Source organism: Cellulomonas aerilata (genome assembly GCF_007991755.1).
Taxonomy (GTDB): domain Bacteria; phylum Actinomycetota; class Actinomycetes; order Actinomycetales; family Cellulomonadaceae; genus Pengzhenrongella; species Pengzhenrongella aerilata.
Genome location: NZ_BJYY01000013.1, coordinates 456,346 through 514,016, shown reverse-complemented (window position 1 = coordinate 514,016; position 57,671 = coordinate 456,346). Strand labels below are relative to the sequence as shown.

The 57,671-nt window shown below is 68.9% G+C and carries 40 protein-coding genes and 2 pseudogenes (2 of these 42 only partly in view); 27 read left to right on the top strand and 15 right to left on the bottom strand.

The window, feature by feature from the left end:
* The 4 genes and pseudogenes from CAE01nite_RS10375 to CAE01nite_RS10360 all read left to right on the top strand — a co-directional run.
* A protein-coding gene (locus CAE01nite_RS10375) for a hypothetical protein (protein ID WP_146903689.1) crosses the window boundary here: on the top strand, positions 1-1,113 show its 3' portion. Its footprint begins 66 nt before the window's first position; only the last 1,113 of its 1,179 coding nucleotides appear in the window; the start codon falls outside the window, past its left edge; its stop codon occupies positions 1,111-1,113.
* 644 nt (positions 1,114-1,757) lie between these two features.
* Positions 1,758-1,901 (top strand): annotated as a pseudogene (locus tag CAE01nite_RS18955) (DUF2188 domain-containing protein); the annotation flags it as partial.
* A 47-nt stretch (positions 1,902-1,948) separates the two neighbouring features.
* Positions 1,949-2,257, top strand: a complete 309-nt coding sequence (locus CAE01nite_RS10365) for a hypothetical protein (protein WP_146903687.1) — start codon at positions 1,949-1,951, stop codon at positions 2,255-2,257.
* Entirely contained in the window at positions 2,254-3,552 is a 1,299-nt protein-coding gene (locus CAE01nite_RS10360; protein ID WP_246131132.1) for a DNA-methyltransferase, read from the top strand. Before CAE01nite_RS10365 ends, CAE01nite_RS10360 begins: the two co-directional genes overlap by 4 nt.
* Before the next feature lie 16 nt (positions 3,553-3,568).
* Here CAE01nite_RS10360 and CAE01nite_RS10355 read toward each other — a convergent pair whose 3' ends face one another.
* The 5 genes from CAE01nite_RS10355 to CAE01nite_RS10335 all read right to left on the bottom strand — a co-directional run bounded on the left by CAE01nite_RS10355 (position 3,569) and on the right by CAE01nite_RS10335 (position 10,471).
* Positions 3,569-4,822, bottom strand: coding sequence for a hypothetical protein (locus CAE01nite_RS10355; RefSeq protein ID WP_146903685.1), 1,254 nt, complete (start codon positions 4,820-4,822; stop codon positions 3,569-3,571).
* The gene (locus tag CAE01nite_RS10350) at positions 4,806-6,662 is read right to left on the bottom strand and encodes an AAA family ATPase (RefSeq protein WP_146903682.1); all 1,857 of its coding nucleotides are present in this window, start codon (positions 6,660-6,662) and stop codon (positions 4,806-4,808) included. Before CAE01nite_RS10350 ends, CAE01nite_RS10355 begins: the two co-directional genes overlap by 17 nt.
* Positions 6,663-6,852: 190 nt before the next feature.
* Complete coding sequence (locus tag CAE01nite_RS10345; RefSeq protein WP_146903678.1) at positions 6,853-7,314, bottom strand: hypothetical protein; 462 nt, start codon at positions 7,312-7,314, stop codon at positions 6,853-6,855.
* On the bottom strand, positions 7,311-8,354 hold the full coding sequence (locus tag CAE01nite_RS10340; RefSeq protein ID WP_222595878.1) for a ParA family protein: 1,044 nt from the start codon (positions 8,352-8,354) through the stop codon (positions 7,311-7,313). Before CAE01nite_RS10340 ends, CAE01nite_RS10345 begins: the two co-directional genes overlap by 4 nt.
* A gap of 245 nt (positions 8,355-8,599) precedes the next feature.
* Positions 8,600-10,471, bottom strand: coding sequence for a competence protein CoiA family protein (locus CAE01nite_RS10335; protein WP_186816521.1), 1,872 nt, complete (start codon positions 10,469-10,471; stop codon positions 8,600-8,602).
* A 407-nt stretch (positions 10,472-10,878) separates the two neighbouring features.
* Between CAE01nite_RS10335 and CAE01nite_RS10330 the strand changes: the two genes are divergently transcribed.
* The 6 genes from CAE01nite_RS10330 (at position 10,879) to CAE01nite_RS10310 (ending at position 22,523) form a co-directional block, all read left to right on the top strand.
* The gene (locus CAE01nite_RS10330) at positions 10,879-13,980 is read left to right on the top strand and encodes a DEAD/DEAH box helicase (RefSeq protein WP_146903673.1); all 3,102 of its coding nucleotides are present in this window, start codon (positions 10,879-10,881) and stop codon (positions 13,978-13,980) included.
* Between the two features lie 162 nt (positions 13,981-14,142).
* Positions 14,143-16,740, top strand: a complete 2,598-nt coding sequence (locus CAE01nite_RS10325; protein WP_222595877.1) for a TM0106 family RecB-like putative nuclease — start codon at positions 14,143-14,145, stop codon at positions 16,738-16,740.
* A gap of 2 nt (positions 16,741-16,742) precedes the next feature.
* Complete coding sequence (locus CAE01nite_RS18860) at positions 16,743-17,468, top strand: DEAD/DEAH box helicase (RefSeq protein WP_222595876.1); 726 nt, start codon at positions 16,743-16,745, stop codon at positions 17,466-17,468.
* Positions 17,469-17,937: 469 nt separating this feature from the next.
* Entirely contained in the window at positions 17,938-18,759 is an 822-nt protein-coding gene (locus tag CAE01nite_RS10320) for a hypothetical protein (RefSeq protein ID WP_146903670.1), read from the top strand.
* A gap of 265 nt (positions 18,760-19,024) precedes the next feature.
* Positions 19,025-21,097, top strand: a complete 2,073-nt coding sequence (locus CAE01nite_RS10315) for a DUF723 domain-containing protein (RefSeq protein ID WP_146903668.1) — start codon at positions 19,025-19,027, stop codon at positions 21,095-21,097.
* Between the two features lie 1,096 nt (positions 21,098-22,193).
* A complete protein-coding gene (locus tag CAE01nite_RS10310; protein ID WP_146903665.1) occupies positions 22,194-22,523 on the top strand; it encodes a hypothetical protein in 330 nt (109 codons plus the stop codon).
* A 724-nt stretch (positions 22,524-23,247) separates the two neighbouring features.
* On the opposite strand, the gene CAE01nite_RS10305 is transcribed toward CAE01nite_RS10310, so the two are convergent.
* From CAE01nite_RS10305 to CAE01nite_RS10290, 4 genes are all read right to left on the bottom strand, one after another.
* Positions 23,248-24,360 carry a DUF7224 domain-containing protein gene (locus CAE01nite_RS10305; RefSeq protein ID WP_146903663.1) on the bottom strand — a complete coding sequence of 371 codons (1,113 nt, stop codon included), beginning with the start codon at positions 24,358-24,360 and terminating at the stop codon, positions 23,248-23,250.
* A 71-nt stretch (positions 24,361-24,431) separates the two neighbouring features.
* The gene (locus CAE01nite_RS10300; RefSeq protein ID WP_281285594.1) at positions 24,432-25,112 is read right to left on the bottom strand and encodes an ABC transporter ATP-binding protein; all 681 of its coding nucleotides are present in this window, start codon (positions 25,110-25,112) and stop codon (positions 24,432-24,434) included.
* Positions 25,113-25,236: 124 nt separating this feature from the next.
* The gene (locus CAE01nite_RS10295) at positions 25,237-25,668 is read right to left on the bottom strand and encodes a hypothetical protein (protein ID WP_146903657.1); all 432 of its coding nucleotides are present in this window, start codon (positions 25,666-25,668) and stop codon (positions 25,237-25,239) included.
* 182 nt (positions 25,669-25,850) lie between these two features.
* Positions 25,851-26,579: a transposase gene (locus CAE01nite_RS10290; protein ID WP_186816520.1), complete on the bottom strand. Its 729-nt coding sequence runs from the start codon at positions 26,577-26,579 to the stop codon at positions 25,851-25,853.
* A gap of 1,344 nt (positions 26,580-27,923) precedes the next feature.
* On the opposite strand from CAE01nite_RS10290, the gene CAE01nite_RS10285 reads away from it, so the two are divergent.
* From CAE01nite_RS10285 to CAE01nite_RS10275, 3 genes are all read left to right on the top strand, one after another.
* On the top strand, positions 27,924-30,950 hold the full coding sequence (locus CAE01nite_RS10285; RefSeq protein ID WP_186816519.1) for an AfsR/SARP family transcriptional regulator: 3,027 nt from the start codon (positions 27,924-27,926) through the stop codon (positions 30,948-30,950).
* Between the two features lie 367 nt (positions 30,951-31,317).
* Positions 31,318-31,467 carry an Lsr2 dimerization domain-containing protein gene (locus CAE01nite_RS10280; protein WP_146903649.1) on the top strand — a complete coding sequence of 50 codons (150 nt, stop codon included), beginning with the start codon at positions 31,318-31,320 and terminating at the stop codon, positions 31,465-31,467.
* A 293-nt stretch (positions 31,468-31,760) separates the two neighbouring features.
* Positions 31,761-31,967: a hypothetical protein gene (locus CAE01nite_RS10275; protein ID WP_146903646.1), complete on the top strand. Its 207-nt coding sequence runs from the start codon at positions 31,761-31,763 to the stop codon at positions 31,965-31,967.
* Between the two features lie 39 nt (positions 31,968-32,006).
* Here the strand turns inward: CAE01nite_RS10275 and CAE01nite_RS10270 are convergent, their stop codons facing one another.
* A complete protein-coding gene (locus tag CAE01nite_RS10270) occupies positions 32,007-32,252 on the bottom strand; it encodes a DUF4913 domain-containing protein (protein ID WP_186816518.1) in 246 nt (81 codons plus the stop codon).
* Positions 32,253-32,893: 641 nt separating this feature from the next.
* Between CAE01nite_RS10270 and CAE01nite_RS18950 the strand changes: the two are divergent.
* From CAE01nite_RS18950 to CAE01nite_RS10255, 4 genes and pseudogenes are all read left to right on the top strand, one after another.
* Positions 32,894-33,178: pseudogene (locus CAE01nite_RS18950) on the top strand (helix-turn-helix domain-containing protein); the annotation flags it as partial.
* Positions 33,179-33,247: 69 nt separating this feature from the next.
* On the top strand, positions 33,248-34,822 hold the full coding sequence (locus tag CAE01nite_RS10265; RefSeq protein ID WP_246131131.1) for an ROK family protein: 1,575 nt from the start codon (positions 33,248-33,250) through the stop codon (positions 34,820-34,822).
* A gap of 62 nt (positions 34,823-34,884) precedes the next feature.
* Positions 34,885-35,733 carry a pentapeptide repeat-containing protein gene (locus CAE01nite_RS18945; RefSeq protein ID WP_146903637.1) on the top strand — a complete coding sequence of 283 codons (849 nt, stop codon included), beginning with the start codon at positions 34,885-34,887 and terminating at the stop codon, positions 35,731-35,733.
* A gap of 873 nt (positions 35,734-36,606) precedes the next feature.
* Positions 36,607-36,759, top strand: a complete 153-nt coding sequence (locus CAE01nite_RS10255; RefSeq protein WP_186816515.1) for a hypothetical protein — start codon at positions 36,607-36,609, stop codon at positions 36,757-36,759.
* 647 nt (positions 36,760-37,406) lie between these two features.
* Here CAE01nite_RS10255 and CAE01nite_RS10250 read toward each other — a convergent pair.
* Together CAE01nite_RS10250 and CAE01nite_RS10245 are read right to left on the bottom strand one after the other, a co-directional pair.
* The gene (locus tag CAE01nite_RS10250; RefSeq protein ID WP_146903632.1) at positions 37,407-38,993 is read right to left on the bottom strand and encodes a helicase HerA-like domain-containing protein; all 1,587 of its coding nucleotides are present in this window, start codon (positions 38,991-38,993) and stop codon (positions 37,407-37,409) included.
* A gap of 232 nt (positions 38,994-39,225) precedes the next feature.
* Entirely contained in the window at positions 39,226-41,172 is a 1,947-nt protein-coding gene (locus tag CAE01nite_RS10245; RefSeq protein WP_186816514.1) for a PPC domain-containing protein, read from the bottom strand.
* Positions 41,173-41,668: 496 nt separating this feature from the next.
* Here CAE01nite_RS10245 and CAE01nite_RS10240 point away from each other — a divergent pair, with 496 nt between their 5' ends.
* From CAE01nite_RS10240 to CAE01nite_RS18125, 5 genes are all read left to right on the top strand, one after another.
* Positions 41,669-42,772, top strand: a complete 1,104-nt coding sequence (locus CAE01nite_RS10240) for a CDP-glycerol glycerophosphotransferase family protein (RefSeq protein ID WP_146903627.1) — start codon at positions 41,669-41,671, stop codon at positions 42,770-42,772.
* Positions 42,769-43,515, top strand: a complete 747-nt coding sequence (locus tag CAE01nite_RS10235; protein ID WP_146903624.1) for a phosphocholine cytidylyltransferase family protein — start codon at positions 42,769-42,771, stop codon at positions 43,513-43,515. Before CAE01nite_RS10240 ends, CAE01nite_RS10235 begins: the two co-directional genes overlap by 4 nt.
* Positions 43,516-43,880: 365 nt before the next feature.
* On the top strand, positions 43,881-44,717 hold the full coding sequence (locus CAE01nite_RS10230; RefSeq protein ID WP_307724989.1) for a pseudouridine synthase: 837 nt from the start codon (positions 43,881-43,883) through the stop codon (positions 44,715-44,717).
* Between the two features lie 185 nt (positions 44,718-44,902).
* Complete coding sequence (locus CAE01nite_RS10225) at positions 44,903-45,712, top strand: MBL fold metallo-hydrolase (protein ID WP_146903619.1); 810 nt, start codon at positions 44,903-44,905, stop codon at positions 45,710-45,712.
* A gap of 321 nt (positions 45,713-46,033) precedes the next feature.
* Positions 46,034-48,442 (top strand): hypothetical protein, encoded by a 2,409-nt coding sequence (locus CAE01nite_RS18125; protein ID WP_186816513.1) that lies wholly within the window; start codon positions 46,034-46,036, stop codon positions 48,440-48,442.
* 101 nt (positions 48,443-48,543) lie between these two features.
* On the opposite strand, the gene CAE01nite_RS10215 is transcribed toward CAE01nite_RS18125, so the two are convergent.
* Positions 48,544-48,885 carry a hypothetical protein gene (locus tag CAE01nite_RS10215; RefSeq protein ID WP_186816512.1) on the bottom strand — a complete coding sequence of 114 codons (342 nt, stop codon included), beginning with the start codon at positions 48,883-48,885 and terminating at the stop codon, positions 48,544-48,546.
* 306 nt (positions 48,886-49,191) lie between these two features.
* On the opposite strand from CAE01nite_RS10215, the gene CAE01nite_RS10210 reads away from it, so the two are divergent.
* Complete coding sequence (locus tag CAE01nite_RS10210) at positions 49,192-50,481, top strand: alpha-hydroxy acid oxidase (RefSeq protein WP_146903610.1); 1,290 nt, start codon at positions 49,192-49,194, stop codon at positions 50,479-50,481.
* A 294-nt stretch (positions 50,482-50,775) separates the two neighbouring features.
* Positions 50,776-51,705: a restriction endonuclease gene (locus tag CAE01nite_RS10205; protein ID WP_146903607.1), complete on the top strand. Its 930-nt coding sequence runs from the start codon at positions 50,776-50,778 to the stop codon at positions 51,703-51,705.
* Positions 51,706-51,775: 70 nt separating this feature from the next.
* Here CAE01nite_RS10205 and CAE01nite_RS10200 read toward each other — a convergent pair whose 3' ends face one another.
* Both CAE01nite_RS10200 and CAE01nite_RS10195 read right to left on the bottom strand, forming a co-directional pair.
* Positions 51,776-53,368 carry an SIR2 family protein gene (locus CAE01nite_RS10200; protein ID WP_146903604.1) on the bottom strand — a complete coding sequence of 531 codons (1,593 nt, stop codon included), beginning with the start codon at positions 53,366-53,368 and terminating at the stop codon, positions 51,776-51,778.
* Between the two features lie 306 nt (positions 53,369-53,674).
* Complete coding sequence (locus CAE01nite_RS10195; RefSeq protein ID WP_246131130.1) at positions 53,675-55,165, bottom strand: cryptochrome/photolyase family protein; 1,491 nt, start codon at positions 55,163-55,165, stop codon at positions 53,675-53,677.
* A 193-nt stretch (positions 55,166-55,358) separates the two neighbouring features.
* On the opposite strand from CAE01nite_RS10195, the gene CAE01nite_RS10190 reads away from it, so the two are divergent.
* From CAE01nite_RS10190 to CAE01nite_RS10180, 3 genes are all read left to right on the top strand, one after another.
* Positions 55,359-55,682 (top strand): hypothetical protein, encoded by a 324-nt coding sequence (locus CAE01nite_RS10190; RefSeq protein WP_146903601.1) that lies wholly within the window; start codon positions 55,359-55,361, stop codon positions 55,680-55,682.
* 68 nt (positions 55,683-55,750) lie between these two features.
* A complete protein-coding gene (locus tag CAE01nite_RS10185) occupies positions 55,751-56,776 on the top strand; it encodes a glycosyltransferase family 2 protein (protein WP_146903598.1) in 1,026 nt (341 codons plus the stop codon).
* Positions 56,777-56,802: 26 nt separating this feature from the next.
* On the top strand, positions 56,803-57,671 hold the 5' portion of the coding sequence (locus CAE01nite_RS10180; protein ID WP_146903596.1) for an APC family permease. Its footprint extends 601 nt past the window's final position; the window shows 869 of its 1,470 coding nt (coding positions 1-869); it begins with the start codon at positions 56,803-56,805; its stop codon lies beyond the right edge, outside the window.

Genomic DNA, 57,671 nt, shown 5'->3' with positions numbered 1-57,671 from the left:
ATCACCTACTACCTCGGCGCCTCCAGCAACGGAGCAGCCCCAGCCTGGGGGAGTCCCGAGCAAGCCCGGACCTCCGCCGACCTCGTCCAGCGCTACCGCGCGGTCGTGTGGAAGTACGCACACCGCGTCGTCCAGACCGCCAACCCACCCGGCGCGAGCGCGCCCGTATGGAATCTGCCCCTGCGCCTGGCCGCCCTCATGGACGAGAACGCGCCGAGAGCCGAGCTCCTACCTGGAGAGCGGGGAGCCAACCTCGACGAGCTCGCCACACGCCAGCCGGTCGAACTCGTCGAGATCTGGCGGCGCGCCGCCGCAGCGGCGGTGATCGGCCTCGACCGGGAGCTGGTCACGCTCGGCAGCCAGCTGGAACGCCCACACCGCTTGGTGCTCATCGAGGATGCCGCCGAACTCAGCCTGGCGCTCATCCGGCTCGACGGTCGCTACCGGTGGGCCCCCGGTTGGCGGCTCCTCGGCGACCGCAGCCGGCCAGCGGACACCCAATACGCGGGACGCGGCGGACACAGGCACCAGGCCACCGGTCTCGTCTCCACCGCTTTCATGACGGTGGAGTGGGCGAGCGAGCACATCACTCACGACGCGTATGTCGTTGACCAGGTTGGCTGGCGGCCTCGGCCGAAGCTCATCGAGTCGACGTCGACGGACCCAGTCGACAGCGCGATCGACGCCCTGCACAACACGGCTGTACATCTCCAGCGCGAGTTTCCTCGAGCACTCGCGATCCGCGGACTATCAAGGCTCAGCCGGCTGACATCCCTTCACGCGGCACGCCTCGCCGAGGTCGTCGGCTCCTCAGCCGCAAAGCAGGTATTTGACACGCGCGCTAAGTCCTACGGAGCGCTCAATTCCATCCTGCGTACCTCGATCGGCGGGAACCTCGGCGGCGGCGACCACGCCCTCGCCGAAGCGACAATCGCGCTCAGCCGCCTCGCGCGCACGCAGACAGCGACCTCGGAACAGATCGAACGACTCCTCGACGAGTGCGCCGAGATCGATGAAGCCCTCAGTACGCGACTGCGGCATGGAATTAAGGACCACCGCTACTTCGTCGCCAACGAGCGCCACCTGGCGGCAACGCCGGACGGTGCGGTTTAACGGTCCGTCCCACACTACGAACAGGTAGCCGGGCGCACCTACTCGGAGCTGTTTGGCCACGCCCGAACACTCCAGCGGGTGCCGGGCCAACCGCCCACGAACCTGGACTTGGTCGACGCACGAGGGCAGCTGGCGGCACTACTGGACTCCGTCGCTCGCTCCGGCACCTTGGCGGAAAAGCAATGCATCAGCACACCGAGCCTGTCCGAACCGGTCCAAGTGCCAAGAGAGACCGATCCGGCCGTCGCCATGTAGCCCAGGTGTAGCTGTCCCTGCAGCAGACTCGGATGTCCGCAGTCTCTGGCCACGGTGCTCTCGCCCGCCCTCCTAAAGGGGCATCGACACGACAAGGCCGTCGTCCCGGGTGGCCGCACGTTGGGTGAAGGCTGCGTTGATGAGGTTGCGCGCCGGCGTCCGCGGCGACTTCGGATGTAGCTCGGCGGTGGGGTCGTTGCGCCACGGCTACCTGCGAGTATGTCGGCTCGAACGAGCGAGCACGTGCCCCGGCCGGGTGAGCGCCAGAGCGCACCACTTGCAGGTGAGATGTGGGAGGCGCCTGTCACCCTCATGGTGCGGGGGGCCGGGCTTCGCGCGGGGCGAGAGGCACGAGCAGTGGCTACTGATAGGAACGTGTCCCGGACCCGGCCGGCGGCTGGAAGGTCACCGGCGGCGGTTCGCGGGCGTCCGCGCACACCGACACGCAGGCCGAGGCGATCGAACGTGCGAAGGCGATCGTCGGCAACGCGGGCGGCCACGAGGAAGCTGTTGGTCACTTAGCAGACACGTAGCGGCATGTCGTGGACACCTAGAGATCTCCGCGAGATAGGGTTCTGACGTGCCTAGCCACCGCGTCCTGACGTTGTCGTTCGAGCTTCATGTGCCCGAGGGCCTCCGGGCGAACATCCGGGGCGCTCGGATCGACGCCGCGATAGTGGCCCTCAAGTCTGCGGTCCAGAGCCTCGCGCCAAGCCACTTCCCCTGGGCGGATCGGATCGTGGTGAGGTCGGAGTGGTCGTACCGCTGGCTGGACAGCACCGATGTGATCACGATGCCGCCCACTCCCGATAACACCGTCACAGAGGGAGCGAGCGGCGTCCCAGACGATCTTGAGCTCGAGCGTCTGGGCCCGGGGGAGGCTCGGTGACCCGCCTCACGCCGCCTAGGTCTCTGCCCGACGTGAAGCCGGTCACGCCGGTGGCCCGGCTGGACCGGACTCGCTACGCCGACTCCTCGACACGCGTAGCGATCGAGGATGTCGCGAGCGTGGTGGGGATGTCGAAGACGTTCATCCGCCGAGTGCTCGGTGCTCCGGTGAACACCCTCACTGCTGGCCAAGTCATAGAACTCCTCGACCAAGACGCGTATGCCGAGACGTTCGTCCGGCGGAGCCAGGTGCTCGACTACCTGTTCGCAACTGCTGCGGGGCGAGTCGAAGCCTCGCCTGACCCGATCAGTCTGGAGGACGGCGAGGCTTTCGAGCTCCTCGAGGGTGACGCACTCGACCTCATCCCTCGGATTCCCGCAGGGAGCGTGGACTGTGTCGTCACCTCGACTCCGTACTGGGCCATGCGCGTCTACAAGGCGTCGCACTTTGTCACCTGGGCGGACGGCGAAGTTTGTCCGTACGGACACGAGCAGACGCCCGAAGGGTTCGTCCGCCACACCACTGAGTTGCTATACCGGCTCATCCCTGCACTTGCCGACCACGGCAGCATCTGGTGGAACGTTATGGACACGTTCAACACTCGCACGCAGATCCGGGGCAACGCCGCCGAGGCGCTGCGAGCGATGCAGGGGCACGACAAGCGAGCGTGGGCAGAGCACGAGAGCCGGCGCTACAGCGCCGGCCACGCCTACCTCAAGGATGGCGAGCAGTGCCAAATTCCTGCTCAAATTGCAGCGCGCGCCAGCCGCCTCGGGTACTACGTAAAGAGCACCATCACCTGGGCAAAGCCGTACACTACCCCTGAGCCGCAGAACTCCCGGGTGAGCCGAAGCTTGGAGTACGTCCTCCACCTTTCCAAGCACCGCACGCCCCGGTTTAGCCGAGACGCCTACCGGCAGCTGCCGCCCACGCTCGGCGGCCGCAACACTCTCCTGGAGACCGACAAGCTTTCGGACGTCTGGCATTTGGCCACCTCACAGGGCGGCGGACACGGCGCGCAGTTCCCGCTGGCGCTGCCCGCGCGGTGCATCGGCCTGACGACCAACGCGGGCGACGTCGTCCTCGATCCTTTTGTGGGCAGCGGTACGAGCGGCGTAGCCGCCCGGTCGCTCGGACGCCGATTCTTGGGGATTGACGTCGCGCCGGAGTACCTTGCTCAGGCGGAAGAGTTGATCGGCATGGTCGAGTCGACCGCTTTCGGCGCCTACGGAGACCACGCTTCCCGCGCGCCCTCCCACGACGACGTCTCGGTCACCCGGGCGGCGAAGGCGTAGTTACGGTCGCGTACGACTACGTGCGCGGGTCTGTGCCGGAACCGAGGAACGCCCGCACCACGTCGGGCAGTGCCGTAGGAGAGGTGACGCCGACCCGCCGCGCGGTGTGCGGGCCGTGAAGGCTCGTATCGCTCGAGCCGGTGACGACGCCGTCCGGCCCGACGACGTACGTCCAGATTTCGTCAGCGACGTCGACGCGGAGCTCGCTCGCGTAGGCCAATGCCTGGAGGTAGCCGTTGCGGCCGACGTAGCGAGCGTCGCCGAACTTGCACTCGAGCACCAACGCCCGACGTCCCACGACGTCGAGTAGGAGGATGTCGGGTCCGATCGCACCTGGCTGCATCCCAAGCGCTCGAAGGGCATCTCGATAAGGCGACCTGCTTGCGTGACGGCTCCATACCCCGGCCGCTTCGAACCAGACCTCGAGAGGCGGTGACCCGTCGGGCCAGTGAGCGAGGTACTGGGGGCGTCCGCCGGTGGCGGACAGGGGAGCGCGCCACCGGAGCTCGGCACCTTCGTCCCGCAATGCCCCGAGTACCTCCCCGAGCACGCCGATGTGGAAGAGCCTCCACCGCAGACTTTCCAGGGGGTAGATCACCTCGAGGGCGAGATCCTCCAAGTGGTGCTGATAGCGCAGGTACGTCGAGCTCACCGGGGCCAGCAAGTTCCATGGATTTCCCGCACGAGCAACGGCAGCAAGGTCTGCCGGCGCCGGCTCGGGTGCTTCGTCGTCTCCGACGTAGACCTCGAGTAGGCGCGCGGCCGCTGCCATCTGAAGTTTAATCGTTGTGTCGGCTCCCGGAAGAATCGCGGTGGCGTGACGAACGGTGGTGAGCACCTGGGGGAGGGTCCAAAGGAGTGTGCTCACCAATAGCTCGTCGGCCTGAGACGTTCGCCTCCGGCCGATGAACGTGGACGGTGGCCACCCGTGACGGCGGGCGGTCTGCGCCCAGTCCGTAGGACGTAGCGGCCGCGCGGAGACCACACGTTGTGAGTTCGTCACCGCGGGCAGCGCCTCGCTCCAGTCGCGCAAGCGTGTCGGCCATCGCTCGAGCTGTGGCTGCAGCCGCTCGAGCAGCACCCGGTGCGCTCGGCGGGTGACATCGCGCTCGCTCCACTGGCGCTCAGCAAGGGGCGTGTCGTCCTCGCCCTCGACCGCCGCCAGGTCAGCCCAGAGCGTGGAACTGAGCGAACCCTGGCCGCTCCAGCCACCGAGCAGCTCGCGAAGGCGACCGGTCGGAACCGGGTACGGGTCAGCCGAGATAGACACGGTGCTCGACGACCCATGCCCACTGTCGCGGGCTCAGCGCCGCCGGGGAGCCCTCCGTGACCTTCTGGCCGAGGAGCTCGATCGTCTCGGTGTCGTAGGTCGAGAGGTACTTGCCGACCCGCACGAGGTACGCCTCAGCCAGCAGCTCGTCGAGCAGCTGGCCATCACTCGCGCTCGATGTTTGCGCCGATGCGGCGGCCTGCTCGTCCGCACGCGGCTCCAGGTCAAGCGCCTCGTCACCGATCGGCGGCACCTCTACCTCAGCAGCCGGTTCACGCTCCCCGACGGCCGCTGAGGGCCAGTGTGAGGACAGCACGTACTCGATCATCCGCAGGAACACCGCCGGCCCCAACTGCGTCGCGGGGTCCTCGAAGTGGGCGCGGTACAGAGCCGCGACACGCTGCAAGAGGCCGGTCGGCACCGGCGCCGCGGCGCCGTCCTCCTGGCGCTCGAGCAGCGTGACGAACTGGTCCGGATTCAGGGGCGGGACCGGCACGATCGCAAACCGCCGGCTCAGCGCGACGCCGAAACGGAAAACCCTCTGAGCGTCCTGCGGGTTGTAGGTGCCCAGCAGGCGCCAGTCGGTCCCAGCGTTGAAGGACACCTCCGCGGCCTGGCCCGCTTCGACCGCCAAGCCTTCCGCCGGCTCGACAGTGCTCGCCTGTGATTCGATGTTCCATCCCAGAGTCACTCGCGTCGGGTTTCCCGGACCCAGAGTCCCGAGTTCGACCGGGTCCATCGAGAGCCACGTGAGCAACGCACCGAAGATCTTGTCCATGTCGGCGCGGTTGGTCTCATCGAGCAGCAGCCATCGGTCAGCTTCGATCGCATCGAGGACCGCTCCAGAGCCATAGCGAAGCCCGTCGGCCGTGGGCGCGTGGCCGCCGATCAGCTCGAAGCTGGTCCAGCTCTCGTCCGGGGTCCTCGTCAGGGGCAGCCGTGGGGGTGCGCTCAGCCCCAGAAGTCCGGGATTGTCCTGCGCTCGGGCGATCAGCCGCTTGAGCAAGGTGTTCTTGCCGCTTCCTGGAGGGCCCACCAAGAGCACTGCTCGGTAGGTGCGCACAGCCGTCTCGAGCATGCGCTCCACGCGCGAGTCAACGACGACGTCGCCAACGACGTCGTACGACGTCCCGGCCACTGCCTCGGTGACCTGCATCGGCTGTACCGCGCCAACGCCTGGGAGCAGCGACGCCGGCAACTTGTCCGGGGCGAACTCCTCGGCGGGGGCGCCTGCAAGCAGCGGCACGCCGAGCGGTTCCCGCGTTGTAAACGCGTCGAGCTCCGCCTCGGACAAGGGAACCACCGCGCCCCCGTCCAAGCGACCGAGGTAGTCGCGCAGCGCGTCCCTGGCGGCCGCCTCGTCCTCCACGGACGTGTTGCGCAGGAGAACTGCGGCGAGCGCACTCCACGAGGGGCGACGGTCGGGCCTGTTTGCCTCTCGCAGGAAGCTCCCCATGATGACGGCGGCGTCTGCGCGGGGCCCGCCACGGAAATCGTTCGCCCGCACGCCGTGCGGCCGGTCAAACTCGTTGAAGAGCTTGGTCGCCATCCGCTCCTGGCGGGTGGCGATGTTCCACGCGCTGCTCCTGCCGGCGCCCTCGAGCGGCCCCCACATGTCCCTGAACAGGTAGCAACGCCCCTGCTCAGGCCGATCCGGGAGAAGGCCGAACATTTCGACAACGACGTCCGTAGCGGTGCTGATCTCGGCGGGGAGCCCGCGGCGCCGGAGCCTGTACGCCGCGAGCAGCGCGTCGAACGCCGCCCCCTGTTCGGTGCGCAACTGGAGAGCACGGCAGTGGCGGATGGCGGTCTCTACGGCGACAGTGCTAGCGCGGGGCACGACGTCACCCTAGAGGCTCCGCAGCAACTCCCCGCCTTCTGGCTAACCCGGACCAGACCAGCCGTCGGGTCACTGGATCGGGCGCGGCGCCCCGAACACGCGCGAGGGAGTCTTCGAATCCGCGGCGTCTGACATCCGAGTCGGTCCAGCTCGAGTCTCGGCCCGACTCGTCGGTTGGCCGGCGCTGCGGTCAGGCGTCGCGGAACGCCGACCCCTTCGCAGAGCGGGTGGTGACCTTCTCCACGATCCGGTCGATGACCCGTCCGGCGTCCTTCCACTTCATCGCGAGTCGGTCGTGGTCCATTCCGTACTGGGCCACGATGTCGCGCAGTTGTTCCAAGTCGAGCCCGTCAAGCTGGTCGCGAAGGCCCGCTTCGCCGCCTTGCGCGTACACCGCGAAGGGGTCGATGGCTCCTGTTGCGCGCCGTCTGGGGCGCCGGGATGTCGAGGAAGGGACTGAGGGAGGAGGGCTCGCGAGAGCTGTCTGGATGGCGTTTGCGAAGCGCGGCGTGCGTGCAGCTTCTGCGACCACGGATGTCGTGATGTCTGCGAGGCCGACTGCTAGCTCCGGGCGGTTCTCACCGAGAGCGAGTAGTGCATCGGCAAGTCGCTGTGCCGCAGCTCCGACGTCCGAGACGGTGGGCGCGCTCACGCGAGATCCTCCACGGCGTCGATGAACTCCTCGGTCAGGTCGCGGAACGCTTCGAAGCCGCCCTGATAGGCGTACTTCTGCCTGAGGGTCGAGATGGCGGTGTGCTCCACCGAAGCGGCGATCGCGTTCCCCTCGGGGATACGGGTTTCGAAGACGGCCGGGAGGTTCGGGTCGTCTTCGAGGCGGTCGATCGTGGTCTCGTGGACGTTGGTGCCCTTGCGGTACTTGGTGATGACGATGCCGACCTCGGCGATCGACTCAGCGAGGCTGTCGGCGAACGCCTTCACCCGGGACTGGATCTGGGGGATCCCGTACGTCGAGAGGACGTCTGGGATGGTGGGGATGATGTAACCGTCGGAGATCCGCAACCCGTTCAGAGTGACAATCCCGAGGTTGGGTGGGCAGTCGATCAGGACGTAGTCGTACTGGTCGAGTATCGGCCTGATCGCTCGACGTAGCAGGTCGGTTGGATTGTTGGAGAAGAACCGGCCGGGAGGCAGCGTTCCCAGCCGGTCCTGCACGTCGATCAGATCCAGGGACGACGGCAGCAAGTCCACCGTGCGCACGGCTTGGACCGGCGAGGCCGATCGCTGCAGCGACTTCTCCAGGTCGAACTTCGGCGCCTCGCTGTCTCCGGCCAGCGCATCCGTAAATAGTGTTGCGAGAGTGTGTCCGGCGTCGTTCAGATCACGCCATCTCTGCTCACCGATCAGAACCGTGGTCGCGTTGGTCTGCGGGTCCAGGTCGACCACCAGCACCCGCTTCCCGAACTCCCCTGACAGCATCTCGGCCAGGGCGACGGTTGTGGTGGTCTTGCCGACCCCACCCTTGAGGTTGATGGTCGAGATGACATGGGCCATCGGACGGCCTCTCCTTCGCAAGTACTTGACGATGGCATCGCGGTCGAACACCGGCCCGCTGCGTAGCTCGCTAACGGGCGCAGGGAAGTGTCGGTCACGCTTTCGCCAGTTCGAGACGACGGTCGTCTTCGTGTTGGCGAGTGCTGCGACCTCGGCAAGCCCAACCAGCTCGATGTCCACGATCTCCAAGTAGTTTGAACGGCATCCACACCGGACGACTGAGCACAGTGTGAACGTCGTTCACAGCATCCGTCAAGGGGTGCGGGCGGTAAGGGGCGCCGCCCCGCCGCGGTCTTCAGGCCCGACTGCGACAGACCCAGACGGACTGCAAGAGCCGGAGCGCTGTGACCTCTTGAGCGGTCATGTGCCGAGATCCGCCCCGCTTAGAGCGAAGAGACAACCGAAGGATGCCAACTGCCTGCTGCTCAGTGGGCGCGCCACCTGCGGTGGCCGGCGGCGTACTCCTCGACGTCGAGGTAGCCCGCGCGCTGCAGCGCGCCGAGGAGTGTGTGGAAGTCGTCGTCGCTGACGTCGGTCAGGTGGAGCGTGTGCACGGGCCCGGACTGTGACAGGTGGCATGCGAGGTACACCAGGAGCCGGGCGTCGTTGAGCAGGTGATGTTCGACGGCCGCCTGGAGCCAGGCCCAATCCTGGGTTGCGGCCCACTGTGCGTACTCGGGGTGTTGGTCGATGACGTCGGCTCGCCGCCGGAGCCGAGCGGGCGGGGTTCGTCCTGGCAGCAGGGACGGCTGCCAGGACGTGCGGGGTGGCGCCTGCATGGAGGCCGCGGCTTGCCGGCGCACCGCCAGCGCCGGGGTGCCCCTGCCAGTCCCGGATGCCGCTTTCGCGCTGGCGCGGGCGGGAGTGGGGGAGTGACGTTGCGGTGGTGGGCCCTTGACTCGACCGGAGCGTCCACGCGGCTGGAGCGCCTTGGCGGTGGGTTCGGCCGCGGGTCGCTGGCCAACGCGGGTCAGGGGATGCACCGGTTCTTTGTCTGGGGTGTGCACACCCCAGAACCACACCCACCCGGCGCGACGCAGCGTCCGAAGGTACGTGGTGAGCAGCTCGTGTGTGCCTTGTGTGGTGCCGCTGGTGGGCTCCATGAGGTGCACGAGAGTGCTGGCGTCGGTGTGCGCGGTGCCCTCCTGGCACAGCGCGTGTAGGACTCGCCATCGCCACTGGGACGGCGCGGTCCTCAGCGTCAGTTCGGCTTCTGTGCCGGTGGCGTCGACCACGCTTGGCAGTCGGCCGTACGCCGCCTCGGCGGCGGCCCGCTCGTCAGCCCACTGCAGCTCGCGTTCCGCCATGTGGGCGGCGAGGTTGCGAGCACCGGCGAGCACGAGCTCGCGGCGAGCTTGAGCTTCGGCGAAGGCCCGCTCGGCAGCGGCCTGCTCGGCACGGCGGGCCGCAGCCCGCGTGGCCCAGTCAGCATGGTCTGCGGCGGCCCGCTCCAGCTGGCGGCGGGTGCCGGGGACGTCGATGACCCCGCCGGGCGCGCGTAGCTGGTCCAGGACCCAGCGCTGGTGGACGTGCGCGTGGTGCCACCCGGTGGGCGGGGCGACGCCTCGAGCGGCCAGGTGCTCCTCGACTCCGGGGCCGGCGCCCAGAGCGACGGTCTGCTCTGCAGGGTTGATCAAGAGCATCGGGTGTCCGGTCGCGAGCACGGACGCGAAGATCGAGTGCAGATGAACTTCGCCGTCCAGGCGGTGCTTAGCCCGTGTGGGGTGGTCGTATCGGTGACCACCGAACAGCCACACGTCGCGGATGCCGGCGGCGGCGTACCCGTCGTGGCGGTGCTGCCAGTCGTCGGGCGTGAGGTGGGCGAACTGGACCTCGTAGGCGAAACGGCGTCCGCCGGGAAGGGTCAGCAGGACGTCGGGACGTTGTCCGTTCTCGATGTCCTGGTCGTCGACGTGCACGACGGCGCCGGGGAGCTCGGTGCGCAGCCATGCCCCGATCAGGTTCTTGGCGGTGTGGTGGGCGATGGTCTCTGGGGCGTGCCTGACGGCGCCGGGCCGGTGGGCGAAGTGGTCGCGCCGGGTCTTACCGCGCACGACGAACGACGGGTCGGGGCAGCCAGCGATCGGGCACACCAGGTGCCCGGCGCGCACCGCGCCGCGAACGGCGTCGGCTTGCCCGCGCTCGAGGTGGACCAGCGGGGAGCCGAGTGGCAGGCGCGTGTCGCGGGCGAACACTTGCGCGCTGGTTGTATCCGGGTGCACGCGGCGCCGGTTCGACTGGCCGTCGCTAGGCCCGTCGAGGACCGGCGCGTCCGTCGTTGTCGCGGTGGACACCATGGCCGGATCCCAGCACATTGACGTCCGCGCCGTTCAGGCCCAACTGGGTGAACTCGCCGTGCAGGACTGCGCCCAACGCAACCAGCGGCGTGATGAACTTCTCGCGCTCCGGTATCACGGCGCGCGACGTCGCCGCGATATCGGTGACATAAAGGGGGCGGCGGCAACTGCGTCAGCGGATCCCCGGTCAAGACCTGAAGAACCCCACCAACAGCGTCCCCGATCGCATGGCGTGGAACTTACCCAAACGTGTGGTGCACGAAGCGCATCGTGGACGGCGCGCCCGCGACGACGCGGCGACATGTCTGCAGGTGGCAGCCGCTCGCGTTCGGGTGAAGTGAGTGTGGCCGGCAGATTGTGTCGGCGGGGCGTGCCAAGCTGACGCCGTCGACGGGTGGGAGATGGGCATGCAGGACGGGTTGTACGAGAGCGTCGTGACCGCGCGCCTGCGGGCCGCCCTCGACGAGCTGGCTGACCGAGAGGTGACGACCGAACGGCTCGACGACACCGTCGCGGTCCAGGTCCTCGCCCGGCACGTCGGGGCCGCTCTTACCCGGGCGCTGGTGCAGACCCGCGACCCGCAGCGCCGGCTCGACCTGGCCAACAACGTCCTGACTCTGGTCGATGAGACTGACGAGCTCGTCGACTCGCCCGTCGAGCAACTCCTGCGGGTCTCGCTCGCGGCGGCACCCGGCGTTCACTCCTACCCGGTGGAGCGCCCGTCGACCCCGCTGGGCGACGTCGCGCTGATGACGAACGCGCCGCAGGAGCCGTCACTCGGCGCTGAGATCAAGGCTGAGCTCGGGTCGGCGGATGACGTCTCTCTCCTGTGCGCCTTCGTGAAGTGGTACGGCCTGCGCCTGCTCGAGAAGGAGCTCGAGGCTCGGCGAGCGCGCGGCGTCCCGCTCCGCGTCATCACCAGCACCTACATGGGTGCCACGGAACGTGAGGCGCTCGACCGCCTTGTCCGCGAGTTCGGTGCCGAGGTCAAGGTGCAGTACGACATCCGCCGCACTCGGCTGCACGCCAAGGCGTGGCTGTTCCGGCGCGGCTCCGGTTTCGACACTGCATACGTCGGGTCCTCGAACCTGTCGCGGTCGGCCATGCTCGACGGCCTCGAGTGGAACGTGCGCCTCTCGCGCGTCGCGACGCCGGCGCTCACTCAGAAGTTCGAAGCAGTCTTCGACACCTACTGGAACGACCCGACTTACGAGTTGTACGACCCGGACACCGACGCGCAGCGCCTCGACGACGCGCTCGCTGAGGCGTCGGGTCGCACCACGTCCGACCGGGTTAACGTCTCCCTCTCAGGACTCGAGGTGCGCCCGTACCAGCACCAGGCCGAGATGCTCGAGGCCCTGCAGGTCGAGCGTGGGGTCCACGGTCGCCACCGCAACCTGCTCGTAGCCGCGACGGGAACAGGCAAGACCGTCGTCGCGGCACTCGACTACAAGCAGCTCCTTGCCGGGCGTCCGCCGAGTGCTCTGCGGCTGCTCTTCCTCGCCCACCGCAGGGAAATCCTCGACCAGGCGCTGCGCACCTACCGAGAGGTGCTTGCCGACGCGAACTTCGGTGAGCTGTGGGTCGGCGGCCTCGTGCCCAGCGCTTGGACACACGTCTTCGCCTCAGTACAGGCGCTGAGCGCGCGCGACGTCCGGTCCATCGCTGCAGATGCCTACGACGTCGTCGTTTTCGACGAGTTCCACCACGCCGACGCGCCGACGTACCGCCGCATCCTCGACCATCTCCAACCGCAGGAGCTGCTCGGCCTCACCGCGACGCCCGAGCGCAGCGACGGCTTTGACGTGCGCCAGCTCTTCGAGGGTCGGACGGCGGCCGAGCTCCGGCTTTGGGACGCGCTGGAGGCTGACCTCCTCGTGCCGTTCCACTACTTCGGCGTCTCCGATGGCACCGATCTCTCCGCGATCGAGTGGAAGCGCGGTCGCTACGACGAGGCGGGCCTCGCCAACCTCTACACAGGCAACGACGCGCGCGCCCGCATCGTCCTGCGCGAGGTGCGGGACAAGTTCTCAGACCCCCACGCCATGCGCGCGCTCGGCTTCTGCGTCGGCGTGGCGCACGCCGAGTACATGGCGCGCGTGTTCACCGAGGCCGGGCTGCCCGCGCGGGCGGTGAGCGGTCAGACACCCGCCGCGGAGCGGGCACAGGCGCTGCGCGACCTGACGAGCCGGATGATTAACGTCATCTTCACGGCCGACCTCTACAACGAGGGCGTCGACCTGCCCGACGTCGACACGGTGCTGTTCCTGCGCCCCACCGAGAGCGCGACCGTCTTCCTCCAGCAGCTCGGTCGTGGTCTGCGCCATGCCGACGACAAGGCTGTGCTCACCGCGCTGGATTTCGTCGGGCATCAGCGCAAGGAGTTCCGGCTCGACGCGCGGTTCCGGGCTCTCACCGGTGCGACGCGTGGGCGGCTCGAACGCGACGTTCAGGACGGTTTCCCCTTCCTCCCGTCCGGCTCGCACATCGTGCTGGACCGGTTCACGCAGCAGGCGGTCCTGGCCGCGCTGCGCCAGCAGATCGGCAGCCGACGCGCGCGAGTCATCGAGGAGCTGCGCGCGGCCGGTGACGTCCCGCTCTCGCGATTCCTTGACGAGTCGGGCCTCGAACTGGCTGACGTCGTGGCAACGACCAGCCGCGGCGACCGCGGCTGGGCCCGGCTGCGGCGGGAGGCCGGGCTCCCTGTACGCGACGCGGGGCCGCGCGACGACGCCCTGCGCCGACGGGTGCGGGCATTGGCCCATGTTGACGATCCGGAGCGGGCTCGTCGCTACCGAGCGCTCCTGGCGGACGACGCGCCGGCATACGGCGACCTCACCGCCGACCAGCAGACATGGGCGCGGATGCTCTTCTTCTCGCTGTGGCCCGACGGCGGCGCCTTCTCCTCCTACGACGACGGCTTCGATGCACTACGGGCGGAGCGCGCCGCCCGCGATGAGCTCGACGAGGTGATCAGGTGCGCGCTCGACAACGCCGAGCACCTCACCCGGCCGGCCATCGGCACCTCTGCGACCAACCCGCTGCGGGTCCACGCCCGGTACCAGCGCGAGGAAATTCTCGCGGCCCTCGACTACGCCAGTCTCGAACGGAAGCCCAACTCATTTCGCGAGGGAGTGCTGTTCTCGGAGCCCTGGCAGGCCGACGCCTTCTTCGTAACGCTGCAGAAGACGGAGACCGCCTACTCGCCGACGACGCTTTACCGCGATTACGCCATCAGCCCGCAGCTCTTCCACTGGGAGAGCCAGTCGGTCACCAAGGAGGCGTCGCCGACCGGCCAGCGCTATATCCACCACCGCGAGCGTGGGACGCACGTGCTGCTGTTCTCGCGGGCGACGAGGCACAGCGACGTCGGGACCGCGCCATACGTGTTCCTCGGCCCTGCGACGTACGTCTCCCATCGTGGTGAGCAACCCATCGCGTTCACGTGGCGCCTGCAGCACGAGATGCCGGCGAGCCTGTTCGCGGAGGCGTCGGCGGTCGCTGGATAGGTGCGCGACGCGAAGGTGCTCGCCGCCGCGTGCGCGGCGGCTAGCGCATACAACGCGCTGTTGACGGATTCGGGCCCGGGACACGGTCCGTGTGCCAACCTGACCCCCGGCGCGTGCACAGCCCGTCCCAGTCCCAGAACCAGCACCTGTGGGGCACCCAGCATGGCCGAGCGCCATCTCACCCCGTCCAAGATCACTGCTTGGCTCGACTGCGCTGCCTACCTAGACCTGAAGCACCAGGTCGAAGCCGGGATACAGGCTGCACCGTCTCTGGGCCAAGGCTCGTTCGCCCAGCTTCTGACGGACAAGGGTCTGTTGCACGAAGCCGCAGTGCTCGCGACGTACCGAGCACGGGGACTGCGCGTTGTTGAGGCCCCGGCGCGCGGGGACCGTGAGTCGTTCAGCACCTGGGCGAAGCGAGTCGGGCCGCTGCTGCACGCCACCGACTGGGACGTCCGGTACCAGTTCCCCATGGTCCACAACGGCATCCGCGGTGTCGCTGACTTCCTGCTACGGCAGGAAGCAGGGCACGGGGCCGTCACGGTCGAGCCGGTCGACGCCAAGCTCGCCCGCAAGGAAGCGAAACCTGGGCACGTGCTGCAACTTTCCTTCTACGCCGAGGCGATCGCCGCGGCCACCGGCACGCTGCCCGAGCGCATGCACCTGTGGCTCGGGTCAGGTGATCTGGAGACGCTGTTGGTAGCCGATTTCGACGCCTACTGGCAGCGACTGTGCAGCGGGCTCGCTCGCACGCTGGAACTTGAGGTCTCGACGAGCGCGGCGGTGCCCGAGCCCTGTGCACACTGCGCGTTCTGCGACTTCGCCGGTGTCTGCGACGCGCGCTGGCGTAGCGGGGACTCGCTGGTCTACGTCGCGGGGTTGAGCTGCGCGGACCGCATGGTGCTACACGACGCCGGTGTGGCGACCCTGGACGCCCTCGCCTCCTGCACTGCCCAGGTGCCCGGCGTGCCGGAGCAGCGCCAGAGCCGGCTCGTTGCCCAGGCGAGGCTGCAGCGCCAGGCGCGCGCGCAGGACGAGGCACTGCCGCCGCCCTTTTCTCTGGTGCAGGCGGGCGAGGACCCCGTGTTCGGGCACGGGTTCGCGCAACTTCCCGAACCCGACCCCGGCGACGTGTTCCTCGACTTCGAGGGTCACCCCTTCTGGCGCGCCGACCGCGGCCTGTTCTTCTTGTTCGGGCTCATCCAGCAGTGCGCGGACGGCACTTGGGAGTACCTGCGCTGGTGGGCGCACCACGAGGCGGAGGAGGGTGAGTGGACGGCTGAACTGGTCGAGCACCTGGCTGAGCGGCGCCAGCGGCACCCAGGGATGCACGTCTACCATTACAACCACACCGAGCGGTCGTCGCTCGAAGCGCTGGTGGAGGACCACGGAGTCGCGCAGGTGGCGCTCACGGCCCTGGTCGAGACTGGCGCCTTCGTCGACCTGCTCCCGGTCGTGCGCAACGCGGTGCAGATCGGCGCCGAGTCCTACGGGCTCAAGGCGGTCGAACGACTGACGGGCTACGAGCGCGGCCACGACGTGGACGCCGGCGCCGGCGCGGTCCTGGAGTACGAGCGCTGGATGTGCGACGGGGCGCAGGACGCGCTCGACGCGATCGCGGCCTACAACGAGGACGACGTCCGAGCGACTCGTGCTGTGCGCGACTGGCTGGTGCAGCACCGGCCAGCCGACCTACCGTGGCGTCCGGCCGTACTCGACCCGGCTGACGACCTCCCCGAGCTCGACGCCAGGGTGGAGGCACTGCATGCCTACGGCTCCGGGACGCCGGAGCACCTGCTCGGCGACCTGCTCGGGTACTGGCGCCGAGAGTGGAAGGCGTACCTCGCACCCCGGCTCGTGGCGTGCGAGGGAGACACGGAGGACCTGCTTGCTGAGCCGACGGTGCTGGCGGACCTGAAACTCGTAGGCCAGGTCGAGCGGCTGGGCAAGAATGGCAAGCCGATCAGGCCGCTGATGCGCTTCCGCTTCCCACCACAGGAGTGCGCCCTCGAGGACAAGGTTCTGTTCCCGGTGGTGGACGGGCCGCCTGCATTCGCGGACATCGCGCGACTCGATGTTGCGGCCGGGGAGCTGGACCTGGTGTGGTCCACGGGTCTGCAGAAGCAAGGCGTATTTCCAGCGGTCGTCGCTCACGACAGCTGGTTCACACCGCGGCCCAAGCCGGCCGCCCTGTCCGCACTCGCCGATGCTGTGCTGAACCCAGCCGTCGCAGCCAACCCCGTCGCGCTGGCGCTGCTGCGCGGCGAGCTGCCGCGCTTTCTGCCCGGCCGCGGACCGGCTGGCGGGATATTCACGGACGACCTCGACGCGATGCTCGGCTGGACCGCCGCGCTGGATGGCACCTGCGTCGCGGTCCAGGGACCACCGGGCACAGGCAAGACCTACCGCGCAGCCCGACAGATCCGCGCGCTGCTGCAGGCAGGCAAGCGGGTCGGCATCACCGCCTTCAGCCACCACGCCATCGACAACCTGCTCGAAGCAGTGGTCGAGGTCTACCGCGACCTCGACGAGCTCGAAGACCTGCACGCGGTCAAGAAGGGCGGCCCGGCGACCTGGACATCCGGCGAGGTCGCGCACGTGAGTGCCAACAGGGCCGCGGCGGCCCCCACGTTCGCGCTGGTCGCCGGCACAACCTCCTTCTGCTCGGCGACCCACTACAGCTACCGCAGGTCGCCCAAGCGGCGCACCCAGGAACGAGCGGCCGCAGCGCGCTTGAGCACCTCCTCGGCGACGAGGTGACTATGCCGGAGGACCGCGGCGTCTTCCTCAGTGAGACCCGGCGCATGCACCCCGACATCTGCCGATTCATCTCCGAGCGCATCTACGAAGGCAGGCTCAGCAGCCATACCACCTGCGGTCAGCAGGACACCGATTTCGGGACGGGCCTGCGCTGGCTGCGGGCGGACCACGTCGGCCGCTCAACGCACGCGGCCGAGGAGGCCGACCTGGTGCACGCCGAGATCACCCGGCTGCTCGGCGCGCCCTGGGTCGACCAGCACGGCGTCACGGAGCCGCTACGCGTAGCGGACGTCCTGGTAGTTGCGCCGAACAACGACCAGAAGGACCTGCTCCGCCAGCGCCTCGACGCGGACCCACGCACGCGAGGCGTGGCAGTCGGATCGGTGGACAAGTTCCAGGGACGTGAGGCGGCAGTCGTCTTCTTCAGCATGGCGACCTCCAGCGCCGCCGACATGCCCCGCAACACTGAGTTCCTCTTCTGGCGGCAGCGGCTCAACGTCGCGATCAGCAGGGCCCGATGCCTGGCCTACCTCGCCTGCACCGAGCAACTACTCGACAGCCGCGGCCGCGACGTCGAGGAGATGCGGCTCATCTCCACGCTCTGCGCGTTCGTGGGAGCCGCGCAGCCCCACCGGCTCGTCCATCACGCCGACGTCATCGCTCTCAAAGGCGACTCCTACCGACTCAAGAACCGAGACCTCGGCCGCACCCCCGCGACCGGCGACTGAGGGCAGGGTGGTCAGTTTTCATCCGTCGCCACCTGGTCGAGATTCAGCCGACGTTGGCAGTACAGCGGGGTTCGCACCACGAGGCCGCGGCCGCGTGCGCGGACGCCGACGCCATGAGGAGGAGGACTGCGCGCTGGCGCCCGCACGTCTCGGTCGGCGGGCAACCGGGGAGCGACATCGACGGGAATATTGCCCTGTGCTGGCGCGCCGCGCACGAACCATCAGGGGCCGCGGGCGAGCGTTCGCTTGCGGATTGGTCCGTGCGGTGACCAAGCATGTTTAGCGGCCATGAGGGTCGACTGATGTGAGGGGCTCGAGCAGCAGCATCGCTGCGAGGACTGCGCCTCGAGGACGCGTCGCGCACGAGGGTGTCCGAGAACCCGGCCAACGAGCAACCCGATCGAGTGAACGCGCTTCGTGCAGCGCGAAACTTGGTCGCCGGCTGAGCCCAGGTGTGTAGCGTGTACCCATGACACACCATCGGGCCCTCGCAGCGGTTCTTGCACTCCGCCACGCCGTCGCTGCTGACGATTCGTCTGCCGCTGCTGGGCTGCCTGTCACGGAGACGGACGATGACCATCAAGTCATCGCGCGGTATATATCCGACCGCGGCACAGTTATGGCCTGGACACTACCCACCGGCGAGCAGGTACTTTACAGCGGCGCGATCGAGGTCTCGGAAGACTTCGACTGGACGCCCGTTGGGACGCCTCGGGTCTACCGGTTCGTAAACGCCAGTGAGACGGATGTCAAAGCAGACGCCCGGCGGCTCTTCCTCGCGCAGAGCCTTAAAAACGGGGCGGCGAGGCGCTTTGCGGGCTGGCGAGACAGGATCGTCGCACTGATCCCGGAAGAAGTTGGCGCTAAGGAGTCGAAGATTTTCCGAACCCGTGCCGATGGCGCGATCGAGATTACTCACACCTACGACGTGCTCGACGCATACGCGAAATACGCGGAATGGGTCAACGCCCTCGCCCATGAGTTTGGGGGCACAGACGACAAGCTGGCGGCCGGTATTGAGACGCCGGACATCGAGCCGCTAAACCCTATGGCAGTGAAGATTGCCCAGGCTTGGCTCATGCGAGAAGCGGCCGACGCAGCCCTGGACCAGGCTCGACATTCACTCAAGTTCGGCCTGGCTGGCTTCTCGCGGTTGCTTAGGTTCTACGACTCCGACGGCAGCTCTGTCGCAGAGCTCGCTCGGTCCTTGCACACCGACCGCCCGAACCTCAGCCGAGCGATCAAGGCCGCTGACAGCGATCCGCAGATCGCGGCAGCATTCGGAAACTGAAGCTAGCTCACCCACTCAGCACGGCGCAGGCGGCTGCCGCGCGCGGTCGTTGCGGCAACCGCCGATGGGCCGGCAAGGTTCCCGACCGAATCTTGCTGGCATATAGCGTGGCCGCCGGCGCGTGCGGACGCCACAGACTCGATGTCTTCTCCGCGCTGACGCTGAAAGTAATGAATCCACAAGGCTGCACGCCTCTAGTGCACCGTGCAGGTCCGTGCAAGTGTGTTTCGCGGACCGGCGAGCGCTTACGGGGAGAAAGACAACCATGGCAGATAGGTACACGGCCCTAGAGTTTGTCTCGAAAGCTCGCCTCACGCATGGTGACAGGTACGACTATTCGGAAGTCGATTACGTCAACAGTCAAACCAAAGTTGCAATCACTTGTGCCGAGCACGGAAAGTTCGAGCAGACACCAGCTAAACACCTTCACGGTCAAGGCTGCGCGCAGTGCGGGGGGCGAGTACGGCTGACCGGCGAACGGTTCGTGGAGAGGGCGAGGGAGGTCCACGGCGCACGCTACGACTATGCGCGCGCGGAGTATATAAACACCAAAACAAAAGTGACGATTGTCTGCGCCGAACACGGGGAATTTTCGCAGACCCCGGATAGCCACATGTTGGGAACGGGGTGTCCAAAGTGCGCCGATTGCGAACGTGGTCTTCTTCGGCGCGGCTCGACCGTCGAGTTTATTGAGCAGGCAATCGAGACGCATGGTGAATCCTATGACTACTCGAGGACCGCGTATGTAACGAGTGCCCGCAAGGTACAGATCGGCTGCTTCAGGCACGGGTTCTTCTGGCAGGTGCCGAGCAGTCACCTAAGGGGCACAGGATGCCCAGACTGCGGCGTCGAGAAGCGCACAGCAAATCAGACGAGCTCAACTGAGGAGTTTGTTGCCAAGGCTCATCGGATTCATGGTGCGGCTTACGAATATAGGCACGTACTGTATGTGACCGCGCAGCAAAAGGTCGCTATCGAATGCCCGAGGCACGGAATGTTCCGCCAGACACCAAATCAACACTTGAGCGGCAGCGGCTGTCCGGACTGCGGCCAAGAAGCGATAACACGTGCCCTCGCCGATACGAAGCAGTCGTTCATCGCCAAAGCGGAACGTATTCACGGCCGAGTCTATGACTACTCCGAGGTGAAATACGTTAAGAGCCAAGTCAAGGTGACGATCAGGTGCGTTCAGCACGGCTCGTTTCAGCAGGTGCCAAGTAGTCACTTGTCGGGTGTCGGCTGCCCGAATTGCGGGCGGGAAGCAATCGGGATCGCCAACGCCGACACTACGGTATCTTTCGTCCTCAAGGCCGTCAGTGTGCACGGAGGCACCTTCGACTACTCGCTCGTCGATTATCTCGGGAGTCAGTCGAAGGTTACAATCATTTGCAGGAAGCACGGCCCGTTCGGTCAAACGCCAAACTCGCATCTGAGCGGCAGAGGGTGCCCACAGTGCGGCTTCAACCGGATATCTCTGGCGCGCGCGGGCAGCCTCGACGCCTTCCTCGACCGAGCCTTCGCTGTCCATGCCGGCCGCTTCGACTACTCCAAGGCTACTTGGGTGGGTTCTCACATAAAAACCACAATCGCTTGCCGAGAGCACGGCGAGTTTCAGCAGACTCCTGCTAGCCATCTGAATGGAAGCGGCTGCCCTGCCTGCGCTGTGGAAGTCCGTCGACTGGTCATGTCGGGCACTTCCGTCCAGTTCATTGGGCGTGCCCGTACTATTCATGGAGACTTGTACGATTACTCCGCTACCGAATACCAAAATGCGTATACAAAGGTCGCGATTGGCTGCGCCACTCACGGTCCCTTCGAACAACTTCCTCAGGTCCATCTGGGCGGTAGTGGGTGCCCTAAATGTTCAACATCGAAAGGCGAGGTGGCGATCTATCGGGTCCTTACCGGTCTGGCCATCGATTTCGAACACCAATGGCGTGATCACACTTGCCGCGACTTGAGGCCGTTGGCTTTCGACTTCGCGCTTCTGCGCGCAAGGGTGCTGATCGAATTCGATGGTGAACAGCACCGTATCCCCGTCCGGTGGGGAGGGATCACGCACGACGAGGCGCATGCGATGCTGGCAGGCGTACAGCGGCGTGATGGCATCAAGAACGCGTGGGCTGCGGCCAACGGGTGGCGAATGGTACGACTCACCGATGCTGCTACCGTCGAGGACGAAATTGCTCGGGTCCTTATTGCTCACGGGTATTGGACCTCGTCGACGGCTTGGCAAGCCATCGACGGCGGCGCACGCCATCGCGAAACAATCGATGGAATAGATTCCACCATAGTGCTCGGCGACGTCGGAGTGGATGCGTCCGAGCAAGGCAGCTAATCGCGGCTTACCGCCGGCGGCGCCCCCGGGCTCACGGGGACGTCCCGCACCCCTCGACCGCCGTCAACGACCAGCGACGCCGCCTGCGCCCGGAACTCCTCCGGGTGCCCGCTCACGCGACCCATCCGCCCCTCCCTGCCTGGCTTCTGCCGAGTCTGGAGGTGTCCGGCCCACGGGTGTCACTTCACTAGGCTGTTGTCGACCCGACGCGGTGAGCGCACATGCAGGAGCCCGGGTGCGGGCGGTAGGCGGGAGCAAGCCTCGACTACGGTTTAGGGGGCCGCCACGGCTGTTGACCGTGTCAACGTGACGGCCCTGTCGAGCCTCACCGGAACCGTCATGAAGGGACTAACACCGCTGTTCACGGCTTCGACACGCGTGGGCCGGCACGCCTCCAGCGGCTTCGATTCCCGCTACCAACAGGACCAGACGGTTCCAGACGGGTTCCGAGGGGTCCCGACGGGTTGAGAAGGTTCGATACCCGGGAGCCGCCCTGCTCGCGATCGATTCCTGGGATAGGTGCTCGTCGGCCGGCACGCAGCCGGGTCTCGTTGCCGTGTGCGTTCTCGACGCCGGCCAGATCGGATCCGTCCCCGCGGCCAGCTGCACAGGACACCGGCCGAGGCGCTGACGAAGTCGTGGAGTGCTGTCGAACCGGTGCGTGTTTCGGCACTAGCGAAGGTCGACGACGGGCGCGAGCGCGTTGGAGTCCGCTCGTGGAGTTGAGGCGATCGCGGTACTCGCCCGGTCCCGGCACGATCTGGGACGCCGTGAGATCGTGGGACATGCTGTGGCCGTGACGGAAGGTAGCAATGAGCAAGTTCCCGGTTCAGTTCCCGCACGATGTCCAGGTGGAGGACGCCGACCTCGACACGATTTGCGTGCGGCACGGCGGGGAGAGGTTGACGGAGGGTCGAGCGGAAGAGATCGCCGCTGAGGTCAGGTCCCGCACGACTGGAGGCCCGCCGATGTCGGTGCAAGCGACTGATCGACGGTCAGGCCGGACGGGAGGGCGCGGTGCACCTGCTCCGTCATCGCCTCATCCAGTGGACCTGGACTGGTCAGGGTCTTGGCCAGCGTCCTCGGACGCACCAGGGTGAACGCCGTCGATGACGAAGGACCCGCCGAGCAGCGGCCACTTGGCCTCGACGAAGCAGAGCACTCCGCGGCACGGCACGTCCGAGTGTCCGGCGGCGTCCAGGGCGGCGCAAACCAGGACGACCTGCTTGTGCACGCCGTCGACGAGTTCCGTGTGATTGCTCGTAACTACCAAGCGCTTCTCGACGCGGGGTCGGAAGAGCGCGCCTTGCACGCGGAGCTGGGGCCCGCAACCCTCGTAGTGCTTGGCGTCGATGACGAACGCGCCTGCCGCCGAGACACGATGTGGTCGATGTTGGCCTTCGTCCTCGGGATTCGTCGGTCGTGAAGATCCCGGACGCGGCCTGCGCCAAGTCGTCCATTTCGCATCGGACGTCCGACGTTGTGTTTGACGAACCACAGCTCGACCCCGACGAGCGACCATTTCTAATGCAATTCACCCCGTAACATCGAGCTGGTCAGCAGGCTTCTAAGCTGTTCGCTCGCGGTGAGTAGGACCAGACCGCAAACAAGCACGGCAACCGCAAACATCGAAGTGACGCCTGTTGGAGCGTTTTGAAGCACGCGGATGTACTCCGCGCCTGGATTGCGCGGGCCGTACGTGCTGGTGAAGAGCACGACCGCAGCGCAGGAGACCGACGCCGCTGCGGGCGACCTGAAGGCAAGTACAGTCGCAAAAATGCCGACAAGGAGAAGGCAATTGCGCGCGAACCACAGCGGGTGTACCAGCAAACCTGCAGCCCCTAGCGCCCCAGACACCGCAGATACGAGGCATGTTGCCCCGGCGAGGAAGGACGCGTCCCAAGCATCAACCCGACGATACGCGGATTGCTCCCTCAAATGCGTTCGGGAAGACATCGCAAACGCCAGCAGGGACGACAATGCGACGGGAAGCAGTACGACCACTACCGGCATGGCGGCAGATCCACCACCAAGGACCGCTGGGACCTCCACGAACCGCCCGGACAGAAGCGATGCAACCACCATCAAGATGCAGATCGTCAGTATCGTGGCCCAAACTCGCCGGGCCTCGAAGTAGATGCCAAGCCCTATCATCGGCATCCGGCATCCTTGGCCCTGGCGTCGAACCAAGCTCGTTGCTGGTCCGCAGGAAGGCCCAACAATCCACTTGCTCGGTCGACTGCAGAAGGTTCTATCCGCAATCGCAGGTCGTCGATCGGCACTCCGGCGTGGAGCGAGACAAATGCCGTCAAGGCGGCATCCTCGCGGGCGCAGTCCAACTCGTCGATGATCGACAGGGAGATAGTGAATCGGCGATCGATTTCTGTCGACGCATCAGGAACCGTGATAAAGGCCGCTGCGGCTGGTAGGATCGACGACTCGCTCCAGTGGTTCGGAACTGCTACTCCGAACGGCCCGAGTTGCGATCTGACTTCTTCGACCAACATTAAGGTTGCGCGCAACGCTGAGGTATGTTCCGGCCAAACACATACAGACGTCTCGTCCAGGTGCTCGCACACCGGCTGCTGCGAGCGCTCCGACAGACCCGAGGCATCAGCGTCCCGCGTCATGATCCACGATCCGGTCGCCGCAACGCCTAGAGTGCCGACAAGTCCGACCGCCCAAACGGACCGCGACCGCTGCCGGCTGAGGAGCAGAGCGCTCATCACGATGGTGGTGAGGGAAACGAATGACGACGCGAATATTGTCGAACCGGCGATCTGCTGCTCCATGGTGCAGCAGGTGCCCATCGCCGATGCGGTGTTGGACCCCCGCAGCCACGGGGACAGGGACCCGAGAGGCAACGCAAACCAAGCGAACAACGCCACCATCGCGGTCGGTGCTGCGATCGCCCGGCGCAGCACCATGGCGAGCAAGGCGCCAAGGGCGACGCTGGCCAGGACGGCAAGGGCGGCCCAGCCGAACAGGAAAATCGTTAGCCGGTTGGGACCAACTCCGGTCACCGCCGCAGCGGTGACGAAGTACGCAGCGACCCCCAAGGCCGCGCCCGGGCTCAGTGCCCGCCCTAGCGCTCTCCCGGGCGAACGCAGCCACGCTTGCGCCGCCAGGTGCTTCCGCAGGGCACCGGCCTTCCAAGCCGCCCAGCCGCCCATCACTGGTCCGATCAAGACGAGCGCGAAGAGCCCTTCTGTCGCCCGGCGAGTCGGATTCTCATCGAGGAACGCCGTGTTGGACAAACCCACCCACAGCGTCGAGGCGGCGATTGCCGGAATGAGCAGCAGCGCGCTTGACCATCTGACCGATGTACTAAGTTTCAATGTGACCCGTCACCCACGAAGGCGGCGAACACGGCCTCAGCGTCGGCACCTCCGCGCTCGCCTGCAATTGAAAAGAACTCAGACGTGGTGCCGTCGAAGCGGATTCGGCCCGCTACTAGCATGACGACCCGATCGAAGACCGTGTCGATGTCGTCCAGCTGGTGCGTCGACACCACCAGCGTTCGAGGGCAAGTTTGCAGCAACTGCCGGAAAGCCAATCGCTGTGCCGGGTCCAGGCCCGCCGTAGGTTCATCGAGAAGCAGGACGCTGGAATCGCGAACCAAGACCTCGGCCAATCCCAGTCGACGCAGTTGGCCACCAGAGATCTGATCGGCGCGACGTTGCGCCAGGTCGTTTAGACGGACCTGTTCTAGTGCATGCGGCGCCCGCCGCGATGCTTCTGAGGTGGTGAGTCCCGAAAGCCACCCAGCGTAGGTCACCTGCTCGAGCACAGTGAGACCCGGGACGGGAACAACGTCTTGAGGCATCCATGCAACGACCTTGCGTCGGGCACGACCCGATATGCCACGTCCGCCAACAGTCGCAGCGACAGAGCCTTGCACTGGGTCGAGCACGCCGGCGAGGATCTTCATCAGCGTGCTCTTGCCAGCACCATTAGGACCAAGGAGCACGGTCCGTGAACCGGGCGGCACAGCCCAGGACAGGTCCCTCAACACACCGGGGTTCCGACGGTAACCGTAGTCCACGTCGCGTAGGGCTACCGTATTCCAAGACGCGGACGACTCGTCGACATGGCGTGCGCTCTCCGAGTCGGATCCCGGAGAGCGCACGCCATGATGCTCAGTATTCGACACGCACGTTCCCGTTGAGGTTCGAGCCTCCGATTCGCTCCACGGTGAAGTGGTAGTTCCCGCTGGCAACTCGGCCTCCGCTGACGTAGGCGTCGCAGGTGGAGCCGCGCGCAATTAGCGCGTCAGGTCCGAAACGTTCGCGGAAAATGCCGATCCCGACACCGCCGACGGAGCAGGCTGTGATCCTCGCTCTCGTAGCGGCGCCGTCGACATTCCTGTCCGCCCATGAGCGCGACTCGAAGCCGACCCGAACGCCACTGACGGTGGAGTTGAACGAGCCCTCCGCCAGCGCCGGGGCAGCCACGACGACAGTCGACGTGGCGACCAGCGCTGCGATCAATTGGCCGCGCAGGCCTCGTATGCGAACGCCCATAATCACATCTCCTTCTTTCTGCTGTGTCGGATCGAGCGGTGAACTCATCCTCGCGGCGGCGCCTTAAGGCACGCTTAAGCGCCGCTTAGCCCGGGTGTTCGCGGCTCGGTGGCGTGACGCCGAGACGGCGGTGATGCCGTCGTGTGCGAGGGATTCTCGCCGATGGGTGACAGGCGCCTCGGTGTCGCCTCAGGTCGGCGCCGGTGCAATGGTCCCTGGGCGCGCGCGGGTCATCGGGACGGTCGGCGTGGTGTCAGCCGGGCGCGGTGAGGGCGCGTAGTCGGTGCACGGCGGTGGCCACGTGGCCCAGCGTGCCCGGGCCGCGAGTGCAGCAGGATGCGCCGGCCGGTGCGGGCCGGGGCTGCGGGGACGGTGAACAGCTGCAGCCTTATCCGCTTGGGTTCCGACCGGCGGGCGTGGTGACCGCTCAGGGCGAGGGACTGCATCCGCGCGGTTACGTCGAGTGCAAGGGTGACGATGGGGCACCAGATCTGGTTGGCGGCGAAGGAGTGCAAGGGCAGGTACGTCAGCCCGGTGTCCTTGGCGATCCAGATCCGGTCCTCGCAGCGGGCCCGGTGCCGGTGGCGCAGCTCTGGGTCGGTCAACTGGGTGCTCGGGCCCCCGGCGCGGGTGTTGGTGGCGAACGCGGTGATCCGCATGGCGTCGACGTCGTCAACCGCAAGTGGGCGCCGGGTGCGGTTGCATCTTGCGCACGAGCACCCGCATCCCGGCTGGCCAGGCTGGCAGGTCGAGCTGTTCGGTGAGCTAGGCGACCCACGCCCGTCGTGCACGGTGTCATGGGCGTCGTACGCCTCGGTCCACACCTGCTCGGAGATGCGTCGCAGCAGGTTTGGGCTGATGTCAGGCGGGGTGAACCCCACCGAGTACGACAACCGTTGCGCCGTCAGGCATTCGATGAAGGCGTGGGTGGCGCCGGCGCCGTCGGTGCGGATGAGCACCCTGCGCCCGGGCCGGCCACGGGCCAGTGCCCGGGCAGCCGCCGCACCGCGTCGCGCACCGCAATGATCTGGTCGGCGGCGGTATTCGCCCGGCGTTCCCCGGCCGCAGCAGCACGGCCAACGGCTCACCGGTGTCGGCAGTGCCGTGATGGACGAACGTGATCAGCGGGACCCGTACCCCCGCTTGAACGTCGGGCGCGCGTGCTCCTTGTCCGAGTGCGCGGTCACCAAGGTCGCGTCCACATCGTTGACCGCGAGGTGGAGTCGTTGGCGTGGTCCGGTGGGTGCTCGCCGCCCAGCGTCCACACCCGGCGCTGGGCGGCGGCCCGAGCTGTGTTGATTCCCTTCATCGCGGCGAGTGCCGTCGGCGGACAGCGCGATAATTGTGCGCGACACCGTCGGGTCCGACGCCACCGGCCCGTACCGGGCTCGGCGCGAAGCACCGCCACGTCCGCCAGGCAGTCACCGCCCAGGGCGAGCGTCACCGGCGAGATCGAGGACCACCTTCGCCGGGTCCTGCACGGCACCGGACCGGCCCCACGGGGCCAGCGCCGCCGACAGTTCCCGCCCCAGACCGGGCGCGGCGATGGTATCGGCGAGCAGAAGGGAACCTTCGCCGCGGTGACGCACTCTCCGATAGGCATGCCGGCTGCGGGGGACTTCAGGAACGAGGGACGGTCGGCGGTGGCTGAGAGTCCACCCTGGCCGGGGTGCTCCCGCCGTAATTCGTCGTCCGTGCTCCGCTGTAGACGCCGGCGTCGGCGGCGGGAGCAGGCGCTGGTCCCCGGCGGCGGCCATGGGTGTCGGGCCCGAGTCGCCGAGCACTGCGGCGAGGACCGTGATGGACGGGGCTCGAGAGAGTAGGGCGTAGCACGTCGTGGGTCTCCAGGGCGTTCCGTCGTGCGCGAGCGCACGGTCTAGGCAGGCGGAAGCGGTCTGGCTTCGCCGTCGACCGTTTGGCGATGGGCTGTGCACTGGGGTGACGTGCACCGGGGTGAAGGCCCGGCCAGAGGTGATGGCCGAGGTATGACTGCCGTAGCGCGGGGGGCCGGGCGTAGGTAAGCGACATCGGAGCTGAAGAGGCGCTGAAGCGGGGGTCCGTCGCGAGGTGTGTGCCTGGCGGTCCCGTGACGGGGACCGCGCCGCGGTCGGCCATGTCGTGTCATGAGGACGCGTCGGCCGTCGACCGCTCACCGGCTTGGGCCGAGGTCTTTGCCTCTCCCGAAGCACTGTCATCGTCCCGCTGAGCCCCCGCGAAAGCACAGCGCTGTCCGTGTTGTGGGTGTCACTCGGAGGTGCGAACCTTTCGGGGCACAGGTCGCACCGGTGGCGATGGGGGCAGCCATGGAGCACCGCAAGGCAACATCTGAGCGCGCCGACGACGTGTCCGATGTGCGGGTGCGGCTGCTCGGCGAAATCTGTGTCGAGCGAGACGGCGGCTCCGTGCCCTTGAGCGGGGCGAAAAGGATGGCGGTGCTGGCCTTTCTGGCTCTTCGGGCCCCCCATGTCGTCAGCAGGCCGGCGCTAGTCCGCGCGATCTGGGGCGAAGGCGCACCCGAATCGGCCGACAACGCCATTCAGGTTCACATCTCGAACCTCCGCGGCGCTCTGGGCCGGGCGTCGATACTAACGTCCAGTGACGGGTACCGCCTGAGTCCGCGGGTCGCGATCGACCTCCAGGAATTCGAGACCGCGGCGCGGCGTGGCGTCGCTGAGCTGGACGCCTGCGATGCGGTAGCCGCTTCGGCGACGTTGCGGGCGGCACTGTCGTTGTGGGACGGCCCGGCCCTGCACGGTCTGCGGGGCGCCGTGTACGCCGAGTCCGAAGCGAGTCGGCTGGAGAGCTCACGTCTCGTGGCGCTTGAGCACCGGTTAGAAGCGGACATCCAGCTGGGTAGGCACCACGACGTCGAGCCCGAGCTGGAGGCGCTCGTCGCGGCGAACCCGCTCCGAGAGGAACTGCGCGCGCTGCTGATGGAGTGCCTGTACCTGTGCGGCCGCCAGGCGGAGGCACTGCAGGTCTTCGAGACGGGACGAGTCGTCCTGCGTGAGGAGCTCGGTGTCGACCCGTCGCCGACCCTGAAGGAGGCGCAGCGCCGGGTGCTCAACCAGGTCCCCGGTACCCAGCCGGTCCGGCCGGTTCAGGAGGTGCCCAGCGGGAGCCGTTCGGCAGCGCTTCCGCTCCTCGCCGATCGGACCGTCGGGCGGGAGCGTGATGTCGAGGCCGTGGCGCGCATCCTGGCCGAACCCGAGACGCGACTGCTCTCTCTCCTCGGCCCCGGTGGGGTGGGCAAGACGCGCCTTGCCGTCGAAGTCGCTCGTGCCGTGGCGGGGGACTATCAGGACGGTGTCATCTTCGTTCCCCTGGCGCAGGCGGAGAAGCCCGAGGACGTCGCGCCGATCATCTGTCAGGCGCTCGGGGTCAGCGCCGGCGAGGACCCGCAACAGGCCGCCGAGCTAGCGCTTTCGAGCCGCCGTGCCGTTCTGATCTGCGACAACTTCGAGCACCTGCTTGGGGCTGCCACGTCACTGTCCGGCCTGCTGGCCGAGGCGCCAGGCGTCGTCATCCTCACGACCAGCCGGCAGGCACTGCGCCTGCGAGCCGAGCGGCGGTACACCGTGAGGCCGTTGCCCACGACAACGCCAGACGGCTGGAGTCCGGCGACCGAGCTCTTCGTGCTGCGCGCACGGTCCTCCGATCCCGATTTCGAGCCGACGCCGACGGAGGTGGACGACATCGCCGCCGTCTGCGAACGGTGCGACGGCCTGCCGCTCGCGGTGGAGCTCGCCGCGGCGCACGTGGGGGGCCTCTCGCCAGGAGAGCTGCGGGCGCAGCTGGCGACGTCCAGCCGGGTGCTGTCGGGAGCCGACCGGGACTACCCGGAACGCCAGCAAAGCCTGCGGGCGAGCATCGCCTGGAGCATCAGCGCACTGTCGGCGGTCGACGCGGACTTCCTCCTGCGCACGACGGTGTTCCGGGGTGGCTTCACGCTGGCAGCCGCGGCTGCCGTCGCGCAGCTCGACACCGAAACCGCGCTCAGCAGGGTGGAGTCGCTCCTGGACAACAGCCTGGTGCAGCGCACCCGCATGCCGGACTCGACGACCCGGTTCTCCGTCCTCGAGACGATCAGGGAGTACGCCGCCGACCTGCTCAGCCAGCAGGACACGGAGGCGTTGAGCCGGCGGCACGCCGTCTACTACCGCGATTTCATGGACCCGCCGGAGTACCAGAGCGGACTGCCTCGGCTGGCCATGCACTGGCGGGCGTGGATGGCGGAGCGTCCCAACCTGAGGCAGGCCGTGCGCTGGGCGGCGGGTGCCGGCGAGGACGAGCTGCAGGCCGATCTAGTCGTCGGCATATTCGCGATGTGGCGTGCCAACGGGCCCCGCGGCGAGCTGGAGCAGTGGCTCGAGCGAGCGCTCGAGGGGCCGAGCACGTCGATCGGGCGACAGGCCGACGCGGCCTACTCGCTGGCCATCCTGCGGTCCTTGCGGGACGGGTCCACGGCGGCCGCGCCGATGCTCGAGAGGGCGCGCCGGCTCGCCGAGCACCTCGGGGATGCCCGACGGCTGTTCTTCTGCACGTGCTACTCCGCCATCCTGCTGGCCGGGGCCGGACGGGTCGAGGAGGCGGTCGAGGAGCTCGCGCAGGCGGAGTCGCTGGGCCGCGGTGTGGACGACTCAATGTTCGAGGTCCTGCTGCACGATGCGACGGGCATCGTCCGCGACTGCGCGGGCGACCCCTTCGGCGCCGCGCACGCCTACGAGCAGGCACTGGACATAGCACGGCCCGAAGGCATGCTGTGCACGCTCTCTCTGCTGAAAAACCTCAGCGAGGCATATGTTATGACCGCCCCGCGCAAGGCCCTGGACGCAGCCGAGGAGGGGCTGGCCCTCGCGTCGTCGATGGGGGTGCGCGAAAGTCTGGCCGACCTGACCGGACAACGAGGATTCGCGTCGTTCCTGCTCGGCGAGCACGCGACGGCCGCCACCGACCTGGCCGCGGCCATCAACGACCACCTCGCCCAGGGCGCCGTCTTCAACGCCGTCGAGTTCGTGCCACGGTTTGCGGCGGCGCTGATGCCGAGTGAACCCGCACGCGCCGCGGAGCTCCTCGGCGTCTATCACGCCTGCGTCAGCGGCGAGGAAGGTCGAGCGTCCATCGGCACACTGGTTCCGGTCGAGCACCTCGTTGACCTCGCGGATCGGCTCGGTGACGCGTACGAGCGGCATGCCGACCGCGGTCAGCAACTGGTCGTGCAGCGAGGAAAGCTCGAGGCGCTGCGTCAGTACTGCGCTCAGCACTTGGCACTAACGGACACAGCCGGATCGTCGGGGGCATCCGATCCGCCCTGCGCCTGGCCCGCGTAGGGTCTGCGTGGCAGCTCCGAGGCGCGGCGCGCCGTCGAACTCGTTCATGCGGTCAACCGATGAGGTTTGAATAGCCACACGACTCGACGGCACCGGGTCACACGACGGTAGGTCACCAGGCCGAGGCGACGCGTCGGAGAGGGGCCCAGCGGCTTCGATTCTCGTCGGCGTCGGACAGCCGCGCGTTCGCTCGTCGGACGTGCTTGCTCGTTCTCGCCGTGCTCGTGTTCGCCGCCCAGGTGTCCCTCGCGGCGGACAACGCGCCCCGGTGGCCATCGTCGACGCTCTCCGGCTCGTCGGTGGAGCTGTTGCCGCCGCCCCGGGCGGGCCGCCTCGGCCGTGGTCGTCAGTACGCCATCATCATCGCATGGCCCGACAGACCCGCGTCACGACCGTCGACGACCTCGACGGCTCCGAGGGAGCACGCACGTACGCGCTCTCATGGCAGAGCACCACCTACGAGATCGATCTGAGCGACGCCTACCGCGACGAGCTGCTACGCGCGCTCGAGCCGTAGATCAACTCGACACGCAAGACCTCACGGACCCGAGGCCACGGCGCAGGCCGCCGTTGAGGTCCGTCCGCTCATGAATCTGGAGTTCGCACGGTTCCCGACTGGCTCGGGGTTGTGGTCAACGGCGCGGTCACGGTGGCTGCGGTCGTGGGCTTGCGGCACGCCCGTGAGGACACGCGCCGTGCCGAGGAGCGCGCCGATGCTGCTCAAGCGGAGCTCGCCGCCGATCCCGTTCGACGGGAGCGTGCGACGACCTAAAGGCCGTCAACGCGGTCCTCGAGATGCATGCGTCGCTAGTGACCGAGCACATCGTCGTCACCCTGGCCGATGTCAGGCGGCTGAAAGCGTGCCTGGCAGTTCCGCCACCCGGCAGCCTGCCCAAGACCCGTGAGCTTCACGGCGACGACGGCCGCAGTGCTACGCGGCCGTCCAACGTTGAGTTCACAGAAAGGCTGCGCGGCGCTGCCCAGGCGCTGCGGCGGCAGATCATCGCGGCCGCGTAGCCGGTCCGGACTAGGCCATCGCCGGCGAGACGCGGTGCCTCACAAGGGGGCGCGGACGTCGGGCAACATGCCCGGCGGTGGTGACTCGCATGGCAGGGGCTCGCTCTTGCTGTTGGTGTCCGACGAGCTCGAAAAGGGCACGCTGGTGTCCATGCGGACGGCCATGTGGTGGTCGGCCTCGCGCCACCAGCCGAGCGTGGCGCCGACGCCGTCCAGGCGGGCGGCTTTCCAGGCTCGCCACAGCGCCTCGAACTGGGCGATCGCGCTCCCTCGTCCTCCGACCACCGCGCGGACCGCACCCGGTCTTGCCGTCCATGCGCCCCTTGTAACTGCCCGCGACGCCATCGCGCGGGTCAGTCAGTGGTCACCGCGCGCGCAGCGCTACGAATTGCTGTCGAGTCCCCGTTGCGCATGCGTCCCCGTGGTAGCCGTCTCACTCCAACTCGCACTGCCGTGCGTGCTGTCCCAGCCTGAGCAGCGACACGGCCGCCACCGGCCTCGAGGCGGCTTCGGCTGCCTGGCCGACACGAACTCAACTGCGCCGCGCAGCACCGCAGGCACACGCGACGTCGACGCGCAGACGGGCATGGGGTGCGCAGGCCGCTGGCTACTCGGTCGACATGAGCACGGCGACACGCTGGCTGCCCTCTCGGGCCCGCTCGCACCGACCCTCGCTGGCCTCGGTCACGAGTGCGACGTCGATCGGCTCGCCCCAGCGCTCGTCCTCAACGGGGCGTTCCTGCTCGATGAGGCACCGCTACCGATCGCCTGACCGGTCTAGCCTCGGATCTCGGGAGGTCCGCATCACCCGATCCCGTGTATCGTCCCCACTGTTACTGCATCAGTCTGAGCGATACGCTGCCTGACGGGCAGTGGTCCGATCGAGCACAGAGACGTGGCGCGCGGCCGTCACGGAGAGGAGTGTCATGCCTGGTGCCAGTCCGGCAGCGCGCGGAGGCCACGACGGAGTGGAAGCTGAGCGGCCCGAGGCCGACTGGTTGGAGACCCAACTAGTCGGAGATCCAATTGCACAGGCAGCCTTCGTTGATGGTCGCCGTCGCATAGAAGCCGTCCGGCAGTTGGTGGCGATCCGAGATCAGCTCGGAATGCGCCAGTCTGACGTGGCGGCGACTTTGGGCACGGCGCAGTCCATGATCTCTGAACTTGAATCTGGGCAGACCGACCCCCGTCTGTCAGTCCTTCAGCACTATGCTAGGGCATGCCGTCACGTTTTCTTGGTCACTCTTGAGGGAGCTTACGTCCCGGCCCCCGCGACGGCAGTGGGTGACGACCAATTCCTGGACAGCGAACTCGATGCCGACTCGGCAGCTGCCTCCACATTCGAGGACGCGCAGAGCCGTCACGGCCTCGTGCGGGCACTCGTCGCAGCTCGGAGCATTCATAAGCCCCGCCTCAAGCAGACGGACGTGGCGCGGGCTCTCGGCGCATCACAAGCCGCAATATCGGCGCTCGAGAACGGTCGATCCGATCCACGCCTGTCTGTTCTGCAGCGGTATGCGCGTGCGTGCGGCTTGGAACTACGAATTACCATCGAACCGGCGGCTCAAGAGACCACCGTCGCTGAGCTCATCGTGCCGATTTCGTCGACACCCATGAGGCGCGACGCCGGCGTGGTGCGCGCAGCAAGGCTAGCCGCATCGGCGAGTATCCAGCAGGTACTTCGTGATTTCATCAACGAACGCGGGCGGCCGGGCGTCGCCCGCGGGAATGTGGCAGATGAATCCGGCGAGCGGGAACCGACGCGCGATCGTACGCTTAAGGGCCTAACATCTCTCGGATGGATCACCAGCAAGCAAAACGAGCCGTCGGGTCACCTCGAACTGAATGAGGACGCTGCCTCGTTCTTCGGACTGAGCATTCGGGCGGGCGAGGTGCGCGGTGTTGTTACGGGACTTCGTCCGACTTCAGGTCCCGTCCACGTCGACGCAGAGGCCGTCCATGATTTGCATCCGACCGCAGTCATGCAGGCGTGCACGAGACTTGTCAGTCGACTCCGGGCTGAGCACGGGGTCGAGCCCATGGGCATCGGTGTCGAACTCTCGGGACCGGTGAATGCGACTGACGGAGCGGTCATATATGCGCCCGATCTCGCCATAGAGGCCGACTCGTTGTGGTCACACTTCCCGCTCGAAGACGAGCTGCAGAAGCGTTTCGACGCCAGAACGGTAGTCGCTAACGATGCGAAGGCGTTAGCAACACTGGAGTTGCTACGCGATGGAGCACCGGATGGTCTTCTAGTTGTCAACATGAGTGAAAGCGAGAAGGGGATTGGAGCTGGCCTCGTATTCAACGGCGCGCTCATTCGGGGCGCAGACGGACAGAGCGGTGAGATTGGACATGTCATTGTTGACCCGGATGGCATACCGTGCGAGCGCTGCGGTGGGGGCCGGAGGGGCTGCCTAGAGACTGTCGCGAGCGCACACGCGGTGGCTGCAAGTCTCGGTGCGACGTCGATCACGGACGTGTCTGGATTGAATGTAGGCCCGACTAGACTGCAATCGGCGTTTTCGCACGCGGGGAGCGTGCTCGGACGAGTGCTCGCAGATGCCGTGACCCTACTGAATCCGCGCGAACTCGTTATATACGGCCAGCGTGATTTGGTCGACGTCACGGAGTCGCAGTCGGCTCGAATCTTCTTAAGTAGCGTCAATGATGAATTGCAAGCGCGCGGATTCAGCAAGACCAATGGTCCTCGCTGTGTCGTGACGCAGCGGTGGACCGGTCCATTGGCGGCCGCGGCGGTCACGGTCAACGATTTTATTTCACGCCCACTGGAGTACTCTCCAGAGATGGGAACACGGCGTCCGCGCTCTGATGCCTCTGCTATGCACTAGCACTCGCTATACTACTTTGCGCCCGACTTGGCCGGTCTTTACCGCCAACAAATTGGAGTCCGATGCCTGGCCCCCCTATCAAAGCGCGACACTGGGCGCGTTACGGCATTTGGTCAGCATCGGCGATAGCGGCAGTTGCCCTGCTAGTGCTAGTCATCTGGCTGCTCCCAAAGTGGCTCACCAGCGACGCCTCGGGTGGGAACCTGAAAGAACTGGACCGGCTCGCATCGGTCAATGCCGCAAGATCAAGCTTAGTCTTCCTGGTAGCCGGTACGGCGGCGCTAGCGACGGTGATCGTCGCGGTGCGGTCTCATGCCTTGGATCGGTCAGCTCACGTTACTGATCGGTATTCGAAGGCGATAGAGCAATTAGGCAGTGACAAGCGAGAAGTGCGTGTTGGAGCGGTCTTCGCCCTTGAGAGAATCGCCCGCGACTCGCCGCTGGATCAACCAGCTATCACCGAAGTCCTTACTGCCTTCGTACGAGAGAGCCGGCCATTGGTGGCGGCCGGCGCCCCGGCATCGGCGACGGCGCGACCGGCTGCAGATGTTCAGGCAGCCTTAACGATAATCGGCAGGCGTCGCGCTGATGTCCGCGAACGTGCCCTCGATCTGCGAGCGTGTGACCTTCGAGAGAGTGACCTCCCAGGCGCAAACCTACGAGGGGCACTATTGTCCGGCTCGCAGTTCACTGGCGCCGGCCTTGAGGACGCGCGACTTGAGGGAGCTTGGCTAGAGGACGTCGATTTCACGGGTGCGAAGCTCCAGGCGGCGAGTCTTACGCGCGCATTGCTCACTGGAGCGACATTCGACGGAGCAGAGGTGTACAAAATGAGGGTGAGCGCCTCGGCGGTATCCGAGGAGCAGCGCCGGCAGATGGGGGCGGGCTGGGGCGATGTCGTCGAGGTGTAGGGGCTAATCTTCAGATAAGACGGCTAAGAATGACGTAGGGTGTCAGTGACCGTTGTTCTCCAGTCGCCTCATTGCGAGCGTGAATGCAGGACGCGGGACCTTATCCCACTCCCTGTTGACTAGGTGGAGTGCAATGTAGTTACCGTCGTGTTGTTCCGCGTACAAGAGTGTCCATTGCTCGTGCGTGGCGACAGGGAGCAACCGAATCCGCGGATGAACCTGTGGAATAGTGGGGCCCTCGCCTAACGACACGCTGTAAGTGCTAGCCTTGAGCTCGCCGACGAGCACCGAACCCCCCGGGGAGCGTTTGGCGTTCGTGAGTTCGTCTCGCGCCCGAGGATGCCATGTCCAACTCATTCGCGGACCGCCCCCGCTCCATCACGACTGCAAGCCAACCGCTGTGACCGACCGTGCCCACGCTAGGTCATGACGCCCGCCACTGCCGTCGGAATCGATGTTGCTGCAGCTTGAAGGGTTCTGTGGGACGCGGTCGCGGGCGGGCGATCCGAGGCCGTCGACCCGTCCGGGCAGCGCAGCCAATCCGGTGTCGGCGACGAGGGCACGGCCGAGCGCAGGCGAGTGGCCGTCAAGGGACCGCGGCGCATCGCATGGACGGCCGCCTCCGTGGTGGCCGATGACGGTCGCCGGGCTCGATGACGGTCGCCGAGGCGCTGCTGGCAACTACGTCGGATCGTTATGAACGCCGGGCGGTCAAGGTTGAGGACGGATGACGCTGTCCTCCTGGTGTGCACGGATCGCCCTACAGGCAACCATGTTCCCGATTGGCGCCGGCGCGAGTACACCGACGCGCGCTGGCTGCAACTGCGGATGGCCTCCGCCGCCGGCTCAGCAGCCCACCACGTCCGCGCCGCGATGCGGTCCTCACGCGCGGCGCTCGTCCAGCACGTCGCTGGCTCCGCGGCGTCCGTCGCTCACTTCGGGCTGCAGAGCCTGACCAAGCGGCAGCCGACCGGGAACATGCTCGAGCGGATAGGCGAGCTCATCGAGCGCGGCGCCCCGTCCTAGAGGTGAAGAGCAATGCCTCGCTATGGCTGATCGACGCGGACCTTGTTGACGTCGTCAACGGTGTGTCCTCACGCACGTTCGAGCCCGATTCCTCACGGCGGCAACGGCAGGTCGCGGAAGCCGCGTGCCGCCGTAGCGTGCGATCGGAGCAAGCCGACCATCCCAGCCCGTCACACCTCGTTGACGGCGTCAACCGATCACCATCAGTTCGCCACACTGTCCGGCTCTCCATGGCTACGAAACTGCAGGTCACCGGGTTGAGCCGACGAGTCCCGAAGGCCTCCAGCGGCTTCGATTCCCGCCACCTCGACGCACCTGACCTGCCGACACGCAGCCATGTCAAGCGATGGGTACCGGCCGCCCGGCTCTCCGCGTCAAGATGAGCCGCTCCTTCAGGGGCGTCTTCGCGCTCGCTGCGCTGGTGCCGGCTCTGGCCTGCATCCTCCCCCCGCCCGGACCGCCTCCAGTCAGCCCCTTCACCGGTCCGAAGGACCGGCAATCCAGTCCATCACCGCGGCGGGCTCGTCGGCAGGTGTGCGGCTGACCGTCGCGGTCGCCCTGCGCGGCGGGGGACTGCGGGCGCTCCTGGCGGACGGCGAGCCGCCGATCTCCGCCAGGGGCACCGTGACGGAAGCGCAAATGATCCTTCAGCGACGGCGCCGGCGGGCCGTCCCGAAGAGGCTTCGCGTGATCTCCCGGCCGAGGACCGAGCCGGCCGAGCGCAGCGCCGACTTGAACGCCGACGACGTCACGACATTTTCCAGCACCGAAGGTTCCTTGCGCGGCGCTGGTGCGGGCGCGGAACGGTCCTTTCGCGGCGCTGCGGCTCGGTCGGAGGACTTCGGTTCCCGCCGACGCGTGGGCTCGGCGGCGGCGGGCGCCTCGGCCAGGCGGGCGACGAGCTTCTCGTACGCCGACTCACGGTCCAGAGCCTGGGCGTACTTCGGTCGCAGGGCGCTGGCTTCCACCACGGCGGAGACCACACCGGCGGCGGACGGGGCCATCAGCGACTGCGGCGCCCGGAGCCGCGTCCAGGCGACCGGGGTCGGCGCGCCCCGCTCGGACAGGACGGTGACGACCGCCTCACCTGTGCCGAGGGTGGTGAGCAGCTCCTCCAGGTCATAGGTCGACCTGGGAAAGGTCGAGACTGTGGCCTTGAGTGCCTTGGCGTCGTCGGGGGTGTAGGCGCGCAGAGCGTGCTGCACCCGGTTGCCCAGCTGGGCGAGGACGTCCCCGGGGACGTCCTTCGGCGTCTGCGTGACGAAGAAGACGCCGACACCCTTGCTGCGGATCAGCCGCACGGTCTGCGAGATGGAGTCGAGGAAGTCCTCGCTGGCGTCGTCGAACAGCAGGTGCGCCTCGTCGAAGAAGAACACCAGCTTGGGCTTGTCGACGTCACCGACCTCGGGCAGGTCGTGGAACAGGTCGGCGAGCATCCACATGAGGAACGTCGAGAAGAGTGCGGGCTTGTCCTGCACGTCGGAGAGCTCGAGGCAGGTCACGAAACCCCTGCCGTCGGACGTGGTGCGCAGCAGCTCGGCGGTGTCGAACTCCGGCTCGCCGAAGAACACGTCGGCGCCCTCGGCCGCGAAGGCGATCAGCTCCCGGAGGATGACTCCCGCCGTCGCGGCCGAGAGCCCGCCGAGCTCCTTGAGCTCGGCCTTGCCCTCGTCGGAGGTGAGGTGCGTGATCACCGCCCGCAGGTCCTTGAGGTCCAGCAGCGCCAGGCCGTTCTGGTCGGCGTAGTGGAACACCAGCGCGAGGCTGGACTCCTGGACGTCGTTCAGGCCCAGGACCTTCGCCAGCAGCGTGGGACCGAAGCTGGTGATGGTCGCCCGGACGGGTACGCCGGCGCCGAGGCCGCCGAGGGACAGGAACTCGGTCGGGCACGACGTCGGTTCCCACTGCTGTCCGACCTCGGCCGCGCGCGCGGTCACCTTGTCGTCGGGCACTCCGGTCGAGGCCACCCCGGAGAGGTCGCCCTTGATGTCGGCGAGGAACACGGGGACGCCCTGCGCGGACAGCTGCTCGGCCATCAGCTGGAGCGTCTTGGTCTTGCCGGTGCCCGTGGCGCCGGCGACGAGGCCGTGCCGGTTGAGCGACGACAGCGGGATCCGTACCGGGACGTCGGCGTGGGCCGTGCCGTCCGCCACGGCGGCGCCGAGATCCAGCGCGGCGCCGTCGACGTCGTAACCGCCCCGGATCGCCTCGAGCTGGTCGGCGTGGTCGGGCATGGGAGCCTCCGGTGCGGTCCGTGCCGTGATCGACGGCGAGGTCAGGGCAGGGCGAGAGTAGCGGCGAGGACGTCGGTGATCAGGTCGGACGTGACCGGCACGCGTCGCCACCCATCACGTCGCCCCGGAGGTCCTCGCCTCTGTCACCGACGTCCGTGGGCACGACCCCAGGGGGCGCTCGCCGGTGCCGGCTCGCCACCCGCGCCCGGCGCCACCGCGGCATCGCCCGCGCTCAGGGCGTGAGCGCCCAGCGGGTCCGCACCCAGGTGTTCTCCCACCCCGTGAAGCCCTCGATGGGGTTGAGCTGGTCGACGCCGAAGTCCACGTCCGGGTCGTCCGCCGTCCCGCCCACGCCGTCGGGACCGACGCCGAACAGCTGGGCGAAGTTCCCGCCCGCGTCCATGAGGTTCGCGGTCTCGTTGAACTGGTCGACGTGCCAGTTCCCGAGCATGTGACCCGCCTCGTGCGCCACCACGTTGCCCAGCGCGGTGCCCACGAACCTGAGTCTGTCGCTGCCGGGCCGCAGGAAGGCGTTGAGCGAGAACTCCTCGTCCGCCGAGGCGGAGAGGAGGTCGAGGAGCACGAGCCCGGTCTCGGCCATCTCGAAGTTGCCAGGATCGATGGACTGGGCGATGCCGATGGTCGGGACGCCGGACTCGGCGATCGTGCCGCCGACCACCACCCTGGTGACGTGGGGCCGGCCGAACGGGTCGGCGTGGTCGCGGCTGTTGAGGATCCTCACCCGGACACCGGTCCGGGCGAAGTCGCGCCGGAGGTTCTCCGTCGTCGTGGCGACGATGCGGTCGATCAGCGCGCCCTCCTGCCACGCGGGGATGCCCCAGGCGGTGACGAAGGCCGAGAGGGGCGACAGCTGCCGGACCCCGGGCCCGCCCCAGACGCCGGTGTTGACGCGCTCGCCGTCGAAGTCGAGGAAGATCGTCTGCCGGGCGTTCCGCAGGTCGGGACCGGGCCGGTACACCTCGAGGGTGAGGGAGTAGTCGCCGGCCATCCCCTCGGTGGCGACGTAGTGGAGGCCGTCCACGTCCGCGACGTGGTCGACCACGGCGTTGCCACCTCCCGTGAGCGGTGACGCCTGCGGGTAGATGAAGGTCACGTCCTGCGACGACCCGAACACCTCGCGCACGCCGGCGTCGCCGTCCTGGGCGTAGACGGCCAGCCGCGTCCCGGACCCGGCGACCGATCCGCTCAGGACGTCGCCGTGCCGCAGGCGGACCGCGTAGACGTCGACGTCGGTGACGGGGTCCAGCCCGAACGTGACCGCGTAGTCGCCCTCGGTGCCGACGCCGACCCCGCTGCCGGAGTCGAACGGGTCCTCGGGCAGGCCCATGAGGTCCGAGACGGACACGAAGTAGTCCCCGGCGGCGGGCACCGTCCACGACAGGTAGCTGTCCGTCTCGCCTGGGCGCCCGTCGTCATTGCCCGCGAGCGGGACACCCTCGGCGTCCCAGACGACGACCAGCGAGTCCAGGCCGCCTTCGTCGGTGTCGATGTCGACGACGAGCCGCTGCCCTGCGGCCGCGGCGCGCACGGCGTAGAAGTCGGCATCACCGGTGCCGTCGCCGGCCGAACCGTGCGGACCGTCACCGATGGTGCCCGTCGTCCGCGTCGACGTACCGGACCGCAGCCCCGTCTCGGCGGCCAGCGGGATCGAGCCGTTGTCCTCCGGCGCGGGTGGCAACGGCACGGGCTCGGGTCCGGGCGCGAGCGTGCCGCGGACGTCGGCGGCGGAGGCCTCTCCTCGGCGCGACCCGAAACCGGGGACGACCTGCGAGGTCGCCGGTGTGTCGTTCACGCCCCGCACCCCGTCCGGCTCCTCCTCCTCCACGACCAGCGGGGGGACGTCGGGTCGCGGCCCGTCGCCGCGCTGCTCGACCTCGGCCGCGCGCGCCGCCGACCTCGCCGCGGACGACGCCTTCCACGAGTACAGGTCGATGCTCGAGGGGTCCGGCACCAGGCTGAGAAACGGGTTCGGCTCGATCAGCTCGGGGGATCGGCCCAGGTCGGCCGAACCCTTCGGCACGAGCTGGATCCCGAGGCGCCATGCCAGGTCGTCCCGGTCCTCGGTGGGCGCCGCCGCGGCCGGGGCCGGGAGCGCCAGCAGGCTCCCCACCAGTACCGCGGCCGTCGCACCGCTCCAGCGCATACGCATCCGCCACATGTGAGCCCCCTGTGCCCTGCCGAGTGCCTCGGCGTGGACGGCCTGCGGTGGTCGCGCCCGTCCTCGGCTCGAGCGTCCTCGCGCACGGGCACGGGCGTCAAGGAGTCCGGTCGGCGCCGTCGCAGCGACGACCGCCTGGCGGCACGGTTCCCTCGGGAGGTGGCTCCACGCTGTGAAGGCCACGCCTCCGGCGGGCGAGGAACGGTAGAGGTCGCACCCGTCCCGCTGAGCCCCCGACCAGCAGGCTGGTCGCTGCCCGGCACGCCAGTCCGCCGGCATCCAGGAGACGGACACCCGACGGCCGGGCCTCGGCCTCCGCCTGGAACGTACGGGCGACCCGTCACCGTCTCGGGTCGCCTTCTTCACCGGACGTGGAGTGACGTGGCAGCCGGTACGGGTGGAGAGATCGCTCGCGTCGTCGTCGGGGGCGCGCGGGAGGCACACTTCAGCATGGGGGTCGCCACGATGCGGCCGGTTCATCGACAGGAAGAAGAGCGTGAAGATCGTCTACTACAGCTACGGCGGGCGTTACCGCGACAACCCGCGTGCCCTGCACCAGCGCGCGGTGTCGCGCGCGACGATCGACGCCGAGCACCTCTGGCTGGCCGACCCCCGGTACGCCGGCGACTTCCCGGCCGGCACCGCGACCGTCCCGGTCCGCACCCCCCAGGCCGTGGCCGCTCTTGAGTCGGCCGACCTCGTCGTCGCCGACAACCACCTGCCGGCGTGGGGGAAGCGTCCGGGCACGACGTACCTGCAGACCTGGCACGGGACGCCCCTCAAACGGATCCACCGCGACGCGCTCTCCCTCTTCAGCAGCGAGGACCTGCTGTCCCGCCTCGACGACGACGTCACCCGCTGGGACGTCCTGCTCGGACCGAGCGAGGCGGCCGCCGTCCCGCTGCGTGCCGCGTTCGGGTTCGCCGGCTCCGTCCCGGTGACCGGGTACCCCCGCAACGATGCGCTGCTCGCCCCCGACGCCGCGGAGCGTCGCGCCCGGGTGCGCGCCGCGCTGGGGATCGAGGACGGGCGCGTCGCGGTCCTGTACGCGCCGACCTGGCGCGACGACGAGCGCGTGGACGCGGGCTTGGGCTTCCGCCTCCCCCTGGACCCGGACCGTTTCGCGCAGCGCCTGGGGGAGGGACAGGTGCTGCTGCTGCGACTGCACCACCTGGTACCCGACGCGCAGCGGGGTCGGGACGTCCGAGGCGTCGTGGACGTGTCCGACCACGCCGACATCAACGACCTGTACCTCGCTGCCGACGTGCTGGTGACCGACTACTCCTCGGCGATGTTCGACTTCGCCCTGACGGGGAAGCCGATCCTGGTGTTCGCGCACGACCTCGAGCACTACCGCGACGTGCTGCGGGGCTTCTACTTCGACCTGCACGAGATCGCGCCGGGCCCGGTGCTGACGACCCCCGACGAGGTCCTCGACGCCCTCGCTGACCTCGACGGGGTCCGGGCGGAGTTCGGCGACCGCTACGGGGCGTTCCGGGACCGCTTCTGCCACGCCGAGGACGGTCGGGCTGCCGACCGGGTCCTCGACCTCGTCCTGCCCACCGCCGTCGTCACGCCCGCATCGGCGGCGCGCGCATGAGCCACTCCCTCGACCTGCAGGCCGTCGTCCTGGCCGCGGGGCTGGGCACCCGGCTGGGCCGGCCGCTGCCGAAGTCGCAGACCCAGCTCCGCGACGGGCGCACGATCATGCGCCAGCAGATGGACAACCTGCGGTCCGCTCTCGGGGCCGAGGTGCGGATCACGGTCGTCGTCGGTTTCCAGGCCACCGCGATCATGCAGGCGCACCCGGAGGTGCGCTTCGCGTACAACGAGCTGTTCGACGCCACGAACACGTCGAAGAGCCTGCTCCGTGCGCTGGAGACCTCCCACCCCGGCGGCGTGCTGTGGATGAACGGCGACGTCGTTTTCGACCCGCGCGTCCTGCGACACGTGCAGCCGTGGCTCGAGCGCGACGAGACCTTCGTGTGCGTGAACACCGAGGCCGTCGGCGACGAGGAGGTGAAGTACACCGTCGACGACGCCGGCTACGTCCAGGAGCTGTCCAAGACCGTCCGGGGCGGCCTCGGCGAGGCGGTGGGCATCAACTACGTGTCCGCGGCCGCGAAGGCCGTCCTCATCGAGGAGCTGCGTGTCTGCGCCGACACCGACTACTTCGAGCGGGGCCTGGAGACGGCGATCGCTCGCCGCGGCATGCGTGTCCTTCCGGTGGACGTGTCGATGTTCGACGTCGTCGAGGTCGATTTCGAGGACGATCTGCTGCGCGCGGACCGCATCGCCGCCGGCAACCTGCGGCTGGAGCCGGACAGCAGCCTCGTCTCGTGACGCTGACCCTGATCCGGTCGTCCGGCCGTGAGGGGGCGCTCCAGCCGCGCCTTCCGTGAGCAGTCGGCCCGCCGGCGAAGGAGATGGCGCTGGGCGCTGTCGCACGGCGCGGCGCGGTGGACGGAAATGCGCCTGACCGCGTCGTGACAGTGGGGCGCGCGCAGAGGACGTCGCCCCGCTTCGGCGCTTGCTCGGAGCGCCGCTCGACGCCCGTGGACGTCGGGGCCGCCGCTCGAGCCCCTACCGGGAACTCGTACCATCGCCGGGTGCCTTCCCGCTCGCCCCTCCCGGCACGCCACGGCCTCCCCGCCGCCCGCCTCCGCACTCCGGACCGCGACCCGAACCGCCCGGCCCCGTGGCCGACGATGGGTGCGTGGCTGCGGCACCGGCTGCCGGAGCGCGTCGACGTGCCGGGGATGCTGGCGGAGGGGCGCTTCGTCGGCGAGGACGGCCGCGCGGTCCGGGAGGACGACCCCTACGCGCAGCAGCGGTCGGTCTACTTCCACCGGGACCTGCGCGACGAGCCCGAGGTGCCGGGGCGGATCCACCTGGTGCACCGGGACGAGCGCCTCGTCGTCGTCGACAAGCCGCCGTTCCTCTCCACGATCCCGCGCGGCGGGCACGTCATGCAGAGCGTCGTCGTCCGGCTGCGCGCGGAGCTCGACCTGCCCGAGCTGTCGCCGTTGCACCGTCTCGACCGGATCACGTCCGGCCTGCTGATGCTGGCGACCGAGCGCCGGTGGCGGGGCGCCTACCAGACGGCGTTCGAGCGGCGCGCGGTCGACAAGACGTACCGGGCGCTCGCGCCGCTGCGCCCCGACCTGGAGCTGCCCGCCGTCGTGCGCAACCACATCCGCAAGGAGCGCGGCACCTGGTGCGCCGAGGTCGTGCCCGGGGCGCCGGTCAACGCCGAGACGGGCGTGGAGCTCGAGCGCGAGGTGGACGGGCAGCTGGGACGACAGGGCGTCTACCGACTGACGCCTCGCACCGGCCGGACGCACCAGCTGCGCCTGCACCTGCACGGGCTCGGCATCCCGATCGTCGACGACCCGTTGTACCCGGTCGTGCAGGACGTCGCGGTCGACGACTTCAGCCGGCCGCTGCAGCTCCTCGCGGCCGAGGTCGCGTTCACGGACCCGGTCGACGGGCAGCCCCGGCGCTTCCGCAGCGTCCGGTCGCTGCCGCTCGCCCCGGCGGGGTGACCGGGGTCCCCCGCGCGACGTCGGACAGGCGGGTGGACGACCGCAGTACAGGGGCGTCCGTCCTGGCATCGGCTGCCCTCGGGCGGGGTGGTGCTGCTGTGACGCCCTTGACCGCACCGGTGGTCCGGAGGAGCGTCGTCCGTGGTGGTGCCAGGCCCGAGCGTCCTCGGAACGGGAGTACAGCCATGCGCGTCACATACCCTGCCCCCGACGTCGTCGCGCTGGGCGAGGCCGCACCGATCCCGGGTCTCGGTTTCCTCCCGGTCAACGCCTACCTCCTGCGCGCGGAGCAGCCGCTGCTCATCGACAGCGGCCTCCCGACCTCGCGCACGGAGTTCCTCGACGCGCTGTGGTCGCACGTCGACCCGGCCGACCTGCGGTGGATCTACCTCACGCACCCCGACCGTGACCACACGGGAAGCCTCATGGAGGTCCTGAGGGCTGCACCATCCGCACGGCTGATCACGACGTTCCTCGGGATGGGGATCCTGACGATCGAGTACGACATCCCTCCCGAGCGGGCGTTCCTGCTCAACCCCGGGCAGTCCCTCGACCTGGGCGATCGGAGCCTCACCGCGTTCCGGCCGCCCGTCTACGACAGCCCGGCGACGACAGGCTTCTACGACACCCGTACCGGCACCTGCTTCACCTCCGACTGCTTCGGTGCCCCGATGGTCAGCGCCGAGTACGCGCTCGCGGACGACATCGCCGAAGTCCCCCCGAACGAGCTGGTCGCCGGGCAGCGGCTCTGGGCCACGGTCGACAGCCCATGGGTGACCGGTGTGGACCGCGACGCCTTCCGCGCCTCGCTCCTGCCGCTGCGTAGGCTGGAACCATCCGTCGTGCTCTCCAGCCATCTGCCCGCGGCGCACGATGCCGCGTCGCAGCTCCTGGACACCCTCGAGTCCGCCCCGGACGCCGAGCCGTTCGTCGGCCCTGATCAAGCCGCGCTCGAGGCCCTGCTCGCCGGCTTCGAGCCGCCGTCACCTGCCTGACGTCTGACTGGTGCGCCGAGGTCGGGCCCGGGGCGCCCGTCCCGCCGAGCCCCACGTCGGCTCGAGCGCGAGCCGGGGGCTCCCGACGGCGGGTCGGATCGACGCTCCTCCGGCTGGGCGACGACGGCGTCGTCCCTCGTCCCATCGGTCGTGACATGGTCCGGAGGAGGTCAGTCGTCCGCACGAGGGAGCCGGGCTCTCGTGCGAGCACCAGATCCGCGCGTCCGCCGATCGCCACATCTTCCGCGCGAAACCTCGGGTCAAGGGTCCCGCCCTCTGCCAGGCTCGGCGGCGTCCGTCCCCCACGTCGCAGGAGAGCCGATGACCTCCGTGGACCTGTCCGTGCTCGCCCCCGGCACGCCGCTCCCCGTCCCGACGGCGCCCCCGGTCACGCCCCGTCCCGCCGCGCGGGGCGGGCGGTGGCTACCGCGCCTGGCCAGCCCCGTTGTCGGACCGACCGTTCTCGCCACCGCCGTCGCGGGGGAACGCGTGGTCGTCGGCGGCGACTTCACCTACGGCACCGCGGGCATGGCCAACGACACCTTCGCCCGCATCGCCCTGTGGGACGGCACCGGGTGGCAGGCCCTCGGGTCCGGCCTCGACGGTCCGGTGCGCGCGGTTGCCCTCGCCGGCGACGCGGTCTACGCCGGCGGCGACTTCACGACGGCCGGCGGCGTGCCCGCGGCCCGGCTCGCCCGCTGGGACGGGACGGCGTGGTCCGCCGTCGGCGGCGGGATCACCCATCCCGAGGCCGAGTACGAGTGCTCGGTCCTGGCGCTCGCGAGCGACGGGACGCGGCTCTACGTCGGTGGGACGTTCGCCCGCGCCGGCGACCGGGACGTGCGCAGCCTCGCCGCGCTGGACCTCGCCACGGGGGAGTGGTCGGACCTCGGCGGTGGCGTCCTGCGGGCCGGGACGGCCGACATGACGGACCCCGGCACCGTCCGGGCACTGGCGCTGTCGGGGACGGCGCTGCACGTCGGCGGCAGCTTCGACAGCGTCGCCGGCCAGGTGACGAACTCCTTCGCCACCCTCGACACGAGCACGCTCGACACCGGCGCACCCGCGTGGCGGACGTACGGCCCCGGCGTCAGCGACGAGGAGTTCAAGGGCACCGTGCACGCGCTCGCGGTCGACCCCGCGACGGGGGACGTGGCCGTGGGCGGGTCCTTCACCTCCGCCGGGGGAGTTCCCGCGTGGAACGTCGCGGTCCTGCGGGACACGGCGACGGAGGCACGGTTCGAGGGTCTGGGGGACGTCACCCACTACGGCGGCAAGTACGCGACGGTGCACGCGCTCGCCTTCGCCGGCGGCCGGCTCCACCTCGGCGGGTCGTTCACCTCCGTCGGGCCGCTCGAGGCCCAGCACTGGGTCGTCCACGACGGGACGTCCTGGAGCGTGCCGCAGGAGCTCGACAACGTCGTGCGCACGCTGACGCCGCACGGCGCGGATGAGTCCGGCGTGCTCGTCGGCGGCGACTTCGACAACGCCGGACCGCTGCGGGTGCAGCACCTGGGCATCTGGAGCCTGGCGGGCTGGACAATGCTCGGCCAGGGTCCCCACTCCGGCTACTTCAGCGGCGGCGAGGTGCAGTCGCTGCTCGTCGACGGCGACGGCGTGATCGCGGGCGGCCTGTTCGACCAGGCGGGTGCCGTGCGGCTCGGCTCCGTCGGGCGCTGGAGCGGCACGGCCTGGGACGACCTCGCCGGCGGTGTGGCGGCCGACGTCGGTCACGGCCAGGTCTTCGCGCTGGCGCGCCTCGGCGACGACGTCTACGCCGCGGGCTCGTTCAGCTCCGCCGGCGGCGTCCCCGCGGCGAACGTCGCCCGGTGGGACGGCGCGCGGTGGTCGCCGCTGGGGGACGGCACCGACGGTGACGTGCACGCGCTCGCCGTCCTGGGTGGCCGCCTCTACGCGGGCGGCGAGTTCGCCCTCGCGGGCGGCCTGCTCGTGGGCGGCCTCGCCGTCTGGGACCCGCAGACCCAGGCGTGGGGCGCGGTCGGCGGTGGTCCGCTGTACGACCACGCCGTCAACGCGCTGGCGGTGATCGGGGACCGGTACCTCGTCGTGGGCGGCTGGTTCAACGGGTTCAACCACCTCGGCGCGAAGATCGTCGAGGGTCTGCACGGCCTGACGATGTTCGACACCGCCGCCCCGCAGGACCCCGCGGACGTGCTGTCCGGCTACTTCGTCCTGCCGGGCGTCAGCCGCTACGGCGCCGCCGGCTGGGTCCGCGCCCTGGAGGTCGTCGGCGGCGACCTGCACGTCGGGGGGTGGTTCGACCAGGCCGGCATCCTGCGCGCGGCGACCCCGCAGAGCCCCGGCTTCCCCGCCGCCAACCTCGCGGTGTGGCACTTCTCGACCACGGGGGAGTGGGAGCCGCTGGGCGACTGCGACGCGCAGGTGTACGCGCTCGCAGCCGACGGCGACGACCTGCTCGCCGCCGGGGAGTTCACCACCGTCGGCGGCACGCCCGCCCGACGGGTCGCCCGGCTGGAGCGGGCGACCGGCACCTGGTGGCCGGTGGGCGAGGCGCCCGCCGACGGGCTCGGCGGACCCGACGACGACGGGTACGTCGTCGGCAGGGCGCTGGCCGTCCCGACGGACGGGCTCTGGGTCGGCGGGGCCTTCACCTCGGCCGGTCAGGTCCCGAGCAACAACCTGGCCCGCTGGGGCGGCGAGGTCGACGCCGAGGCCGATCCCGCCGTCGAGCCGGTGACCTGCGACTAGGGCGCTCACCGGGGACGCCGGGCCGGTGCGCGAGCGTGCACCGGTCCGGCGGCGCGGCTCGCGTGTGCCTGCCCGTGCCCCAGACGGGGTGGAGGGTCACGTCAGCGGAGCACCGCCAGGGCGACGGCGGTGAGGACGGCGGTGACCGCGGCCGTCGCGATGGCGCCCCAGGCGAGGCCCAGCACGAGGCCGGCCGCCGCGCGGCGGACGCGGGCGCTCGGCAGCAGCCCCGCCGCCGGCACGCCGGGGAGCAGCAGGCTGACGTACAGCAACGCGGGGGACGCGGCGAAGGCCGGGTGGCCGGACAGGGCGAAGAAGAGGACGGACTGGGCGACCAGCACCGCCACGATGCCGAGCACGACGCCGACGACGAGCCGCCCCGGTCGCGCCGGCCGCCCCGGTCGCACCGCCCGCGGGGGGTGCGGGCCGCCGAGCTCGCTCACGGTCACCACCACGCTCCCTCGACGCAGGCACGAGCCTCGCTCCCGCCACTGAGCAGCGCGTCCTGCGGGCGAGGTCCGTCCAGGGTCCGGGTCTACTCCCGTGGGCCTGGCCGGACAAGGGCACGGGACGCGACGGACCCGTGCGTCGCCGCCGACGGCGTGCCGGGCCGTGCACCGCGGTCGTCCGGGCCACATCATGGGACCCGGTCCGGCGGCGCGGCAGTCCGCGGTCACCCCCGCGACCGAGCCGGCGGCACGGAGCGGTGACGTCCAGGGCGGTGACGTCCACGAGGTGAGGGAGCTCGCATGGGGTCGGTCCCCGACAGCCCGGTCGTCGGCGAGGGGCGCGGCACGAGCGGAGCGGTGACCGGCCGCCAGCTGCCGAAGGTGTCGGAGCTGGGGGATCTCGTGCGGTTCCGCCGACCGGTGCTGGACCCGGTGGAACGCCGGCTCAGCCGGTCGCTCAGCATCGACGACCTGCGACGCGTCGCCCGGACCACGACGCCGCGGTCGGTCTTCGACTACGTCGACGGGGCCGCGGAGGCCGAGGTGACCGCCCGCCGCAACCGGCAGGCGTTCGAGGACGTCGTCTTCGTGCCCGACAGCCTGCGCTCGGTCGCCGACCCGGACACCTCGACGGTCCTGCTCGGGCAGCACGTCGCGCTGCCGCTGGTGTTCGCCCCCACCGGGTACACGCGGATGATGCACCACCACGGCGAGGTCGCCGTCGCCCGGGTCGCCCAGCGGCACGGGATCCCGTACACCCTGTCGACCGTCGGGACGTCGACCGTCGAGGACGTCCAGCGGGCCGCGCCGGGCGGCCAGAACTGGTTCCAGCTCTACCTGACCAACGACACGGACCTGAACCGCGAGCTGGTCGACCGGGCGGCGGCGGCCGGCTTCTCCACGCTCGTCCTGACCGTCGACACCTCTGTGGCCGGCTCGCGCCTGAAGGACGTGCGCAACGGGCTCACCATCCCGGCCACCCTGACGCCCCGGACGTTCCTCAACATGGCCCGCTACCCGGCGTGGTGGACGAACAAGCTGACGACGCCCCCGGTCGGGTTCGCGTCGATGCGCGACTTCCCCGGGACCTCCGCCGACGTCGCGCGGGTGCTGTTCGAGCCCGGCCTGAGCTTCGAGCACCTGTCCTGGCTGCGGGAGCACTGGAACGGCCACATCCTGGTCAAGGGCATCCTCAACCCGGCCGACGCGCGGCAGGTCATGGCGCTGGGCGCCGACGGCGTGGTGGTCTCCAACCACGGCGGACGGCAGCTCGACCGGACCCCGGCGACGCTCGACGTGCTGCCGTCCGTCCGCGCGGCCGTCGGGCCGGAGGCGACCGTCCTGCTCGACAGCGGGGTCATGCACGGCCAGGACGTCGTCGCCGCCGTCGCGCTGGGCGCGGACGCCGTCATGGTCGGGCGTGCCTACCTGTACGGGATCATGGCGGGCGGCGAGCGCGGCGTGGAGCGGGCCGTGGAGATCCTCGAGTCGGAGTACACCCGCGGCATGCAGCTGCTCGGGGTGCGCTCCACCGCCGGGATCGAGCGCCGCCACGTGCGCGGCGAGGTCCCCGGGAGCGCGCCGATGTAATCGGCGGTCGTATCACACTGAGTACTCCGACATGTGAGTAGCGCATTGCTGATGGTCCCTTCGTCCTCTGCATTCTTGACCTCGTGCGTCACTGCGGTGACCAAGACGTCTGAGTTGACGTGTCACCGGAGGCACGATCGGCTCCAGCGATCGACGAATTGGTCCGCTCCAGTCGAGGCCCGCATGTATAGGCTGAGGCGTCGATCACTGCCATCGTGCGGCGGTCGAGCGCGCCGGTTCGGATGACCGACCCCCTCGCTCGACTCCAACAGCAGTGCGCTACCGGAGGAGAACATGAGCACGGAAATCGCCACCTCTGTGGTCCCCATATGGCCAGCCTTCGTCGCTCCGGTTCTCCGCGTGCTCTCGGACGGACACACGGTGTCGCGCCGTGAGCTGAAGGAACGTGCGCTGGACGCAGCCGGCCTGAGTGAGGACGCGAAGGCGGAGGCACTGGACTCCGGCGGCCCGCGCGCGGAAGGGCGCGTAGGTTGGGCGATCACGCACCTGAACAAGGCGGGCTTCATCGAACGAGCCTCACGGGCGCACTATCGGATCACCGATGCGGGCCGGTCGTGGCTTGCAGTGCATCCCGAGGGTCTGAGCGACTTCGCGGAGGCGAATCGGCTCTTTGCTCCGTTCTGGCCGAAGAAGGCCCGCTTGCCGCGGGCGGGTTCGTCTGTAGTGCTCGATGAGGTGGAGGCTGAGGTCGACCCGATCGAACAGATCGACCACGGCGTTGCCAGGGTCCAGGCAGAGGTCGCAGCTGAACTTCTGGCGCGACTGAGAGAGCAACCGCCGGCGTTTTTCGAGCAGGCCGTGATCGACGTCCTCCTTGCCATGGGCTACGGGGGTAGCGAGCAGCGTGGACGCCCGATCGGCGGAAGTGGCGACGGCGGTGTCGACGGTGTAATCGACCAGGACGCGCTGGGACTGGATCAGATCTATGTCCAGGCCAAGCGGTACGCGGAGGGCAATAACGTCGGCCGCGAGGCGATCCAGGCATTCATCGGCGCGTTGCACGGATTTGGTGCAAGCCGCGGCGTCTTCATCACATCCAGTTCGTTCACTCCAGGTGCCCGCGAGTACGCCCGGTCTATCCCCACGCGCATTGTCCTCATCGACGGCACCAGGCTAACTGACCTTATGATCAAGTACCGTGTGGGAGTGCAGGTCAGTAAGACCTACGACGTCGTCGAGATCGATGAGGACTTCTTCGAGTAGCGGCCGGGGGCAGCGATGCTCGGTGTTGTCCGAACCGCAGCGTTGTACTGTCCATGCGAGTACGTGGTGGTCAGCCGGACACGTCTTGCGGGGGTTTGCCGAATCGGGGCGCTGTAAGGCCGTGCTGCTCCAGGGTCCGTCGCAACGCTTCCCAGCCGCCTGCGGCCCTTGCGTCGATGACCTTGGCCAGTTCCCTTGCGGCTTCTGCGATCGCCCTGCCGTCGTCGTCCAGCAGATAGTCGTATCTTGGGTCTGCAAGGTGGCGTGGCTCCGCTGCGTGCATCGCTATCGAATCCAGGAAGATGGCAAGGCGACGGGCGAGCACGCCGTCGTCGGCTGACGGTACGGATGCCGCCACGTAGTCGAATCGATTACGCCACAGCTCTGCCTTCACCGGTTGCGGGTCCAGAGTGAGCACCGTGCCAAGCGGTGACGACTCGCCGTTCTCCCCACGATTCGCTGCGCGGAAGGCCAAGACCTCATGTGCCAGGCGAAGGAAGTTGTCGTCGGTCATCGATGCCCCGACGACAAGCAGGTGCTTGGTGAGCAGCAGTGCCTGGACAACTGCGCCCAGTGGTCCTGACCGCGCGTGGTAGCCGACGAAGTCGGAGCGAGTCAGAACGATCGAGTGCGGGTGCGCCACGTCGCCGTGCATCTTCAGAAGCCATGGTGCTTCGGGGGCGGGGTTCTCGAACGGGAGGACGGGTACGACCCGCTGCCCGGCGTCCGCCATGGCCCGCTCGTAGAGGTGGTCGTAATTCGTCGTGACCGCCTCACGGCATCCGAGTGCGGCGAGCAGTGCGTGATTCAACCCGTATCGGCGCTTTTCCGAGATGAGATCCGCGACTTGCGCTTGGAGATTGCCCAACCTCTCTTGCAACAGTTCGGCCTGATCGAGGGGCGATGCTAGAGACAGAACGTCAGTTGCATGGGTGCCGGCCAGTTCCTCGATGAGCCCACCCCACGAAGGCAGGCCGGCGGACATGCTGACGCCAGCACCGAGGAAGAGAGCGATAGAGCCGTCCCGCACCTTCGTGGCGAGCGTACGAGCCTGCTCCAATCCGTCCACTCCTATGTGCACCGGATGTTCGCTGATCACGCGCCGGTGCTGCTGAAAGGCTGCGTAATCGGACGCCGTTGCGGCGACGATGACGACGTCGATCTCGGCAGCCTCGACCGCCTCCTCGCAGACCCGGATAAGGCCATCGACGACGAAGCCTCGCACCTGGTCGAAACCTCCTCCGCCTACTCCGAGCGTCGGCAGGGCGACGAGCGGTCGTGGTCTGCCGCTCGCCGGACCAATGCCGGAGTCGGCTATGTCCGCGAGTGTCTCGCGCACCCGGTCCAGTGCCTGACGGGCTTGCTCCTTCAGAGCCGTACCACTGCTGCGATCAGCTACGTCGACGAACCAGACCGTGCTGACAGGGAGCAAGTGGGTGTGGTCGCTGGATGCGCGCCCATAATGGCGCGACTCCCATCGCGAGGGCTGCAGCGAACGCGTCGCACTTCGCCACGAGGCATCCGAACTCGCTCGTCCGGCGTCCAGTACGGGTCGCCACCTCTGGGTGACCGTAAATCTCCGGTCGGTCGGCAGGACAACGACGTCGTGGTCGAGGTTCTCGAGTCGTCCGCGGACGACGAAGACATGGCCGGGGTCTGTCATGGTGCGACGGTAGACGTTCGTCGTAGGTCGCGCGGAACTGCATCGCCCATCCTGGGAGCGCGTCGCGTCTCAACAACCGGGTCAGGCGCATCGGCGCGCCAACACTTCTTGGCGACGCATGCGGCGAGCAACATATTGTCCGCGACTTTCCGCTCCTTACACCGGGTAGGCGCAATCTCGGACCGCCACCGCCACCGCCACCGCCACCGCCACCGTCGTCGGTGGGAGGCGAAACGGCCGGGCGCGCTCGTCGACCCGACGGTCACGCCGGACGGCGGCAGACCGGTGAGCATGTGGTCCCCACCCTCACGGCGGCGCCGCGCCGCGCATCCTCTCCTGCTCGACCAGCGCCTCGCGGTCCCGCAGCCGCGCCAGGCCGTTCAGGGGCTGGGTCATCCGCCGGTTGGGGGCGAGGCGCTCGCGGTTGCGGTCCAGGAACCACCAGTAGCCGGCGCTGTAGGGGCAGGCGTCGTCCCCGACGCGGACGTCCGGCCGGTACCGGCAGCCGCCGCAGTAGTCGGACATGCGGTTGATGTAGGCGCCGCCGGACGCGTACGGCTTGGTCGCCATGAACCCGCCGTCGGCGTGCTGGCTCATCCCGACGACGTTGGGCTGCATGACCCACTCGTAGCCGTCGACGAAGCACTCGTGGAACCAGTCGGTGAGCTCGGCCGGGTCGTAGCCGCGCTGCAGCGCCCAGTTGCCCAGGATCATCAGCCGCGGGATGTGGTGCACCCAGGCCATGTCACGGACCTGGCCGAGCACGTCGCGCAGGCAGCGCGCCTCGACGGCGTCGGCGTCGAGCTCGCGGAACCACGCCGGCAGCGGGGTGTGCGCCTCGAGCGCGTTGGACTGCTTGTAGGTCCGGTCGGTGTGCCAGTAGACGTGCCAGACGTAGTCGCGCCAGCCCATGAGCTGCCGGACGTACCCCTCGACGCTGGCGATGGGCGCTCGGCCGGACCGGTAGGCGTCCTCGGCGCGCTCCACGGCCTCGCGGGGGTCCAGGAGGCCGAGGTTCATCGCGGCGGAGAGCATCGAGTGCGAGAGCCACGGGTCGGCGGCGAGCATGGCGTCCTCGTACCGGCCGAACGTGGGCAGCCGGTGGTCGATGAACCGGTCCAGCGCTGCCACCGCCTCGGCGCGGGTGACGGCGAAGCGCCGCGGCCCGTCGACGCCGACGAACCGCGCGTCGCCGTCGGCCTCCCAGCGGTCGAGGTCGCGGCGCACCTGCGCGTCGATCTCGTCCTCCTGCGCCAGCCACGGCTCGGGGACGTCGAGCGTCGGCGTGCGCGGCGGCGGCTCGCGGTTCTCGTGGTCGAAGTTCCACCGGCCGCCCGAGGGCCGGTCGCCGTCCATGAGCACGTCGTGCACGCGCCGGGCGGTCCGGTAGAAGTTCTCCATCAGCAGCCCGCCCTGCTGGTGACCGGCCCAGCGCTCGAAATCCGCCCGCGCCGTGACGAAGCCGCGGTGCGGGAGCACCTCGAGCCCCGGCTGCCGCTCCACGAAGTCCAGGGCGCCGCGCGAGGTGGGCGAGCAGACGTCGAGCGGCCCGTCGACCTGCGCGAGCGCCTCGGCGTAGGTGTCCGCGCGGACGAGCACGGCCTGGTCGCCCAGCTCGGCGGCGCGGTGACGCAGCGCCGAGAGCACCAGGTGCGCCTTCTGGCGGTGGAAGCGCCGGCGCCGGAACACCGCGCGGGACTCGACGAGCAGCACGGGCTGGTCGGGGTGGTCGAGGAAGTGCGGCCCGAGCTGGTCGGCGAACAGCCACCGACGTCGCAGGGCCGGCGCAGTGGTCACCGGCCCATCCTGGATCGTCCGGGGCGACGGCGCTCGGGCGGGCCGCGGCCCTGTCCGGGCACGAGCGCCCCGCGGGCGGCGGCGGCCGCGAACGGCACGGGGCGAGACCAGGTCCGGCCCGCGATCCGACTCTTCATGCGCGGTTCACCCGCCCGTCTCCTGGCCTGCACCGGGCGTCGTTACGTTCGCGTCCATGACGACCTTCGAGGTGCCCTTGGCCGGCGCGGCAGCACGCGTGCCGGCGGCGACCCCGCCGTCCACCCGCGGGCGATCCACTGCGGCGCCGACCGGGTCGGCGAGGCGCGGTGCGGCGTGGCGTGACCGCGCGCGGCGCGCCGTGACGGAGTCGGCGGCCCGCCTGGGCGACCGCCTCGACGCTCGCACCCTGGCCGAGCACACCCCCACCTGCGACGACAGCTCCGCCTGGTGCACGCACCACTGGGGCGGTCTGCAGGAGTGGCCCTGCCCGGAGTACACCGCGGCTCGCGCGTCGCTGGACCGGCGGCGGCCGCGCTGAGCACGGCCTCGGCCCGCACCGCAGTGCCCTGTACGCGCCACGACCGGACAACCCCAGGAGCGTCGACCGTGCCCGTACCGGACGTCACCGTGGTCATCCCCGCCTACCTCGCGGAGCGCACGCTCCAGGAGGCGGTGGACTCCGTGCTCCGGCAGAGCGGCTGCCGGCCGAGCGTCGTCGTGGTGGTCGACGGCCCGGGGGACCGCACCGAGGAGATCGCCCGTACCTACGACCCGGACCTCGTGCGGGTGGTCGTCAACGAGACGAACCTCGGCGCCCAGCGCAGCCGGAACCGAGGGCTTGAGCTGGTGACCACCGAGCACGTGATGTTCCTCGACAGCGACGACTACCTGCAGGGCCCGCTGCTCGAGGGACTGCTCGCCCGTGCCCGCAGCACCGGCGCCGGCGTCGTGTTCGGGCCCTGGCGGCAGCTCGACGAGGGCACCGGGCGGTACGGACCCGTCGAGCGGCGGGCCTACCGGTCCCCGGCGGACCTGTACCTGCGCTGGTTGGGCCGCAACGAGTTCGTCCCCCCGTGCTCCGTCCTGTGGCGCAAGGACGCCCTCGAGGCGATCGGTGCGTGGGACCCGGCGATCCGCCGCGACCAGGACGGGGAGCTCGTCCTGCGCGCCGTCATGCTCGGGACGTCTTTCGCGGAGTCCGAGCAGGGATGCGGCGTGTGGGTGCTCCACGCCGTCCCGGGCAGCCTCAGCACGCGCCGGGACACGCACCACCACATGCTCGACGCGCCCGCCGCGCTCGAGGGTCTGCCGGCGACGACGATCGACGGGGAGACGAAGCAGCGCGGGCTCGCCGAGCGCTACTACCTCATCGCCCGGCACTGCCTCTGGTTGGGCGACGACGCCGTGGGCCGGCGGGCGCTGCGGGAGGCGCGCCGGCTGGGCCTGCGCGGGCACCGGGGCAGGCCGCCGACGGTGGCGCTCGCCACGGTCGTCGGGCTCCCCATGACGGCTCGGGTCCGGCGGTGCGGCAGCTGGGTCCGGACGACCGTGCGCAGGCACGCGGCGTCCGGACCGCCCGGTGTGCCGGCCTCCACGCCTGCACGACCGCAGGAAGCCGAAACCCGCGTGTAACGCAGGTCACAGTAGCCTCTGGACGCATGGCCATCCCTGCCACCGCGGACCTGTCCCGGCACAGTGAGCTCAAGCGCTCGATCACCGCCCGCCAGCTGTACTTCTACGTGGTCGGCGACGTCCTCGGCTCAGGCATCTACGTGCTCGTCGGCCTGGTCGCCGCGGCCGTCGGGGGAGCCTTCTGGATGGCCTTCCTGGCCGGCGTCGCCATCGCCGCCGTCACCGGGCTCGCGTACGCCGAGCTGGTGACCAAGTACCCGCGGGCGGCCGGTGCCTCGCTCTACGTCAACAAGGCGTTCCGGAACCCGCTCCTGACGTTCTTCATCACCATCTGCATGCTGTCGGCCAACATGGCGGCGGTCGGGTCGCTCGCCTCGGGGTTCGTGCGCTACTTCAGCGGTCTGGTGGGGCTCTCGGAGGAGTCGATCTGGCGCGGGACCATCGTGGCCGTCGTCTTCGTCGCCCTCATCACCGTCATCAACCTGATCGGGATCACCGAGTCCGTCGTGGTGAACGTGGTCATGACGTTCATCGAGCTCAGCGGCCTGGTGGTGGTCGTCGTCATCGGCGTGATCGCCCTGGTCACCGGGGTCAACGACCCGGGCGTGCTGCTGCAGTTCAGCGCGGAGGGGTCGCCGGTGCTCGCGGTGCTCGCCGGGGTGTCGCTCGCCTTCTTCGCGATGACCGGGTTCGAGAACGCCGCGAACGTGGCCGAGGAGACCATCGACCCGTCGCACGCCTTCCCGCGGGCGCTGCTCGGCGGGATGCTCACCGCCGGCGTGGTCTACGTCCTGGTCTCCGTCTCCGCGGCGCTGGCCGTGCCGATCGGGACGCTGGCCGGCGAGACGCTGCTCGAGGTGATCCGCGCGGATCTCTTCTTCATCCCCGCGACCGT

Coding starts and splice junctions, on each gene's coding strand:
- CAE01nite_RS10250 (WP_146903632.1), bottom strand. CDS start 38,993: ATGCCCGACCACGCCGACCAGCTCGAGGCGATCCGGGGCGGTTACGAC.
- CAE01nite_RS18125 (WP_186816513.1), top strand. CDS start 46,034: ATGACCTCCGTGGACCTGTCCGTGCTCGCCCCCGGCACGCCGCTCCCC.
- CAE01nite_RS10315 (WP_146903668.1), top strand. CDS start 19,025: ATGGCAGATAGGTACACGGCCCTAGAGTTTGTCTCGAAAGCTCGCCTC.
- CAE01nite_RS10210 (WP_146903610.1), top strand. CDS start 49,192: ATGGGGTCGGTCCCCGACAGCCCGGTCGTCGGCGAGGGGCGCGGCACG.
- CAE01nite_RS10230 (WP_307724989.1), top strand. CDS start 43,881: ATGGGTGCGTGGCTGCGGCACCGGCTGCCGGAGCGCGTCGACGTGCCG.
- CAE01nite_RS10235 (WP_146903624.1), top strand. CDS start 42,769: ATGAGCCACTCCCTCGACCTGCAGGCCGTCGTCCTGGCCGCGGGGCTG.
- CAE01nite_RS10325 (WP_222595877.1), top strand. CDS start 14,143: ATGGCCGAGCGCCATCTCACCCCGTCCAAGATCACTGCTTGGCTCGAC.
- CAE01nite_RS10335 (WP_186816521.1), bottom strand. CDS start 10,471: ATGGTGTCCACCGCGACAACGACGGACGCGCCGGTCCTCGACGGGCCT.
- CAE01nite_RS10295 (WP_146903657.1), bottom strand. CDS start 25,668: ATGAGTTCACCGCTCGATCCGACACAGCAGAAAGAAGGAGATGTGATT.
- CAE01nite_RS10330 (WP_146903673.1), top strand. CDS start 10,879: ATGCAGGACGGGTTGTACGAGAGCGTCGTGACCGCGCGCCTGCGGGCC.
- CAE01nite_RS10190 (WP_146903601.1), top strand. CDS start 55,359: ATGACGACCTTCGAGGTGCCCTTGGCCGGCGCGGCAGCACGCGTGCCG.
- CAE01nite_RS10245 (WP_186816514.1), bottom strand. CDS start 41,172: ATGTGGCGGATGCGTATGCGCTGGAGCGGTGCGACGGCCGCGGTACTG.
- CAE01nite_RS10285 (WP_186816519.1), top strand. CDS start 27,924: ATGGAGCACCGCAAGGCAACATCTGAGCGCGCCGACGACGTGTCCGAT.
- CAE01nite_RS18945 (WP_146903637.1), top strand. CDS start 34,885: ATGCCTGGCCCCCCTATCAAAGCGCGACACTGGGCGCGTTACGGCATT.
- CAE01nite_RS10320 (WP_146903670.1), top strand. CDS start 17,938: ATGACACACCATCGGGCCCTCGCAGCGGTTCTTGCACTCCGCCACGCC.
- CAE01nite_RS10280 (WP_146903649.1), top strand. CDS start 31,318: ATGGCCCGACAGACCCGCGTCACGACCGTCGACGACCTCGACGGCTCC.
- CAE01nite_RS10205 (WP_146903607.1), top strand. CDS start 50,776: ATGAGCACGGAAATCGCCACCTCTGTGGTCCCCATATGGCCAGCCTTC.
- CAE01nite_RS10200 (WP_146903604.1), bottom strand. CDS start 53,368: ATGACAGACCCCGGCCATGTCTTCGTCGTCCGCGGACGACTCGAGAAC.
- CAE01nite_RS10255 (WP_186816515.1), top strand. CDS start 36,607: ATGCGGTCCTCACGCGCGGCGCTCGTCCAGCACGTCGCTGGCTCCGCG.
- CAE01nite_RS10225 (WP_146903619.1), top strand. CDS start 44,903: ATGCGCGTCACATACCCTGCCCCCGACGTCGTCGCGCTGGGCGAGGCC.
- CAE01nite_RS18860 (WP_222595876.1), top strand. CDS start 16,743: ATGCCGGAGGACCGCGGCGTCTTCCTCAGTGAGACCCGGCGCATGCAC.